This is a genomic window from Pseudomonas sp. PDM10 (genome assembly GCF_014852295.1).
Taxonomy (GTDB): Bacteria; Pseudomonadota; Gammaproteobacteria; order Pseudomonadales; family Pseudomonadaceae; genus Aquipseudomonas.
Genome location: NZ_JACVBJ010000003.1, coordinates 111829 through 169289, shown reverse-complemented (window position 1 = coordinate 169289; position 57461 = coordinate 111829). Strand labels below are relative to the sequence as shown.

The window sequence follows — 57461 nt, the reverse complement described above, 5'->3', positions numbered from 1 at the left end:
GAAACAGTCCGGAGGTCAGGTCGCCGACGCCCACCGGCTGACGCGGAAACGCCAGCAGCGGACGGCGCAAATGCCAGCTGTCTTCGGCCGTCACCAGCAACATCTCGAAAACATCCGCCGGTTTACCCGGATAGTCCAGATGCTTGACCAGCACAGCCTTCGGACCACGCGCCAGCAGCGCTCGCGCCATGGCCAGGCAATCGAACAACGATTGCGGCTTGCGCCCCGAAAAGCTGTCCAGCTCCAGCTGGTTCGGACACATGAAGTCCGCCACCGCAGCCGCCTCCTCCAGCAGGAAATCGCTGACTTCCGCGGGCACGCTGCAACCCTTTTCAGGATGGCCCATCACCGGGTCACACAGATACAGTGCCTTGGGATTCATCGACTTGATCCGCGCCACCCCCGTCAGGATCGCCCGGCCCTGGGCAGCACTGCCGAGATAGCCAGACAGCACGGCGTCGCAGTTGCCCAGTTCGCCAATCGCCGCGATGCCTTCGACCAGGTCGGGAATCTGATGCGGCGCCAGCACCTCACCGGCCCATTGGCCGTACTGGGTGTGGTTGGAGAACTGCACGGTATTGAGCGGCCATACATTCACCCCGACCCGCTGCATCGGGAAAACCGCGGCGCTGTTGCCAGCGTGGCCGAACACCACGTGGGACTGGATGGCGAGCAGATGGGGCGTACGTTTCATGCGGTGGGTTTTCCGTCAAACGATTGAAATTCAAGCCGCGCAGTATGCGACTAAACACAGCCTGTACGACAGACCGGCGACGCAGTTAAGCTGACACTATCTTGTTGGAGCAATGTGTTGATGCTGACCCTTGGAAATATCTTCGTCCTGATGCTGCTTGCCACCGGTGGCGCGTGGTTATGGCACAACCATGGCTTGCGCGAGCGCGCGCTGGAGCGGGTCAAGCTGCATTGCGCCAAGCTCGGAATCGAGCTGCTGGACGGCAATGTGGCCTTGAAGAAGATCGCATTCATTAAAGACGCAAACGGCCGGCGGCGCCTCGCCCGTGTGTATAACTTCGAATTCACCGTGACCGGTGAAAGCCGTCACAACGGCACCATCACCCAGTTTGGTGCCCACAGTGCGCAGATTGAGCTGGAGCCCTACCCGATGCCGTTCGACGACACACCTGCGGTGACCGATGTCGTGAAACCGCGCGCCGAGGTGATCGAGATGAGTCAGTGGCGGCAAGAACACACTAAATGGCGCCCGTGATTTAAATCGGGCTCGACCGGCAGTCGGCTAGATCTCTTTGTAATGAATCAACTTCCTGCGGCTCACTGAAAATCAGCTCGATGCGCGAATCACGGCGCCATTCGCTGGGCTGCCAGTCCAGCACCGAGTTTTCCAGCGCATTCACCGAAACCCAACCGTCGACGCTGTGGATAACCAGTTTCGCCCGCCGCCAGGCAAGGCTTTCAAGCCAACGACCAACGAGCGTCGCATCGAAAGTCTGACTCGGATGCCAGCGCCACCCAACGCTCCAGCCGCCCTCCTGCTCCTGACTCAAGCAAATTGGCAGCGCAGGGTCGGTCCAGATGGCCGGCAGCTGTGCCAATCCTTTGGGTGCAACGAAGTTATCCACACCCGCTACAGCCTGAATCCCAAGCCCTGGTAACTCACTCAATGGCAACGCAGCTTGCTGCGTCCAGTACAACGGACGCGTCGGCAACTGTGCAGCGATTCGCTGGCGATCAGCGTCGTCGAGATTTTCGGCTTTATTCATCAACAACAACCCGGCGCTGTTCAGCGCTTCCTGTTGCGCCACCGGCAGCGGTTTGCCGGCAGCAAGTGCCTGGGCGTCCAGCACCAGTACGCAGGGTTGAACAGCCAACACGCCTTGCCACGGCGCCTCACTCAATTGCCTGAACAATTGCGCCGGATGCCCCAGCCCGGAGGGCTCGATAAACAGCCGATCCGGCCGCGCCTTGCGTAGCAAACGCCCGAGGCCAATCTGAAACGGCGCACCATTGACGCAACACAAACAGCCCCCGGCCACTTCACCCAGTGCGATACCATCGGCGTCCTGGGTCAGCAATGCAGCGTCGAGGCCGATCTGACCGAATTCGTTGATTAACACTGCCCAACGCTCATTCGCCGGCCGCTGCGCCAACAGGTGCTTGATCAGGCTGGTCTTGCCGGCACCCAAAGGGCCAGCAATGATGTGAGTGGGAATGTTCTGCAACATGGTCGAAAGTTTCTGAGGAGGTAAGGATGCGGTTGATGGGATTGTCGTTGCTCCTGGCGCTCACTTCAGGTGAGGCGCTGGCTCAAGCCTGCGTGGTACATAGCACGGCTGCGCGACTCGACGTGAAAGTCTGCCAGCAGAACCGCAACATCCCGGAAAAGCTGTTCGCCGATGGGTTCTGCCAGCCGAATCTTCCCGGCCAGAAAGTCGAGGTGCAGTACGTCGATCAATGCCCCACCGGCGCGTTCGGCGTGTGCAGCAACGCCCAAGTCGCCAATATGCCTTACCGGCAGGATATTCACTATTACGGCGTAGCCACGGATGCGGCGTATTTGAAGCCGTTTTGTGAAGCCCAGAGCCAGGGAACCTGGCTCAAGCCGTGAGCCGCTAGCTGAGCCAGTCGAGCGTCAGGATCAGCCGCCGCTCACCGGGCGCAAGCTGCGGCGACCGATGAATCAGGCCAAAGCCTTCGTTGCCATGCCATTTCTCGCCTTTGAGCAACGCGACTTCGCCGCAGGCGATCTGCTGGATCAGCGCATTGTCCTGGGGTTCGACTTCGGCTTTACCCAGTTGTCGGCGATCCATCGCACCTTCCTTCAGCCACTGGCTGCCGATCCCGCAATACGTGGTGATCAGCCGCACCGGCACGTGATCGACGTGGAAACGCGGGCACATGGCCTTGTCGAGGACCCGCAGGCGCAGGCCGACACGCTTGGCGCCCAGCAAACAGGCGAAAGCACTGACCAGCCAGGAGACGTCGGCGATTAAACCTTCGTAACCTTCGAGATCGCTGAAACCTGAGGCCAATCCGCGAAGATTGGGTTCGGTATCATCACTGGGCAATTCCAGGACCAACGACTCGGCCAACGGCTCGTTCAGGGACAGCAGCAAACGCCCGAAATCAGCGATGTGCGCCGGCAGTTGGCGCTGCCAAACGGCGAGGTTTACACCGTCATCCAGTACTCGGGTCAGCGCTCGCGGCGTCTCACCTTGAACTTGATAAATGATCGGCCGCAGTTTCAGACTGGGTGCCAACATCAGGCTGCCGCCTCTTCATGCCACGGGCCAAATGGATCTGGCAGCGATCGCCAGCCCTCGACGCCTAACGCCATTTCATCGTCGGTCAGCAGGCAATTGTCGAGTTCATGGGTGAGTTGCGTGAAGTCGATGTGCTGGCCGATGAACACCAGTTCCTGGCGGCAATCGCCAGTGGTTGCGGTCCAGTTTTCCATGATCCCGGCGGTGCTTTCTTCGTCCTGCGGCCACTGGGTTTTCGGCACGAAACGCCACCAGCGCCCGGCGAAACCATGGCGCATCAATCCGCCGGCCTGGGACCAGCTACCGGCGTCCATGTGCTTGCTGGCCAGCCAGAAGAAGCCCTTGGAGCGCAGTAGTTTGCCGTTCACCCACGGGCGGTCGATGAAGCTGAAAAAACGCTGCGGATGAAACGGTCGGCGTGCTCGATAAGCTGCCGAGGCGATGCCGTATTCCTCGGTTTCGGGCACGTGTTCGCCACGCAATTCCTGTAGCCAGCCCGGCGCCTGAGCGGCCTTTTCGAAGTCGAAACGACCGGTATTGAGGATTTTCTTGAGCGGCACTTCGCCCATCACCATCGGAATGATTTCGGCCTGGGCATTGAGCCGTTCGAGGATCGCGATCAGCTCCTGGCGTTCGCGGCTGCTGATCAAGTCAATCTTGCTGATCAGAATCACGTCGGCGAATTCGATCTGCTCGATCAACAAATCAGTGATCGAGCGTTCGTCCTCTTCACCCAAGGTTTCACCACGGGAAGCGAGGCTTTCGGCAGCCTGATAGTCGAGCAGGAAGTTCATGCCATCGACCACGGTGACCATGGTGTCGAGCCGGGCGATGTCGGCCAGGCTCTGCCCTTCTTCATCGCGGAAGGTGAAGGTTTCCGCCACGGGCAGTGGCTCTGAAATGCCGGTGGATTCGATCAATAAATAATCAAAGCGACCTTCCTTGGCGAGTTTGCTCACCTCTTCCAACAAGTCTTCGCGCAAGGTGCAGCAGATACAGCCATTGCTCATTTCCACGAGTTTTTCTTCGGCACGATTCAGGGTGACATCGCGCTGGACTTCACTGCCATCGATGTTGATTTCGCTCATATCATTGACGATCACGGCGACGCGCAGGTTGTCGCGATTACGTAGCACGTAGTTGAGCAGCGTACTTTTGCCAGCGCCGAGAAAGCCCGACAGAACGGTTACGGGGAGACGATTGGGCATCGGGTATTCCTCACAGAGATGCCCGGTCGCAGTGTCGGGCTTTACTTGATGTTATAGTATAACAACACAGTCAAGCCACTCTCCTCTTGCCCAAGATGACCAAGGGCACGATGCTCAAGCCCATTCGCTCAGTGAGAAATCCTATGCGTGTCGCCCTTAAAATGGCGCTGATGAGCGTTTCACTGCTGGTCGCTGTCGGCGTCAGGGCGCAAAGCCCGAGCCTGGCCGAATGCACCCGAAGCGCCAATCTGCTGGCCTGCGTGGATGGCGACGGCAACGCCTACAGCGTCAACACCGCCGGAAGCACGATCTATCTGCGGGGCTTCGAAGCGGCCGGTAAACGCCACTGGGCACAGACCAACAGTCGCTACGGACAACTCACGTTTTTCACTGGGATCGCATCCGATGGCGAGGCCTGGGTCGGCTACAACCGTCGCGTCGGCTGGACCACGATCAATCGATTTTCCAGCTCCGGTGGTAGCAGCGGCAAGTTCATATGTAGCCGGATGACAGGGTGCTGAGCCTGCATAAAGTAATTGCGTAACGTCGCGCCCAAGTTCTTACTGTCAAGTTACTGTTCTTGCTCGATGATGAAACGGTCAACCGCCATATATTGGCCATCAGAGCTAAAGTCAATCTCGAGGCGAGATATAAAACCTGCTTCCCCACGGTCATATTTGACTACTTGCGCTACATCGCTTTGCAGTTTCAATGTCTCGATAAGCAATCCGCTTTGATCACGACAATGACAAACATAACCATGGGCATTGTATCCGTGAAACAAAAACTCGAAACGTTTGATTCTTGGATGGCTGAACATAACTATCAAGCTTCCGTGTCCAAAATGACCATCAGAGTGTGAATGCAGACCTTTTCCGCTAAAGCCTCCTTCGGAACGGACGTCTTCGATACTCATCCCCAAACTATTACTCGATGAAGTTGTAGCGAATGTCATATGTGGGGTAACCAGCTCTTCTCCGGTCACATACTTACGTGTTTCGAGTGAATCGAAATCCTCAACATATTTTTCAACTTGCATGAATAACTCCTTCACTTAGGATAAATGTTTAAATTTATTTACGCGCTATTAGTAAGCCCCGTCACCGAAGAACTGTCTACTGTCAGATATGACAGGTAACCCGTCAGTCTTTAGACCATTTTAAATAGATTGATCGGTTTATTATTCCGTCTTTAGTTCCACAATATTTATTTCCATCAGTTCGAAAAGTTCAACGGGCCTTTGCTGCCGTAGCGGCAGTCGATCACGCCGATGTCGCGCTTGAAAGTGAGCCTTATTGATAGACAGCAGAGGGAATACCCGTCGATGGCTCTGACCGTCACCGTGCTGGGCAGGATCAGGTTTAACCGGTGACGTCTGCACATAATGAAATCCTGTTCATGAAAAAGGCGTGGTCGAATTCAATGTAATAACATAACATTAGAAATCAACTCCCACGACGGACCTGCTCATGAATGCGCTGACTCTGCCGGATATTGCCTCGAAGGCATCACATCAAGCCTTGCCACTCGACTGGGTGGGCATGTGCGGCGTTGCTCTTCCTGTTTTGTTCGATGGCCAACGATTGAGTGCAAAGGCCGACGCCGGCGTTAGCCTCGATGATGGCGAGGCGCGCGGGATTCACATGTCGCGTCTGTACTTGGCGCTGGAAATGCTCGAGCAAGAAAACCTGACACCCGCCTTGTTGCGGCGAGTTTTGCAAAGTTTTCTCGATACTCATGAAGGACTGTCCACCAGCGCGTACTTAAAAATCCACACCGATTTACTGCTCAAAAGACCGGCGCTGGTCAGTCCATTGGCCGGCTGGAAAACCTATCCAGTGAGCATCGAAGCACGTTTGAAAAACGCGATGTTCCACGTGGAACTAAAAATCGACGTGCCTTATTCCTCGACTTGTCCGTGCTCCGCCGCGCTTTCCCGGCAACTGATTCAGCAGCAATTCGTCGATGACTTCGCCAACAAGCCACTGCAACACGCCGATGTGTTGACTTGGCTCGGCTCGACAAAAGGCATCGTCGCAACGCCTCACAGCCAACGGAGCACTGCGCAATTGCGGCTTCGACTGGACGACTATCTGGATGACTTGCCGCTGATCGCGATCATCAACGACGCCGAAGCGGCCCTCGGCACCGCCGTACAAACCGCCGTAAAACGCGCCGACGAACAAGCCTTCGCGCTGGCCAACGGTCAGAACCTGATGTTCTGCGAAGACGCCGCACGACGTTTGAACCTGGCCCTGAAACGCTCCCCCGGCGTCAACGCCTTCCACATACGAGTCGTCCACGCGGAAAGCCTCCACGCACACGATGCGGTCGCCGAAAGCCGCTGGAATTGGGAGGCCGCATGATTCATTGCCAAGCCTTGCGTTGGGGTGCACCCGGCCAGCCACTGACTCCCGACGTGGATTTCGAACTGGCCAAAGGAAGTCTGACCGCCGTCATCGGTGCCAATGGCTCGGGCAAAAGCAGCCTGCTGAAAGTTATCGCGGGTTTGCAAAAACCGCTAATGGGCAAAGTCATCCTGGATGTTCCACGCAAGGGCAGCCTCTCGTTCCTGCCCCAGCAACAACACCTGGATCGCCAATTCCCCATTAGCCTGCAAGAGTTAGTGGCCGCCGGTTTCTGGGGTAGCACGCAGTCTCCCGAAACACGCAGACAGCGCCTCAAAGCCGTGCTGGAAAACTGGTGCCTGAGCGGACTGGAACAGCGCCCGTTGATGGCCTTGTCCGGCGGCGAATTACAGCGTGCCCTGCTCGCCCGTTTGAGCCTCGCCGACGCACCATTGCTATTGCTCGACGAACCCCACGCCGCCCTAGACGAACTCGGTCAGGCACTGCTCTGGAAACACATTCACGCCTGGCATGCGGAAGGCCGAACCCAGCTGATCGTGTGCCATGACCTAGCCGCAGTTCGCCAACACATTCCTCAAACGTTGCTGATCAAAAGTACCGGTTGCGTCCTCGGATCGAGCGTCGATCTGATCCACCAACAACCCCATACGCGGGTGGCCTGATGCTCGCAGCCGCTCATCTTTGGCAACCGTTCCACGAGTTCGTGTTCATGCGCCGAGCGCTGCTGGGTGGATTGGTTCTGGCATGCAGCACCGCACCGTTGGGCGTGTTTTTGATCCTGCGACGCATGAGCCTGATCGGCGACGCGGTGGCTCACGGCATTCTGCCGGGGGCCGCATTGGGCTTCTGGTTCGCCGGATTGAGTCTGCCGGCGCTGACCGTCGGCGGCCTCGGTGCCGGTCTCGGCATGGCCGGACTCGCCGCCTGGATCACCCGTCGCACCGGCCTGCGAGAAGACGCCAGCCTCGCCGCGATCTACCCGATTTCCCTTGCCTGCGGTGTGCTGATCCTCGGCATCGCCGGCAAACGTCTGGACCTGTTGCACCTGTTGTTTGGTTCGGCGCTGGCCGTCGATGGCCCGACGTTGACCGGCATGGTGTGGGTCTCGGCACTCAGCCTGATCGCCATGGCCTTCATCTATAAACCGCTGTTGCTGGACACCCTCGACCCACTCTTTTTGCAAACCGTCAGCCGACTCGGCCCGTTGGCTCACGGCGTATTTCTGACCCTGGTGGTGCTGAATCTGGTGATCGGTTTTCAAGCCATCGGTGCGCTGATGGTGGTCGGTTTGATGATGCTGCCCGCCGCCGCGTCGCGCTTCTGGAGTCGTCGCTTGCCCGTGTTGATAGCCATCGCCGCCCTGCTCGGCTGCCTCTCCGTGTGGCTCGGACTGTTGCTGTCGTTCTACTACTCGCTGCCCAGTGGCCCGGCGATCGTGCTGGTGGCTGGCGGTTTGTATCTGCTGTCCGTGGTGTTCGGACCGGTGCACGGTTTGCTGCGCCGCCCGCCTTTGCTCACATCCCAATGAGGTGTTACCCGATGCGCGCTTTACTCGTGCTGTTCAGTTTGCTGCTGTCGATGTCGCTGTCTGCTGCGGAAAAACTTCAGGTAGTCACCAGTTTCAGCATCCTCGCCGACATGACCCATCAAGTCGGCGGCGACCATATCCAGATCACCAACATGGTCGGCCCGGACGCCGATGCTCACACGTACGAGCCGACCCCGGACGACGCCAAGGCGTTGCTCAAAGCCAAACTAATCATCAAAAACGGCTTGGGTTTCGAGCCATGGCTGGACCGCCTGGTGACCAGCACCGAGACCAAAGCGCCAGTGATCAGCGCGAGCCACGGTGTTATCCCGCGCTCCCTGGATGAAGATGGCGAGACCATTCCCGACCCGCACGCTTGGCACAATCTGGCGAACGCTGAGCTGTACATCAGCAACATCACCAAGGCGCTGATCGCCGCCGACCCGACAAACAAAGCCGACTACGAACGCAACAGCCAGGCCTACCTGAAACAGATCTACGCGCTGCTCGCCGAAGCCAAGGCAAAACTCGGTTCGCTGCCACCGGGCAATCGCAAAATCGTGACGTCCCATGACGCCTTCGGTTACCTCGGTCAGGCTTACGGTATCGACTTCATGGCGCCTCAAGGTCTGTCCACTGAACGCGAACCGTCAGCCGCCGAAGTCGCTGCATTGATCACCCAGATTCGCCAGGCCAAGGTCAAAGCGGTGTTCATGGAAAACATCAAGGATGCACGTCTGCTCAAGCAGATTGCCGATGAAAGCGGCGCGCACATCGGTGGCACGTTGTACTCCGATGCCCTTGCGGCTAACGGGCCGGCCAGCACCTTTGTCGGGTTGTTCGAGTACAACCTCAACACCCTGTACAACGCGTTGAGCAAGCCATGATCCGCAAGAATCCTTCCGGTGATTTGCCGGTGATAGCGGAGTCTGCCTACGTGGATAAAACCGCCATCATCTGCGGCAAAGTGGTGATCGGCGAGAACGTCTTCGTCGGTCCTTACGCGGTGATTCGGGCCGACGAAGTGGATGCCTCGGGCGAGATGGAGCCGATCACCATCGGCGCCAACTCGAACATCCAGGATGGCGTGGTGATCCACTCCAAGTCCGGGGCGGCAGTGACCATCGGCGAGTTCAGTTCCATCGCCCACCGCTCGATCGTTCATGGTCCATGCAAGGTTGGCGATCGGGTGTTCATCGGGTTCAACAGCGTGCTGTTCAACTGCGTCGTCGGTGACGGCTGCGTGGTGCGCCACAACTCGGTAGTCGACGGTCGCGACCTGCCTGAAGACTTCTATGTGCCCTCCACCACCCGCATCGGCCCGAAAACTGATCTGTCGCAGTTCCCACCGGTGAGCGTCAGCGCCTCGGAGTTTTCCGAAGACGTGGCGCGCACCAACGTCGACCTGGTGCGCGGCTACAAAGCCCTGCAGAACGAGTTCTGACCATGAGCAGCGTGCTGATTCGCAATGCCCGGCTGGTGAATGAAGGCCGTGAGTTTGATGGTGATCTGTTGGTGAGCAACGGGCGAATCGTGAAGATCGCCAGCAGCATCCACGGTGAAAATGCCGACGTTGAAATCGATGCACAAGGGCAGTGGCTGCTGCCCGGAATGATCGACGACCAAGTGCACTTCCGCGATCCAGGCTCGCCAGACAAAGGCAGCGTCTACACCGAATCCCGGGCTGCGGTGGCCGGTGGCATCACCAGCTTCATGGACATGCCCAACACTAATCCGGCGACCCTGACCCTCAGCGCACTGGCCGATAAAAAGCGTCGAGCGGCAACTGACTCCGTCGCCAATTACGGCTTTCATTTCGGCGTGAGCAACGACAATCTCGACACCGTCGCCAAGCTCAATCCTTGTGAAGTTGCGGGAGTCAAAGTGTTCATGGGCGCTTCGACCGGCAACATGCTGGTGGATGACCCGAGGATTCTCGAGCGGCTATTCGCCGAGGTGCCGACCCTTTTGTTGGCCCACTGCGAACACACGCCCAGCATCGACGCCAACGCAGCGAACCTGCGTGAGTTGTTCGGCGAACACCTTCCAGCGGCGGCCCACCCGCTGATCCGCAACGCCGAGGCCTGCTTTCGCTCCTCCTCAATGGCTGTGGAACTGGCCAGGCGTCACGGCACCCGACTGCATGTTCTGCACCTGACCACCGCCCGCGAACTGGCGTTGTTCGAAGACAAGCCGCTGGCCCAGAAACGCATCACCGCCGAAGTCTGCCTGCACCACTTGCTGTTCGATGACCGGGATTACCCGAGCCTCGGCAACCTGATCAAGTGCAACCCGGCGATCAAAACCCAGGCGGACCGCGATGCCTTGCGCGAAGCATTGCTGAGCGATCGTCTCGACGTGATCGGCAGCGATCATGCGCCTCACACTTGGGCTGAAAAACAGCGACCGTACAGCCAAGCGCCATCCGGCTTGCCGTTGGTACAGCACGCCCTGCCCGCATTGCTGGAACTGGTCGCAGATGAAGTGTTGCCGATCACTACGCTCGTCGCAAAAACCAGTCACCGGGTCGCTGATCTGTTCGCCATTCCCGACCGCGGTTATTTGCGCGAAGGTTATTGGGCTGACCTCGTTATGATCAAACCCGAACCCGGCGGCGTCGCCGTTTCCCAGCAGCCGATCCTGTCTCAATGCGGCTGGACTCCTTTTGCCCGTCAGCGTTTTCGCCACAGCGTCAGCACCACCATCGTGTCGGGGCAAATTGCCTGGCACCGCAAACGTCTTAATGACGACTGTCAGGGTTTACCACTACGATTTATGCGCTAGCACTCGGGAGCACCGACATGATTCACATCACCCTGAGCGATGGTTCATTGCGTGAATACGACCAGCCACTGTCGGTGTACGAGCTCGCCGCGAGTATCGGACCCGGACTGGCAAAAGCGGCGGTGGCCGGCCGAGTGGACGGCATCCTGGTGGACTGTGAGTTCATGATCGAGGCCGATGCCCGGGTCAGCATCGTCACGCCTCAAGAGCCCGATGGGCTGGAGATCCTGCGACGCTCCTGTGTACTGATGCTGGCCATGGCCGTTAAACAACTCCATCCCCAGGTGCAATTGCACTCAGGAACGGCGCTGGGCGACGGGTTCTTTCATGAGTTTTCCGCCGAGCGATCCTTAACGCCGACAGACCTGCCACTGATCGAAGCCCGCATGCAGACGCTGGCGGCGACCAATCACTCGATTCGCCGTCAAGGAAAGACGCCGCTGTACCGCCTGGGGAACGTCGAATCTACGACCGCCGGCCCGCATGTCCCCGCGACCAGAGTGCTGCAAGCGTTCACCCTCGATCACATCAGCAGTACGTTGCCGCAACGGATTTACGGTACGTGCTGGTCCTGCCAACAAGAGCTTGATAACTGGCGGACACCGCCCCACGTCATGATCGTCAGCATGGACCAACGTCAGGCGGATTACGCGCAGTCGGTCACCGAGGCATTGCGCAGAAGTGGCGTGCGCGCCCGTGCGGATCTGCGTCACGAGAAAGTCCGCCAAAAAATTCGCGAGCACAGTCAGCACGTGCCATATCTGGTGGTGATCGGGGAGAAAGAAAAAGAAGGCGGGTTTGTCAGTGTGCGCAGCCGCACTGGGGAGGATTTCGGCAGGATGAGCGTTGAGACGGTGTGTGAGTGGTTGAATCAGGCCCGCTCCCACACAGTCATGTAAGGACGCGGGCCTGCTGGCGAGTTTTTAAGCTCTCGGTTTGACGGTCCCGCAATCCTGCCCCAACCACACGGCGCGGCTTTCGAGGCTACCCTTCTGCTGAATACCGGTAGCATTGAACGTGCCGTTAACCTTGGTGGTGAACTCACGATCACTGAGGAAAGTGGCGACACCGGCGCCCTGCGCTTTCGGACAGCTGAAGCGGAATTTCCACTGATTACCGGAACGGTCGGTGATTTCCTGCTTGCAGCCCGACTGTGGATCGGTCAGCGGAATATTGTCTGTCTTCACCTGCTCCGGCGTCAGACAAGCCCGAATCCCTTTGCCGCCCATGGTGATGCCCTGCTTTTCGAGCTGCGCTCGCTGTTGAGGGGTCATCTGGCTCTGTATCTGGCCAAGGATCAGCTGCAAATCCGGGAGATTCTGGTCATCGACCTTCATGTTGCTTGTGGTCATTTCCCACAAACCAGGCTGCAACATCTGCGCCTGAGCGGCCACAGGAAGTGACAAACCAATAGCCATGGCCAAACCCAGCAGACGAACGTTCATCGAGTAACTCCTGATCATTAGTGGCCGTTAGACGTCAGCCAGTGGCTTCGGTTCATGGGCCAATTAAATAGCGACATTCTGCACGGAACATGGTCTGTTAAGCATTGAATCTTCAGGAGCAAGGCTGCCCCATGGATTACTTTGGACCGCATATTTTCGGCTACATGATTGCACTGCTACACACGCTGGGCCTGATCGCAGCCATCCACGCCGTGCTCACCGTCCGGACCGCCCAGGGATCGATCGCCTGGGCCCTGTCGTTGCTGTTTATTCCCTACCTCACGCTCATCCCCTACCTGGTCTTCGGTAGCAGCACCTTCGATGGTTACATCAACGCTCGGCGCCAGGCCAACGAAGAAATGCGCAAGGCGATCTCCGAGCTCAACTGGCGCCCTTGGGTAGAAGAGGCGCTGACCGCTCGCGCCTCCAATGCTTACGCGTCCTTGAGGGCCATGCCTAAACTGGGGCGCATGCCGTGCCTGGCGAACAACGAAGTGCGTTTGCTGATCGACGGCCAGGCCACCTTCAACGCCATATTTGAAGCCATCAGCAACGCGAAGGAAGCGGTTCTGATTCAGTTTTTCATCATCCACGACGATCGCCTCGGTCAACGCCTGCAAACCTTGCTGCTGAAGAAAGCCGCCGAAGGCGTGGCGGTTTATTTATTGTACGACCGCATCGGTAGCCACTCCCTGCCTCACAGTTACGTGCAACCACTGCGCGATGCCGGCGTCGAGGTCAAAGCCTTTGCCACCCGCAGCGGCTGGCTCAACCGCTTCCAGGTCAACTTCCGCAACCACCGCAAGATTGTGGTGGTCGATGGTGTGCTGGGTTTCGTCGGTGGGCACAACGTCGGCGACGAGTACATGGGCGAGAAACCACCCCTCGCCCCGTGGCGCGATACCCATGTGCAAGTACGCGGACCGGTGGTGGCCTGCATGCAGGAATCTTTCGCTGAAGACTGGTTTTGGGCCGCCCGCTCATTGCCGCCGCTGATCCTGCCGGACGTTTACCCGGACGACGGCGTGCTCTGCCAATTGCTGGCGAGCGGCCCGGCAGATTCCTACGAAACCTGCTCGTTGTTCTTCGTCGAAGCCATCCATGCGGCAACCGAACGGGTGTGGATCACCAGTCCTTATTTCATCCCTGACGAAGCGGTATTCGCAGCGTTGCGGCTGGCGGTACTGCGCGGTGTTGATGTGCGATTGCTCCTGCCTTCACGGCCCGATCACCGCATCGTCTACGCCGCCTCCAGCCTTTATGCCTTCGAAGCGGTACGCGCCGGCGTGCGGGTGTTCCGCTACGAGCCGGGGTTTCTGCATCAGAAAGTGGTGTTGATCGACAGCGAAATCAGCGCCATTGGCAGCGCCAATCTGGACAACCGCTCGTTCCGGCTGAATTTTGAAGTGATGTTGTTGACGGTCGACAGCGCGTTTGCCGCCGAAGTAGAACAGATGCTCAACGATGACTTTGCACAGGCTCACGAGATCGCCAAAGAAGAAAGCCGGGAGACCCGCCGCCTGCAACAGGTCGGCATGCGGGTCGCCCGGCTTATTTCACCGATACTTTAAGGGTTGTAGATATCGTCGCGCGTCCATGGCAGTTCATGGCTGCCATCGGGGTGAGCTTTCACCGCGAGAATCTGGTGCAGATTGATCCAGCCCTTGGCGAACGCGTAAGCGCATCCCGCCAGGTACAGCCGCCAGATCCGTAAGGCCTGCTCTGGCACCAGCCTGGAAGCCGCTTCCAGATTGTCTTCCAGGTGTTCACTCCAATGGTCCAGCGTACGCGCGTAGTGCAGGCGCAGGCTCTCGACGTCGACAATCTCCAGCCCTGCTTCGCTGATCTCGGCAGAGATCATCGACAGGTGCGGCAGCTCGCCATTGGGGAACACATATTTCTCGATGAATTCGCCCGCACCGCGCCCCACCGGACGGCCGTCGGTGTGTTTGGCGGTGATCCCGTGGTTCATCACCAGGCCACCCTCCTTCACCGCACCGAACAAGGTCTTGCAGTACTCGGCCAGATTGGCGTGGCCGACGTGTTCGAACATGCCGACACTGACCACTTTGTCGAAGCGACCGTCCTGCGGCAGGTCACGGTAGTCGAGCAGTTGCAGTTCGACCAGATCGTCCAGGCCTTCGGCGGTCACCCGTTCACGGGCAAGTTCCAATTGCGCTTTACTGAGTGTGATCCCGAACACCTTCGCGCCAAACTCCCGGGCCGCATAGCGTGCCAGTCCGCCCCAACCGCAACCGACATCCAGAAGGTATTCCCCTGGTTGCAGCCGCAGCTTGCGGCACAGGTGGCGGAATTTGGCTTGCTGGGCCTGCTCCAGCGTTTCGCTACCGGTCTCGAAATAGGCGCAGGAATACGCCATGTCACTGTCGAGCCACAGCTGATAAAACGCATTGGAAAGATCGTAGTGGTAGGAAATCGCTTTGGCGTCGGTTTCCTTGTCGTGGACAGTGCGCACAGGCTGACTGTCGTCATCCTCGCTCACCAATGCCTGGCTCCATTCATCGCAGACGCGGATCACGTCGCTGATGGAGCCTTCCAGTTCAAGTTTACCTTCGACAAACGCCGCTCCTAGCGCGTCCAGGCTTGGGTGGGTGAACTGGGTAACCATTTGTGGGTCCTTGACCACAATAGTGACGCTGGGCGTCGGCCCCAGGTTGAATTCATGGCCGTCCCAGAGTCGCAGGCGTAGCGGCAACTGCAGATTCTGTAAGGCCGGAGGAAGGTGCGCGAGCATGGATAGTCCCTCTAGTTTCAGACGTCTGATGTGAGGGTAGACCATCCTTGAAAAATAGCTGGCTATCGAATTGATCGCCCTTTTCTATGATTCGTAACGCTCGAACCCACCGTCGCGAATTCACAAAAGTGATTGCCCTCACGTAGATGACTACGAATTCGTCATACAGTTCTGAAAACTTGAAATCGACCGCGATCGCGCTGTTTAGAGCATTTACCCGACGTACTCAATCCTCATCCTCAAGCTTGAGCAATGGCTCCTGAAAACGCAGTAAACGCCCGGCGTTTCCCAACACCAGCAACGTGCTGAAGTTGTGCAACAGTGCAGCAATCATCGCGCCCGCAGCGCCAAGCCAACCGAAGGCGGCGAAGGCTACAATCGCCAGCGTCCAGCCCAGACCGATGATCACGTTAACCTGCAACGTGTGCCGGCATTGGCGACTCAAGCGCACACACGTACCGAGTCGGCGCAGGTCGCTGCCGATCAGGACGATGTCGGACGAAGCCAGCGCGATGTCCGCCCCGCCCGCGCCCATGGCCACGCCGACCACACCGGCCTTGAGCGCCAGCGAATCGTTGATCCCATCTCCCACGACCATCGGCCGGAAGCCACTGCCGATTTCCTTCAGCACGCGATTGAGTTTGTCCTCGGGCAACGCTTGAGCTTCAACGTCGCTGATCCCGACATCTCGCGCCAATGTGTGTGCGACGCTTTGCCGATCACCTGTCAGCAGCAACTGCCGGCCCAACCCCAATTCACGTAGCTCGCTCAAGGCAAATCGAGCCTCGGGTTTGACGCTGTCGGCCAACAACAGCCAGGCGAGGAATTCACCGTTGAGCGCCAGCCCGGCAATCGGGCCATCGTGGTCGGGGACACTTGAAGTGGCGATACCCAACTGCGCGAACAACTCCGGACGACCGAGCGCCGCCTCGCCCTGCTCCGTCATCGCCACCACGCCCAATCCCTGTCGCTCGTGGATGTCGGAAAGCAGCAGAAAATGTTCCTGGGTGACCAACCCGGCGAGCGCACGGCTGACCGGATGACTGCTGGCGGACCCGAGGCTGGCAGCGAGTTTAAGGACGTGGCTGCGATCTTCGAGCGGGCTGTCGATGGATTGCAATCGCAAGGTGCCAAAGGTCAGGGTTCCGGTTTTGTCGACCACCAGTGACGTCAGGTCTGCCAACTCTTCGAGGAACGCGGAGCTGCGAATCAGAATCCCGTGACGAGCGGCCACGGCCACGCCGGCAATCGCCGTGGCCGGTGCCGACAACACCAGCGCGCAAGGACAGGCCGCCACCAACACCGCGAGCATGGCCTGGGCATCGTTAGTGATGAACCAGGTCACGGCGGCCAGCAGCAACACCAGCACCATGTAGCTGCCGGCGTAGCGTTCCAGTAACCGCGTGATCGGCGGTTTGGAACGCTCGGCGCTTTGCATCAGCGCAATGACTTTGCCGAGGGTCGACTCATTGCCGGTGCGAGTTACCTCGATGCGCAGCAGACCGTCGAGGTTGATCGCGCCGCCGAAGACCTGCATGCCGACGGCAGCCTCCATCGGCACCGATTCGCCAGTAATCGAAGCGGTGTCCAGACTCGCCTGACCGGACAACACCCGACCATCCGCCGGCACTCGATCACCCGCGCGCACCTCAACGAGGTCGCCGGCCTTGAGTGTGCCGTTATCGACTTCGACGATGGAGCCGTCGGCCTGAACTTTGCGCGCGTGGCTGCGCGTCAGTTTGCCGAGGGCGCGAATTGCCTCCTGGGAACCGATCACGCTGCGCTCTTCCAGCACGTGGCCGAAGATCATGATGATCGGTAGCAACGCCGCGGTCAGCAGATCACCCGTGGCCCACGCCCCGAGCATGGCCAGGGCGATCAATTGATCGGTGATCCCGTGCAGGCTCGGATAACGCAGGCTGTACCAGGCTGAACGCATTACGGGCACGGCCACCAATAACGAAGCAAACCCCAGCAGCAATTGACTGACGCCCGTCTGCTCCGGCGACAACCAGCGCCAGGTCAGGCCGAGCGCGAGCAGGCCCAATGCGAGCATGGCCAGGGTCAATTGGCGGGCGGCGCTGCGTTGTTCAGCAGAGGACAACATGCTCGGTGCGGCGGCGGTTTGGGTGGTCATTGTGCAGCTCCCTGAATGATCAGGCGGGAATCATCTTTCGGATTGACCGTGGTCACCGAACCGGCCTGACCGAGAATCTTCGGCATCCGCTCGCGGTAGATGCGCAGCAGCATTTGCGGGTCGGTGCCCTGCTGCTGCGCCTTGGCCAGGCTCAACACCGTGGCTGTGTCCGCCGACGCTTTGGCCAGCCGTTCGCTCGCTTGGGCGTGAGCGACTTGCAGCGTGCGATCGGCTTGTTCGTTGGCAGTCTGAGTCAGTTTCTCGGCTTCAGTACGAGCGTTGGCCACGGCTTTGTCGGCTTGTTGACTGGCGGTCAGAACAGCGTTGAAGGCGTTGACCGCTGGCCCGGGCAGACTCGATTGCACGTCGACTCGCGTCACCTCTATTCCTAATCCCTGCCCGGTCGCGGTCAGGTCAGCCAGGCGCTGATTGATGGCTTGCACCAGATCACCGCGCAACCGTTCGCGGCGTTCAGCAGCCTGACTATCGGCGCCGATCAGCTCCGGTCGAGCGACCAGAATAGTGTCCAGATCTCGTGCGGCAGTGAGGGTCACCGCACTGCGAGTCACCAATCGATCCAATGCCGGCAACACATGTTCGCCTTGAAGGACGAAGGCATACGGCTCGGTGACTTTGTAGAAAACCCGCACATCCAGTTGCACCACGCCCGCGTCACCGGTGAGCAAATAACCGGAGCCGGCGAGTGCATCGCTGATCGGTGTGGCGAAACTCGCCGCTCGATCCGCCTGCAACGCCGCATCGGTGCGCAGCAGATTTTCCACCCGACGCTCAATCACCCGATCCGCCGCGGGCAACAGAATCACCTGTTCAAAAGGGCGGGGCCAAGCCAATAACAGGCCAGCATTCTGGATGCGATCCAGCGCGCCGAAGTGCAAAACCACCGCGCGATTTTGCGGATCGATCTGCCGCACATTAGAGAATGCCCAAACCAAAGCGGCTAGCACTGTCACGGCGTAAAGGGCCAAAAAAGCCAATCGCCCCGCCTGAATCCAGGGACTGCTTAACTCGTTTGTTCCACGTGGAACTAATTTCATGGCTGCGACCCGGCCTTGTTATCCAGGGTCGGCGGACCGTCAACCAACACCCGGAACGGCGCGGCGTCGGTGCGCAGAATCAGCTTTGTGCCGGGCGTGACGATCGTGCCTAGTGTGTCGAGGGAGCGCAGCAGGTTGTAGAGCTGTGGCGATCCGGCGTAGGCGCGACCGTAAATTTGCGCGGCTTCGACGCGCGATTGAGCTTCGATATCAGCAGCTTTCACGGTCGCATCGGCTTGTACGATTCGTGCATCACGCTCGGCGGCAGAACGGATTTGCGCCGCTTCGCGCTTACCGATGGCCGTGCGTTCGGTGGCGATTGTTTCACGCTCGGCACGCATGCGATCGACCGTAGCGGTGAGGGTTACCGACGGCAAGGTCAGACGCTCGATGCCGACTTGCAGCACCCGCACGCCATAAGTCTTGAGCAACTGCTGATCGATTTGCTGACGCAGTTGCGCTTCAAAATCAGCGATGTGTACTTGGTTGGCGTCGGTGTTCACCAGGTTAGCCAGATCAAAACTGCTGGCCGTAGTTTCCAGCGCCGACCCCACAAACGTACGAATTTGCCGCGCCGCTTCGTCCGGCTGATTCTGTACGGCACGCATGAAGCGTTGCACGTTGTCCGGATCACCCTGAACCTGCCAGGCCACGTAAGCCTGAACAATGATGCGCAAACCATCCCGCGTACCCACGTCCTGTAAACCACTCGAGGTCGTGCGCAGTCGCAGATCAACAGGAATCGCCGCTTCAAAAGGAGCAGGCCAACGCCAGCCAAGACCTGGTTCCAGCAATACCCGCGACGGATTACCGAAACGCGTGATCACCGTCGCCTCTCCCGAACGCACTTGAACCAGGCTCGCTGCCGCGAGGGCGAACGCTACCAGCAACGCTGCCCAGCCCATTCGCCGCCAGGGGAACGGGCCCGCTTCTTGGGGATCACCATGGTGGTGATGGCCGTGGTGATGCCCGCCATGGCCGTGATCGTGGCCAATGTGGTCATCGTGATCGTGATCGTGAGTGTGCGACTGGCTCAATTGGCAGCTCCTGGCTGAGCGGTTTTACGCGCCGGCACAGGATCAGCCGGCAGCGTGAATGTACGGAGATCGATGGTCGGCGCATTACTGCTGCCGCCCAGACGATGATCGAGCACCAGTAACCTGGCATTGGCCAAGCCCTGAGACAGTTGGCTGAAATACTGCTCCAGCACGAAGGCCTGGCCGGCACTGGCGTAGGCCTTTTGCTCGGCGCTGAACCTCAAGTCAGCCGCTTGGGCGGTGGTGTTGATTTCACGAGCGCTGGCCGTCGCTTGATCGCGAGCGATGCTGGCCTGCAATTGCGCCTGGTTGGTGGCTTCCGCCGCCGCCCCACGCTCGCGGGAAATCAATGCCTGGGCGCCAATCTGCGCAGCCTGGACGCCGTGATAAGCATTGGCGGCACCGGCCGGCGGATGAATCGCCTCGACCACGGTGGCGAGAATTTCCACGCCGCTGTCGAGTTTCTGCAGGTCAGCCTGTACCGCCCGACCAATCTCTTCGGCGAGCCCTACCCTGTCTTCACCGAGCAAACCGTCGAGGGTGCGCGAGGCGAAATCGTGGACCAGAATCCGGCTGGCGGTGCTGCGGATCAGTGTCGGGACATCAGCGCTGTTGTAGGTCGCCGCCAATGCCGCTTGATCGCTGAGACCGATGCGATAGACGAAACGCACGTCCATGTTGACGATCTGGAAGCTCTGCTTGTCGGCTCGACTGCTGGCAATGACTTGGGATTTGTCGTTCACATGGCTCGCGTCCCACAAGCGATTGGCAATCGCGGGCGCCGGGCCCTCGGCGGGTTCGGCCACGAGCGGCGCCGGTGTGTCGCCAACACTGGTGGCCAACTCGTGGACCACACCGATCTCGACGCTCAACACTCGACCCAGAGGCCAAGGCAAACCTGCGTGCAAACCGGGACCGAACACCTCCACCGGTTTGCCGAATCGCTCGTAGATGCCCCGCCCTTGCAGCGGTATTTCGTGAATGCCGGTGAGTGACCAACCGACAATTGCCACCACCATCAGCACCGGAAAAAATGCCCGACGCATGTAAGTGAAGGCCCAGATCTGCCGCAGGTCGATGCCGAAGCGGTTGTGCAATTCGTGCTGCAACGCCAACAACGGTTGCGGCGGCCAGCGCAGCATGTCGGCGACGAAGCTGCGCGCCAGCAAGGCAGGTTCGAGTTGTTCGCGCTGCGGACTGAACAACGACAGCAAGGCGCGCAACAGCAGCTCAGCGGCGACCAACCCTGGCAGCAAACCCATCAGTACCGCCAGACGCACCGGCCAGACCGAAGTTTCGCCACCCAGCAACAGGCACAAAGCGCTGAGCACCAGACAAATGATCGCCACCCGAGTCAGCTGCGCCAACGACGCTGCTTCGGGCCATTGCGCGACGTTTTCCTGCGCCAGTTGTCGCTCCAGCACCAGCAAACCGAAGGCCAGCAACAAGGACAGCGCCGCACCGACACTGGCCGACAATCCCAGTGCGGTTGGCGTCAGTGCAAGGTTCCAGATTTGTTCGATGCTCAATAACGTCAGCAGCGACCAACCTGCAAGCCACAGTGTCGGAGCGCCGATCTGCACCAACATTCGCAGCCATCGCTGGCTGAGCCGATCCAGCAGCCGTTCGTACCAGCCCACCGGGGCAACGACTTCCTCAGCAACGACGACCTGCACGACCGGGTGCAACGCCCGCGCGCGCCACTGCGTCACCCACCAGGCCGATTGCAAACCGGCGACCAGCACCAGCAACCCGGCACTCTGATTGACCAGCAACGCAGGCCAGAGTGACTGTGGCGCAAACAGCCCGACAAAAAACGCCAGCAACCAACCTGTCGCCGCCAGAGCGCCCAGACCGATTGCGAACTGACGCAATCGTCGCCCTTGAAAAACCGCCTGCTGGAAACGCGGCAGCCCGGCTACTTGCGTCCCATCGACATCGAGATCGACTTGCATACCACCCCAGTGTTTATCGTTGCTCACATCGCATTTCGTTACGATATAACGAAAACCGTGAAATTTCCGTTCTTAAATGCTGTATCTAAAGGCGCTCAACCTGTCGCTTGGCTGAAGCCTTGACCGAAATACTGCGGAACGCACATATTACGTTCGTAATTTTACCCAGGAACTACGTTTACCCATTCCGATCCGATTCACTCCAGGAGTACACCATGAGCATCTATGACGTCGTGATTCTGGGCGGAGGCCCCGGTGGTTATAACGCAGCGATCCGCGCCGGTCAGTTGGGCCTCAGAGCGGTTTGCGTCGAAGGACGCGCCACGCTCGGCGGCACCTGCCTGAACGTCGGTTGCATGCCATCAAAAGCGCTGCTGCACGCCTCCGAACTCTACGACGCCGCCATGGGCGCGGAATTCGCCAACCTGGGGATTGAAGTCAAACCCACACTCAACCTCGCGCAAATGATGAAACAAAAGGATGAAAGCGTTGCCGGGTTGACCAAGGGCATCGAGTTTCTGTTTCGAAAAAACAAAGTCCATTGGGTCAAGGGCTGGGGCCACATCGACGGGCCCGGCAAAGTGACAGTGACCGACAGCCAGGGCGAAAAGACCGAACTGAACACCAAGAACATCATCATAGCCACCGGTTCCGAGCCCACTCCCCTGCCCGGTGTGGACATCGACAACAAACGCATCCTCGATTCGACGGGCGCACTGTCACTGACTGAAGTGCCCAAGCATCTGGTGGTGATCGGCGCCGGAGTGATCGGTCTGGAGCTGGGTTCGGTGTGGCGGCGTTTGGGCGCTCAGGTGACGGTGATCGAGTTTCTCGACCGGATCTGCCCCGGTGTGGATGGTGAAGCCGGCAAAACCCTGCAACGTTCGTTGAGTAAACAGGGCATCAACTTCAAATTGAGTTCCAAAGTCACCCGCGCCACCACCTCCGCCACTGGCGTGCAACTCAGCGTCGAACCCGCCGCCGGTGGCACGGCCGAAACGATTGAAGCGGATTACGTGCTGGTATCCATCGGCCGCCGACCTTACACCCAAGGCCTGGGGCTGGAGAACGTCGGCCTCGCCACGGACAAACGCGGCATGCTCGCCAACAAGGGCCATCGCACCGAAGCGGCTGGTGTCTGGGTGATTGGCGACGTCACGTCCGGGCCGATGCTCGCCCACAAGGCCGAAGACGAGGCCATGGTCTGCATCGAGCAGATTGTCGGCAAGGCAGCCGAGGTCAACTATGACCTGATCCCCAACGTGATCTACACCAAACCCGAACTGGCCAGCGTCGGCAAGACCGAAGAGCAGCTCAAGGCCGAAGGTCGCGCCTACAAAGTCGGCAAGTTTCCCTTCACCGCCAACAGCCGGGCAAAGATCAATCACGAAACCGAAGGCTTCGCCAAAGTGCTGGCCGATGAGCGCACCGACGAGATTCTCGGCGTGCACCTGGTGGGTCCAAGCGTCAGTGAAATGATTGGCGAATATTGCGTGGCCATGGAGTTCAGCGCCTCTGCCGAAGACATTGCCCTGACCTGCCATCCACACCCGACCCGCTCCGAGGCCTTGCGCCAGGCGGCGATGAATGTGGAGGGGATGGCGACGCAGATGTAAGCCCGGAGGTTGGCGGTGGCGAGTCTACCGCTATCGCGAGCAGGCTCACTCCCACATTGGTTTTGTGAACGCCACAGATCAAATGTGGGAGCGAGCCTGCTCGCGATTGGGTCGACTCGGTCTCAGCCCGGTAAATGCTCCAGCGGCAACGCCCCCGGGGTCTTCACCGTATGAATCGCAAAGTTGCTGCGGATGTCGCTCACGCCCGGCAATTTCAGCAACCGCCCCGTGAGGAAACGGTCATAGGCGCGCAGGTCCGGCACCACCACTTGCAGCAGAAAATCCGATTCCCCTGACACCAGAAAGGCCGAAATCACCTCGGGCAACGCGGTCACGGCCAGGCGAAAGGATTCGGCCTGTTCGTCGTTGTGCCGTTCGACCTTGACCCCGACAAACACCGTCAACCCAAGCCCCACTTCGTCGCGATCCAGATTGGCCTGGTAACCGCGTATCACCCCGGCTTCTTCGAGCATTCGAACCCGGCGCAAACAAGGCGAGGCGGACAGGCCGATCTCGTCAGCCAGTTGCACATTACTCAGGCGACCGTCCCGTTGCAGGGCGGCGAGAATCTTGCGGTCGTAGGCGTCGAGTTTCATGGTTTGGCAGATCCTGATGGTTTACCTGCAATCGAGTGGCAGGTTATGCCAACCAGAAGCATTTTAGAAGCGAACTACGCAACCACCTGCCCCTCCCTTCAGCCCTAGACTGGCCGTACCGAATCGACAACGAATGGGGTGCAACGTGGCAGGACTCTGGGTATTTTTCATGGCGCTGGCGGTGGTCTATCTGTTGCCGGGCCCGGACATGATCCTGTTGTTGCAGACCGGTGCCCGTCAGGGCAAAGGCGCGGCGCTGGCGACTGCGGTGGGTCTGGGCATTGCCCGTGGTTGCCATGTGGCGTTGGCAGCGTTGGGGTTGGCGGCACTGTTCAAGGCTGCGCCCTGGACGTTCGACGTGGTACGCCTGGCCGGGGCCGCGTATCTACTGTGGATCGGCATTCAATGCCTGCGAACCACAATGCTGCCGAGTTTGAACGGAGCTGACGCCCCCACCGAGAAACCTCGCTGGCGCACAGCGATCCAGCGCGGTTTGCTGACCAACCTGCTCAACCCCAAAGCATTGCTGTTCTGCTCGGTGCTGCTGCCGCAGTTCATCGATCCACATGCCGGGCCAGTGCTCGCGCAATTTGCGACCCTCGGGATTGTGCTGGTCGGTGTCGGCTTGCTGTTCGACAGCGCCTACGCACTGACCGGAGCAGCGCTGGGCCGTTGGCTGCAACGCAGTCCTTCAGCCCAGCGCCTGCAGCAGTGGCTATTCGGCAGCTTGTTGATCGGCTTCGCTGTGCGGCTGACCTTCGTGCAACAGGCTTGAGCCTTACCGAGTCCTGCGGCGGCGATTGATCAGCAACAGCGCCGCTGCCGTGACCGCTATCACACCGCCAAACTGCAACGGCGTTTTGTAAGGCCGCAGCTGCGCGCGCACGGCGTCGGTAACCTGGGTCACATAGCGTTTGTCGACATTTTGAAAGTCCGGCTGCTGGCATTGATGACCAAAATCGCCAGCCCAAACCACATACGGCCCTTCCTCGACATAACGACGGTAGAACGCGCTTTGCTCTTGCAGGCTGGTGCCCCACGACGAAGCCTCGCACAGCACCGCAGCAAACGCCTGACTGCTGTGGGGCAGATGATCAGCGGCCTTGCTCGCCAACGCCGTGGCGACAAAACGGTAGTGGAAGCGCTCATCAGGCTGCGCCACCGTGGCTTGCTGGCGCTGCACTTCACCCTCGGCTATCAGCGGTCCGACCTTGAGTTCAGCGCTTTCGAGGCTGTAATTGCCACCGAAGGTCGCGTAATCCGGCGACAGCTCGTAGCCCAACAACTCCATTCCGTCGAAACGCGCCAGTGTCGCGGCATAGTAGTAAGCGAATGCCCGTTTGGTCGGCCACCATTTGGATTCGGCGTCGTGGCGCAACTGCCCGTACCACGTGGCCTTGTGTTGCAACTCGACGTTGTCGAAGTACGCAGGAGCCTCGTCGTACCGCTCTTCGCGAAGTAAGCGTCGCCCGAGCAAATTGCGCAGTTTCGCCGCCACCGGTAACTGCACGTAGTTATCGCGATCCTGCTGAGTCAAAGGTGGCGGTGCCGGCACTTGAGTGTCGACGTATTGCTTGAGCTCATCGACGGTCAACACCCGCTCCGCGACCGTGGCGGCGTCGAACCAGTAGATCTCTTTACTGCGATAAAGCTGATCGAACGCTTGCAGGTAATCCCCGCGTTGCAACGCCAGGATCGCGCTTTCCCCCTCGACCCGGCACTTGGGCTGAAGCGTTTCGAAGTCCCAGTCTGGCGAGCGCCGCTCACCCCACGACTCATTCTGCGGGAAGGCCTGTGCAGCCTTGGCATACGCCGCGGCAGCCGCGTTTTTATCGCCATCGCGCACGGCCAGTTTGGCCCGCAGCCACCACGCCAGTCCGCCATCACCGGCGTGTTCGAGGAACGCCTTGGCGCTGTCGTAGTCACCCTGTTGATAATTCACCGCGGCCAGGCGATCAGCGTTATCGAGGCTACCGCGAGTGCTGTTTTGCAGCAGTTTGATCAGTTTCAATTCGTTCGGCGGTTGATCACCGAATGACCAGCCCAGTCGGCTGATCAACGAGGCCGTCACCAGTTGCTGTACCGGTTTGCCCTTGAGCAACACCGCCAGTTGATCCTCCGGCAGCGCCGCCAGATCAGCGACCAACAGTTTCAGAGAGGTGTAACCCACCGCCGAACCCTGCAGGTTTTGCGTGGCATAAAGTTCGATGGCGCGGTTCCAGTCGCCGGCCGTGCGGGCGACGCGGGCTTCTTCGCCGAGGCTGGCGACACCCAGTTCCAGAGGGTCACTGAAGCCGTCGATGCTCAGTTGACGGGTCTGCTCGAAGGCCTTTCGAGACTGAGCCAACAGATCGGGACCGGCGTCCGCTTCCGCGCTCATGGCAAACAGCGCCCGACCTGACGAATAAGCCGCCCAGGTGCTGCGCAACGCCCGTTGATCCGCCGGCAATGCCAGCACCTTTTGGAAGTACTCGGCTGCCAGCCCATGATCACCGGCATTGAATGCCACAGCGCCGGCCAGATAAAGCGTGAGCTCAGCCGGCAGGCTCGCGCCCTGACTCTCGACCTCATGCGCATCGGTCAGGCTGCGTAACTGTTTCACCAGCGTTTGCTGCTCAGCCGTCAAACCGGATTGCTCAGCCTTATCCCGCTGTTCTGCGTAGTCGGGCGCCTCCATGTTATAAACGGTTTCGGTGACGTTCTTCAGCCCGGCGACCGCATGCCCGAGGCGACTGATTTCAAACCTGAAGTTGCCTTCCGGCAGCTCTGCCAGCGACTGGCCGCGGTTGTCCAGCAGACGCATCGGGAAATCCGGCCCGCAGGCCAGCGCCGAACCCAGCGGCAGGCTGAGGCTCAGGCAAAGCAGATGGCGGGGCCAGTTACGGGTCAACATTCGAACCTCCTTGATCAATATGTGCGCAACGAGCCCAACCCATGGCGCGCTGCCCGCCGGCCGGTATTCGACCCTCGCGCAGGCGGGTGAAGGTAAGCAGATCCGGACGTTGTTGCAATGCATAACCGGCCAGCGCATCGGCACCGTCACAGCCTTGTACCGCGAGTGTCAGGCGTTCGGGCCAGACGCTGTCGAGGTTGCCCTGATTGCTGAGGCTGATGTCATAGAGGTCGTTCTGCACCGAGAGTTTCAACGCCAGTCGACTGTCGAGGGCATCGCCACGCGCCACGGCGCCCAGAGTCGTCAGGCTCCAGGCCCGGCGGTCGCTGGCCAGCGGCAAACGAAACCAGATCAAGCCCGCCAGATGAGTGGGTGGATCGTTGCGTAATTCGGTCCCGAGCCGGCTCAGTTGCTGCGGATCGGCGAGCAATTCCCGGCGCTTGCCGCCCCGTTCGATCGGCACTTCGCTTTCCACTACCGGCGCACCGACGGCGCCCGGCAACAACGCCACACCGTAGGCCGGCAGCGCCAGATAGAAAGGTTTGGAAGTGATGCGGCTCCAGGCCTTGGTCCATTGTCGAGCCTGATCCGCGTCGAACAAGCCACGACGCGGATCGCTCACCGCGTGCACCTGCAACACGCTGCTGTCGACTGTGGATAACAATGCCGGCAACTCGGGACTGTCGAGCCACGCCGGCAACGCGGTGATGCTCAGCGGAATAGAGGCCGGCAATATTGCGCGCAAATGCGTAAGAAATTCACGGTAGGCCGGTAGCCGAGCATTACCGGCATCGTGGTCGATTTCCACGCCGGAGAGATTCAGCCCCTGCCCTTGCCAATCGCCGAGCACTTGCTGGATTTGCGCGGTGACTGCGTCCCGATCCAGCGACTTGAGCTGGCCATCAAGACGAATCACCGCGATCAGCGGCCGACCATCACGTTTGAGCAACGCCGGGTCAATCCGCGCCCGGCTCCAACCCGCCTCGGGGAATGCCTGCAAGGCCAGCACCCGCAGGGTGGAAAAGTCAGGGCGGCTGTCCCTCAACGCCGCGTTGTGGGCCGGTGTCCATTGCCGTTGCCAGACGTAGAGTTGCTGATCGAGCGGTGGCGCGTCCTGTCGTTCGCAACCGTTGAGCAGCACTACCGCGGCAAGCAACGCCGACAGACGAGCGAAAAAATACATAAAGCCCCTTGAGCCGAATCAGATCCTTTGTAGCAGGCATCGGCAGATGCTACAGGTCGAGGACCAAAGGCTGCGACCCCTGCGCCGGAATCGCACAACAAATCAGCACGTGTCCGTCGTCCGGCACTTCGGCTGGCGGCTGTGGATAATTCACCTGGCCGCTGATCAGCCGGGTCTTGCAGGTCCCGCAGGAACCACCACGGCAGCTGAATTCCGGGCGCAATCCACGGCTTTCCGCCAACTCCAGCAAACTGCCGCCGTCCGGTTGCCAGCGGGCCTCCTTAGCCGAGCGCTGAAACACCACCGGCACGGAAGTGGTAGCAGCGGGCGGTTGCTCGATGACCACCGCGTCGGGGTCCGGCACCCGGCGCAAGGTCGAGGGGCCGAAGGTTTCGGCGTGAATCCTTGCATCACGGATGTCCAGTTCCCGCAGGCCGTCGTACAGCCCTTGGGTAAAACTGCCCGGACCGCAGAGGACAAAATCCAGCTGATCGTAGTCCTCCACTTCAAGGAGGGTCTTGATCAGCGCAGTGTCGATCCGCCCAGTCAGGTCGAAATCCTCACCCTCCAAGGTCCCTGCTTCCGGCTGGCTCACCAGACGCAGCACCCTGACCGCATCACCTGCGCCATCGAGCAAGCGATCCAGCTCAGGACGAAACACTTGATCGGCCAACGTGCGCGAACTCTGGAAAAACCAGGTGGGTCGGATGCGCCGGGTGCGCAGGCCTTGGTAAACCACCTCGCGCAGCATCGACAGCAGCGGCGTGATGCCGACACCGGCAGCCAATAACACCAGCGGCCGACGCTCATTGGGTGCCACGGTGAAATGCCCTTGAGGCGCACGGGCCTCCAACAGATCACCGACGCGCACCTGTTCATGCAGATGCGAAGACACCAAGCCTTCACGCTTCACACTGATGCGGAAAAAATCATCTGACGGTGCGCTCGACAGACTGTAAGTGCGGATGTGCATCTCGCCGGCAATGTTGAAGCGCAGCGGCAAATGCTGCCCGGCCTGAAACACTGGCAACCCCGCGCCATCGGCAGGCTCCAGATAAATCGAGCGGATGTTGTGGCTTTCCTCTTTGATGCGCGCCACCCGCAGCGGCCGCCAGGTATCGCCCAAGGCCTGGGCTTGCAGACGGGCGTTGGCCTGCTCCCAGGTACCGGTAAGCAAACTGGTGGGTGACACACCGTCGAAGCGCCAGCGCAGAGCAAGCGCGGCGGGCCTGCGCACCACGCGTTCGACCTCGAATGTCCACAAGCGCTCGGCGCCTTGAAACGCCTCGACCTGTGGGCCTTCAAGAATGACGTCGGTGCGGCCACTGAGGTGCAGCAGCTCTCCCGAATTGAAATCGATAAACAGCAAACCAGCCCGGGGATTGAGCAGCAGGTTGCCCAAGGTGTTGAAAAACAGGTTGCCGGCGAAATCCGGAATGGTCAGGCGATTTCCTTCTACCTGTACGAAACCGGCCTGGCCGCCACGGTGAGAAACGTCCACCGAGCGTTGGCCATCAACGTCCACGTAACTGGCGACAAAGAACGTATCGGCGCCCGCGATCAGGGTTTTGGCCGCTTCATCCAGCCCGTTGAGGTGTTGCGCGATGCGAGTCGACGGATCCGCCAACGGCACCGAGCGAAACTGCCGCAATTGGATGTATTGCGGGCAATTGCCGAAGGACTGTTCAACCGCCACATCGAAGCCGCTCGCCGTCATCGCGCCGACTCGGCCGTTGAGACGATTGCGGCGACGGGTGTGCAGTTCGATCCCCAGCAGGCCGATCGCCGAGCCCTTCGTCAATTGCGCAGGATCATCAGCCCCCGGCAGGCTGCTAAATTGCAGCGCACCCGGCGTTGGCGAGTGAGCGAAACCCGGTGGCCCTTCAAGAATACTGGCCCATGGATTACCGTCGGCATCCACTGCGCCGTACAGCATGAACGGCAGTTGCTCATAGAACGTGCGGTGCTGATCCGGCATCTCGCGGCGAATCACCTTACGACCGAGCACCTCCATTCGCTCGGCAATGCCCACATGAGCCTGCAATTGTTTCTCGCCGGCGTGCCAGGGTGAACGGTCCACAACGACTTCTCCCCTGCGCCATCGGCGCAGTGTGAATGACCCGACAGTGCCGGGCCGTAAGCATCAGGCAGTTTTTTGCAGACCGGCAACGGTGCGCGGCATGCCGACAAACCCTGGCAAGGCTTCGATTCGTGCCAGCCAGGCGCGGATGTGGGCGTAGTTCTCCAGGGACACGTTGCCTTCTGGCGCATGGGCGATGTAGCTGTAGGCCGAAACGTCGGCAATGGTTGGCTCGGCGCCAGTCAGATACGGCGTTGCGGCCAGTTCCTGATCGATCACTTTGAGCACGGTGTGGGAATAAGCGATCACTTCTTCAGCGTTGTAAGCAGCCCCAAACACCGTGATCAGCCTCGCTCTGGCGGGGCCAAAGGCAATCGGCCCTGCGGCAATCGATAACCAACGCTGAACCTTGGCCGCCCCGACCGGATCGGTTGGCAGCCAACGTCCGTCGCCATATTTTTGTGCCAGATAAACAAGAATCGCGTTGGAATCGGCCAGCACCACGCCTTGATCATCGATGACCGGAACCTGGCCAAATGCATTGAGCGCGAGGAAATCCGGCTGTTTGTGCGCGCCCTTGGCCAGGTCGACAAATATCAGCTCGGTGGGCAAATGCAGCAGGGACAGCATCAGCTCTACGCGGTGAGCGTGGCCGGAACGTGGGAAGTTGTAGAGTTTGATCGCTTGCATGGTCGACTCCGCTGGGTGGTGGCGCTGTTGAACAGTGTTCAGCTCCGATGGGGCGTTATCTTCCACCCGCAACCAAAACAACAGAATAACCAGCCAACGCAATCCATTATTTCACCCAGTGAAATAAACCATCAGGCCTGCAAGGACGGATGCTCACGCAGCGCGCTCACCGCAAAATCCACAAAACTGCGAATCCGCGCAGGAGCCTTGCGCCCGCCCTGATAAACCACATGGATAGGCAATGGCGGCAGTTCGAAGTCAGCCAGAACGATTTCCAGCTCACCGGAAGCGACTTTACTCGCGATTTGATAAGACAGAACCCGGGTCAGCCCCAAGCCCAGGCACGCCGCCGTAATAGCCGCCTGATTGGCCGTCACCACCAGGCGCGGCACGGGCCGAACACTCAGCGGCTCGCCCTCTTCGAGGAACGGCCAGGTTCTCGACTGACCGATAGAAGACGTCGCAACAACCGGCGCCTGAGCCAGATCCTGAGGATGTCGAGGTCGACCATGGGCCTTCAGGAATTCCGGCGAGCCACAAATCACCCGCCGAACCTCACCCACGCGAATCGCGTGCTGATTACTGTCGGGCAACTCACCGATCCGCACGGCGACATCGACGCCCTCCTCAACCATGCTGACCACTCGATCGACCAGCAATCCATTGATGCTGACTTCAGGAAACTGCGTCAGATAATTCACCATCACGGGCGTGACAAACAGCTCACCAAACAACACCGGCGCAGTAATCGTCAATTGCCCACGCGGCTGGGTGTGGCTGCCCGCCGCCGAGTCCTCGGCTTCCTGCACCTCGGCGAGAATCCTCCGACAGTCTTCCAGGTAACGCTGACCCGCCTCGCTCAAATGCACGCTGCGGGTGGTGCGCGTCAGCAGCGAGGTGCCGATGCGTTTCTCCAGCGCCGCCACCGCGCGAGTCACGCTGGCGGCCGACAGGCCCAAACGCCGCGCCGCCGCCGAGAAGCCTTGGTCTTGGGCGACGGCAGCGAAGACCTGCATTTCCTGGAATCGGTCCATGGGCGTGTCCTCAATTCAGATAAAAAAAATCGCAACCGTAGGCTGCGATTTTTAATGTTTCCATCACCTGTGGATAACTTATTCCACCGTCACCGACTTCGCCAGGTTACGCGGCTGGTCAACGTCGGTGCCTTTCAACACGGCAACGTAATACGAGAGTAACTGCAGCGGTATGGTGTAGAGGATCGGCGACAGGATGTCGTGGATGTGCGGCATTTGCACAACATGAGTGCCTTCGCCATTGGTCATGCCAGCTTGTTCGTCTGCAAAGACGATCAGCTCGCCGCCACGGGCGCGGACTTCCTGGAGGTTGGATTTCAACTTCTCCAGCAGCTCGTTGTTCGGTGCCACGGTGACCACTGGCATGTCGTTATCCACAAGCGCCAACGGGCCGTGTTTCAGCTCGCCGGCCGGATAGGCTTCAGCGTGGATGTAGGAGATTTCCTTGAGCTTGAGCGCCCCTTCCATTGCCACCGGGAACTGCGCACCACGGCCGAGGAACAAGGTGTGGTTTTTCTCGGCGAACAGCTCGGCGACTTTTTCGACGGTGCTGTCCATGGCCAGGGCTTCGCCGAGGCGGGTTGGCAGGCGACGCAGCTCTTCAACCAATGTGGCTTCGACGCCTTTGGCCAACGTGCCTTGAACCTGGCCCAGGGACAAGGTCAGCAACAGCAGACCGACCAATTGAGTAGTAAAGGCCTTGGTCGAGGCTACGCCGATTTCGCGACCAGCCTGGGTCAGCAAAGTCAGGTCGGATTCACGCACCAACGAGCTGATGCCGACGTTGCAAATCGCCAGGCTCGCGAGGTAGCCCAACTCTTTGGCGTTACGCAGGGCGGCCAGGGTGTCGGCGGTTTCACCGGACTGGGAGATGGTCACGAATAGCGTGTCGGCCTGCACCACTACCTTGCGGTAGCGGAATTCGCTGGCGACTTCGACCTGGCACGGGATGCCGGCCAGTTCTTCGAGCCAGTAACGGGCAACCATGCCGGCGTGGTAACTGGTACCGCACGCGACGATCTGCACGTTACGCACTTTGGCGAACAGCTCGGCAGCCTGTGGACCGAACGCTTGCACCAGCACTTGATTCTGGCTGATGCGACCTTCCAGGGTACGTTGCACCACAGCCGGTTGCTCGTGAATTTCCTTGAGCATGAAGTGGCGGAATTTGCCCTTGTCGGCGGCTTCGGCACCATCACGGTATTGCACCGACTCACGTTCGACCACTTGACCGCTCAGGTCCCAGATTTGCACGCTGTCGCGGCGAATTTCGGCGATATCGCCTTCTTCCAGGTACATGAAGCGGTCAGTGACCTGGCGCAGGGCCAGTTGATCGGAAGCCAGGAAGTTTTCACCCATGCCCAGGCCGATAACCAGCGGGCTGCCACTGCGGGCCGCAACCAGACGATCCGGTTGCTGAGCGCTGATCACCGCCAGACCGTAAGCACCGTGCAGCTCTTTGACAGTAGCCTTCAGGGCCACGGTCAGATCAGGCAGATCCTTGAGTTTGTGGTCCAACAGGTGGGCAATGACTTCAGTGTCGGTGTCCGAGGTGAACACGTAACCCAAGGCTTTCAGTTGCTCGCGCAGGGCTTCGTGGTTCTCGATGATGCCGTTGTGCACCACCGCCAGATCACCGGAGAAATGCGGGTGAGCGTTGCGCTCGCTCGGCGCACCGTGAGTGGCCCAGCGGGTGTGGGCGATACCCAGACGGCCGACCAACGGTTCTTCGGTCAGCGCCAGTTCCAATTCACTGACCTTGCCCGGGCGACGCAGGCGCTCAAGCTTTTGGCCATTGGTGTAAACCGCTACACCGGCACTGTCATAGCCACGATATTCCAGGCGTTTCAGGCCTTCGAGGAGGATGGCGGTGATATTACGTTCTGCGACTGCGCCGACAATTCCACACATGCTATTTCTCCTGATTGACAGCCGCGAGGATCAAGTTGATTCCGCGGGCCTGAATCTGATCCCGTGCCTCAAGCGGCAGGCGATCATCGGTAATAAGGGTATGGACGCTGCTCCACGGCAGCTCCAGGTTGGGAATCTTGCGGCCGATCTTGTCGGCCTCCACCATGACAACCACTTCCCGGGCGACTTCAGCCATGACCCGGCTCAGCCCCAGCAGCTCGTTGAACGTGGTGGTACCGCGAACCAGGTCGATGCCGTCGGCACCGATGAACAACTGGTCAAAATCATAAGAGCGCAGGACCTGCTCGGCCACTTGCCCCTGAAAGGACTCGGAATGCGGGTCCCAGGTGCCGCCGGTCATCAACAGTACCGGCTCATGCTCAAGTTCGCTCAAGGCATTGGCGACATGCAGGGAGTTGGTCATCACGACCAGGCCCGGCTGCTGGCCGAGTTCCGGAATCATCGCCGCCGTGGTGCTGCCGCTGTCGATAATGATCCGCGCATGCTCGCGAATCCGCGTAACGGCAGCGCGAGCGATAGCCTGTTTGTATTTGGACACCGGCTGACCAAGGTCGGCCACCAGCTCTTGAGGCAGGGTAATCGCTCCGCCATAACGGCGCAGCAGCAAACCATTGGTCTCAAGCGCAGCGAGATCCTTGCGGATCGTAACTTCCGACGTTTCGAAGCGCTTGGCCAGCTCATCCACACTGACTTCGCCCTGTTCATTGAGCAAAGCAAGGATGTTGTGACGGCGTTGAGGTGTATTGCGCTTCGACATGGTTTGGTAAGTTTCGATTCGAAAGATAACGGAAGCAATCACAACCTATTGGCGAAACTTCGTCAAGCGTGGGGCGATAAAACGGCCTGTGGATAAAAGCATCGCGGGCAAGCCCGCTCCCACAGGTTTTGCGAGATCCATGTGGGAGCGGGCTTGCCCGCGAATTCGATGGTGCTGCCTGTGAATAACTTAAGCAGGTCACAAATATGTGGATAACTCAGCTTTTCTTAATCTTCTCCGGTCGTTTCCAACCGTCGATATTCTTCTGCCGCGCACGGCCCACGGCCAACTGCAAGTTATCCACATTCTGCGTAATGGTCGAACCAGCAGCAGTGGTTGCCCCGGAAGAGATATCCACAGGCGCAACCAACGAGTTGTTGGAACCGATGAACACATCTTCACCCAGCACGGTTTTCCACTTATTGGCGCCATCGTAGTTGCAGGTAATGGTGCCCGCGCCGATGTTGGTGCGCGCGCCGATTTCGGCATCGCCCAGATAAGTCAGATGACCGGCCTTGGCGCCTTCGCCCAGGTGAGCGTTTTTCAACTCAACGAAGTTACCCACATGGGCGCGTGCTTCCAGCACAGTTCCCGGACGCAAACGAGCGAACGGGCCGGCATCGCTGCCTTCGCCGAGAACCGCGCCTTCGATGTGGCTGTTGGCCTTGATCACCACACCTTTGCGCAGGGTGCTGTCCTTGATCACGCAGTTCGGGCCGATCACCACGTCGTCCTCGATAACGACCTTGCCTTCGAGGATCACGTTGATGTCGATCAGCACGTCGCGGCCGACGGTGATTTCACCGCGTACATCGAAACGAGCAGGATCACGCAGGGTCACGCCTTGAGCCATCAAACGACGACCGGCGCGCAGCTGATAGTGACGCTCAAGCTCGGAAAGCTGCTTGCGGTCGTTGGCGCCCTGCACTTCCATGGCGTCATGCGGTTGCTCGGTTGCCACCACCAGACCGTCGCTGACCGCCATGGCGATTACGTCGGTCAAGTAGTACTCGCCCTGGGCGTTGTTGTTCGAAAGACGGCTCATCCAGCCAGCCAATTGCGCGAACGGCAGCGCCAGAATGCCGGTGTTGCCTTCAGTGATCGCTCGTTCGGCTTCATTGGCGTCTTTCTGCTCGACGATGGCTGTCACCTTGCCGTCGGCGTTGCGGACGATGCGGCCATAGCCGGTCGGGTCGTCCAGTTCGACTGTCAACAAACCCAGTTGCTGCGGCGCTACTTGCTTGAGCAGACGCTGCAGGGTCTCGACTTCGATCAATGGCACGTCACCATAAAGAATCAGGACGGTATCGGACTCAATGAAAGGCACCGCTTGAGCAACGGCGTGGCCAGTCCCAAGCTGTTTGTCCTGCAGGACGAAATTCAGATCATCAGCCGCCAGACGCTCGCGCACTGCATCGGCGCCATGGCCGATCACGACGTGGATGCGCTGTGGATCAAGTTGCCGGGCGCTGTGGATAACATGGCCGAGCATCGAGTTGCCGGCAATTGGATGCAGAACTTTCGGCAGTGCCGAACGCATGCGAGTGCCTTGACCAGCAGCGAGGATAACGATTTCTAAAGACATGACTGGCTACCAATCCTGGGTGGTCAGCGGCTGCGACCAGGTTTTGAATATCTAAAAAGAAAAAAGGGTAGCCGAGGCTACCCTTTTTAATCAATCGCACAACAAGCAGTGGCCTATTAGTGGCCGAACTTCTTGCGGATCTGCTGGACGGTGCGCAGCTGAGCTGCAGCCTCGGCCAGACGTGCGGCAGCAGAACCGTAATCGAATTCTGCACCGCGGTCATGCAAGGCCTTCTCGGCAGCCTTAACGGCTTCCTGAGCGGAGGCTTCGTCCAGGTCGGCAGCACGTTGCACAGTGTCGGCAAGTACCTTGACCATGTTCGGCTGAACCTCGAGGAAACCGCCGGAGATGTAATACACCTCCTCTTCCCCGCCCTGCTTGATCAGGCGGATCGGGCCCGGCTTGAGATTAGTGATCAGCGGCGCGTGACCCAGGGCGATACCAAGATCACCCAGTGCACCGTGCGCAACCACCATCTCGACCAGGCCGGAGAAGATTTCCCCTTCCGCGCTGACGATATCGCAATGGACTGTCATAGCCATCTGATTGCCTCAACCTAAATTAGCGCCCGTTGCCGGGCGCCGGGATTACAGTTTCTTGGCTTTCTCGATCGCTTCTTCGATGCCGCCGACCATGTAGAACGCTTGTTCTGGCAGGTGGTCGTAGTCACCGTTGAGGATGCCTTTGAAGCCAGCAATGGTGTCTTTCAGGGAAACGTATTTACCCGAAGCACCGGTGAAGACTTCAGCCACGAAGAACGGCTGCGACAAGAAACGCTGGATCTTACGAGCACGGTTTACCAACTGCTTGTCGGCTTCCGACAGCTCGTCCATACCCAGGATCGCAATGATGTCCTTCAGTTCTTTGTAACGTTGCAGAACATACTGTACGCCGCGAGCGGTGTCGTAGTGGTCCTGGCCGATTACGTTCGGGTCCAGCTGGCGCGAAGTCGAGTCGAGTGGATCGACCGCTGGGTAGATACCCAGGGAAGCGATGTCACGGGACAGAACGACGGTAGCGTCCAAGTGGGCGAAAGTGGTCGCTGGCGACGGGTCAGTCAAGTCATCCGCCGGTACGTATACCGCCTGGATCGAGGTGATCGAACCGTTTTTGGTCGAAGTGATACGCTCTTGCAGAGTACCCATCTCTTCGGCCAGGGTCGGCTGGTAACCTACTGCGGAAGGCATACGGCCCAGCAGTGCGGATACTTCAGTACCGGCCAGGGTGTAACGATAGATGTTGTCGACGAACAGCAGAACGTCGTTACCTTCGTCACGGAACTTCTCGGCCATGGTCAGGCCGGTCAGTGCTACGCGCAGACGGTTACCCGGCGGCTCGTTCATCTGACCGTAAACCAGTGCCACTTTGTCCAGAACGTTGGAATCCTTCATCTCGTGGTAGAAGTCGTTACCCTCACGAGTACGCTCACCCACACCGGCGAACACGGAATAACCGCTGTGCTCGATGGCGATGTTACGGATCAGTTCCATCATGTTTACGGTTTTGCCTACACCGGCACCACCGAACAGACCGACTTTACCGCCCTTGGCGAACGGGCAAACCAGGTCGATAACCTTGATGCCGGTTTCCAGCAGGTCGTTGCCGCCCGCTTGTTCAGCGAAGGTTGGCGCAGGACGGTGAATGCCCCAGCGCTCTTCGGTGTCGATCGGGCCAGCTTCGTCGATCGGGTTGCCCAGTACGTCCATGATCCGGCCCAGGGTCGCTTTACCGACCGGTACGGAGATGGCTGCGCCAGAATCCTTGACTTCCAGACCGCGCTTCAAGCCTTCGGTGGAACCCATCGCAATGGTACGAACCACGCCGTCGCCCAGCTGTTGCTGAACTTCGAGAGTAGTCCCGGCCGCGCTTTGTACCAACAGCGCGTTGTAGATGCTCGGTACGCTGTCGCGTGGAAATTCCACGTCGATAACGGCGCCGATGATTTGAACGATACGTCCGCTACTCATAGCTGGATCCTCTGAATATTTGAACCGTTAAACCGCGGCAGCGCCGCCGACGATTTCCGAGATCTCTTGGGTGATCGCAGCCTGACGCGCCTTGTTGTAGACCAGCTGCAAATCGCTGATCAAATCACCGGCGTTGTCGGTAGCGTTCTTCATCGCGATCATCCGCGCAGCTTGTTCAGCCGCGTTGTTCTCGACCACCGCCTGGTAGACCTGCGACTCGACGTAACGGACCATCAAGCCGTCAAGCAGCTCTTTGGCATCCGGTTCGTAGAGATAGTCCCAGTGGTGCTTGAGCGATTGATCCGGGGTTGCCTCCAGTGGAATCAACTGCTCCACAGTAGGCGTTTGCGTCATGGTGTTGATGAACTTGTTGGACACCACGGACAGGCGATCAATACGGCCGTCCAGGTAGGCATCCAGCATCACCTTGACGCTGCCAATCAGATCATTGATCGACGGCTCTTCACCCAGGTGGCTGATAGCTGCAACGACGTTACCGCCGAAGTTGCGGAAGAAAGCCGCACCCTTGCTACCAACAACACACAGATCGATCTCGACGCCGTTTTCGCGGTTTACCGCCATGTCCTTGACCAGGGCCTTGAACAGGTTGGTGTTCAAGCCACCACACAGACCACGGTCACTGCTCACCACGACATAACCGACGCGCTTGATTTCACGCTCGATCATGAAGGGGTGGCGATATTCCGGGTTGGCGTTGGCCAAATGACCAATAACCTGGCGGATGCGCTCCGCGTAAGGACGGCTAGCAGCCATGCGCATTTGTGCCTTGCGCATTTTACTGACCGCCACTTTTTCCATGGCGCTGGTAATCTTTTGCGTGCTTTTGATGCTCGCAATCTTACTGCGAATCTCTTTTGCGCCTGCCATGTAACACCTATCAGGTTAGCAAGCGGGAGCCTTGCGGCTCCCGCTGCGGCTTACCAGGTTTGGGTGGCCTTGAACTTCTCGATACCGGCTTTCATGCCAGCGTCGATTTCGTCATTGAAGTCACCCTTCACGTTGATCTTCGCCATCAAATCGGCGTGATCGCGGTTGAAGAAAGCAATCAGCGCTTGTTCGAAGCTGCCGATCTTGGCGATTTCAACGTCAGTCAGGAACCCACGCTCAGCGGCATACAGCGACAGCGCCATGTCAGCGATCGACATTGGTGCGTATTGCTTCTGCTTCATCAGCTCGGTAACGCGCTGACCATGCTCAAGTTGCTTACGGGTCGCTTCGTCCAGGTCAGAAGCGAACTGGGCGAATGCCGCCAGTTCACGGTACTGAGCCAGAGCGGTACGGATACCACCGGAGAGCTTCTTGATGATCTTGGTCTGAGCGGCACCACCCACACGGGATACCGAAACACCGGCGTTCACAGCAGGACGGATCCCGGAGTTGAACATGGCCGATTCCAGGAAGATCTGACCGTCAGTGATGGAAATCACGTTGGTCGGAACGAACGCGGAAACGTCGCCAGCCTGGGTTTCGATGATCGGCAGTGCGGTCAGGGAACCGGTTTTGCCGGTCACTGCGCCGTTGGTGAACTTCTCTACGTACTCTTCCGAAACGCGGGATGCGCGCTCCAGCAGACGGGAGTGGAGATAGAACACGTCGCCTGGGTAAGCTTCACGGCCTGGTGGACGGCGCAGCAGCAGGGAAATCTGGCGGTAAGCCACTGCTTGCTTGGACAGATCGTCATAAACGATCAGCGCGTCTTCACCGCGGTCGCGGAAGAATTCACCCATGGTGCAACCGGAGTACGGTGCCAGGAACTGCAGTGCTGCAGATTCCGAAGCGCTCGCAGCCACGACGATGGTGTTAGCCAGTGCGCCGTTTTCTTCCAGTTTGCGAACCACGTTAGCGATGGTCGATTGTTTCTGACCGATCGCTACGTAGACGCAGAAAATGCCGCTGTTTTTCTGGTTGATGATCGCGTCGATCGCCAGAGCGGTTTTACCGATCTGACGGTCACCGATGATCAGCTCACGCTGGCCACGGCCGACAGGGATCATGGCATCGACAGCCTTGTAGCCAGTCTGTACAGGCTGGTCTACCGACTTACGCCAGATCACGCCTGGAGCAACTTTCTCGACCGCATCGGTCTCGGTGTTGTTCAGCGGACCTTTGCCGTCAACTGGGTTACCCAGTGCGTCGACTACGCGACCCAGCAGTTCCTTACCAACCGGAACTTCGAGGATGCGGCCAGTGCACTTGGCGCTCATGCCTTCAGCCAGAGACTGGTAGGAGCCCAATACAACGGCACCTACGGAGTCTTGCTCCAGGTTGAGAGCCATACCGAAGACGCCGCCCGGAAACTCGATCATCTCGCCGTACATGACGTCGGCCAGACCGTGAATCCGCACGATACCGTCAGATACGCTGACGACAGTGCCTTCGTTACGGGCTTGGGAGGTCACATCGAGCTTGTCGATGCGGCCCTTGATAATTTCACTTATTTCGGAAGGATTGAGTTGCTGCATTGCTCTGCTGCCCCTTCAAACTCAAGATTTCAATGCTTCGGCAAGGTTCGCGAGTTTGCCGCGTACCGAGCCATCGATTACCAGGTCGCCGGCGCGGATGACAATGCCCCCAATAAGGGATTTGTCTTCCTCGACTTGCAGGCGCACTTCCCGGTTGAGTCGTGCACTGAGAACCTTGGCGAGTTTGTCTTGCTGTTCTTGGTTCAATGCAAAAGCACTGGTGACTTCAACGTCTACCGATTTCTCTTGTTCGGCCTTGTACAGGTCAAACAGAGCGGCGATCTCCGGCAACAGCGGGAGACGGTCGTTTTCGGCAACGACGTTAATGAAGTTCTGTGCCTTCACATCAAACTTGTCGCCGCACACGTCAATAAACGTGGCGGCCTTGTCTGCGCTCGTCAGTCGCGGGGCCTTGAGCACGCGCTGCATGGTGTCGTCTTGCGACACTGCTGCAGCCAGGCCGAGCATGGCTGACCAAGAGGCCAGTTGCTGGTGGGCCTGGGCGTGCTCGAAGGCTGCCTTAGCGTAAGGTCGGGCCAACGTGGTCAATTCTGCCATGATCGCCCTCGCTTAAATTTCAGCAGCCAGTTTGTTTACCAGCTCCGCGTGCGCGTTTTGATCGATTGTGGCACCCAGGATCTTCTCGGCGCCGCCAACGGCCAGAGCACCCAATTGGGCACGCAGCGCGTCTTTGACACTGTTCAGTTCCTGCTCGATCTCGGCCTGAGCCTGAACCTTCACACGGTCAGCGTCGATACGGGCTTTTTCAACAGCCTCTTCGACGATCTGGTTACCGCGTTTCTTGGCTTGCTCAATGATTTCAGCTGCCTGAGCTTTTGCTTCGCGCAGTTGATGACCCGCTTTCTCTTGGGCCAACTCCAGGTCGCGAGCTGCTCGGCTGGCAGCATCCAGTCCATCCGCGATCTTCTTCTGACGTTCGTGCAAAGCCGCGATGACCGGAGGCCACACGAACTTCATGCAAAACAGTACAAAAATGAAGAACGCAACGGACTGGCCAATCAGGGTTGCATTAATGTTCACGCCAACACCTCGCTCGTTCGTTGCACATCACACCAATTACTCGAAGGTTCGAGTAATTAGCCAGCGAGTTGACCAACGAATGGGTTCGCGAAGGTGAAGAACAGAGCGATACCAACACCGATCATGGTTACCGCGTCGAGCAGACCGGCAACGATGAACATTTTGACTTGCAGCATTGGAACCATCTCTGGCTGACGCGCTGCGCCTTCCAGGAACTTGCCGCCCAACAGGCCGAAACCAATTGCGGTACCCAGTGCGCCCAGGCCGATCAACAGTGCAACAGCGATAGCGGTTAGACCAACTACAGTTTCCATCTTTCCTCCCGACTTTTACGTCGTATGGTTTAGGTTTTTTAGATTTTAAAGCGGTAAAACAAATCGTTTCATAGCCCTGTTCGGGCACCCACTCGTTTGACCGAGTGGGACATCAGACTAGTCGAGACTGGTCTTAATGGTTCTCTTCGTGCGCCATCGACAAGTAAACGATGGTCAGCATCATGAAGATAAACGCCTGCAGGGTGATGATCAGGATGTGGAACACAGCCCACGCCCACTGCAGAACTATGCCCAGGCCGCTAAGCCAGAGCAGACCACTGCCGAACATCACAGCAATCAGAATGAAGACCAGTTCGCCGGCGTACATGTTGCCGAACAGACGCAGTGCCAGGGAGATTGGCTTGGCAACCAGCGTCACGAACTCCAGCAGGAAGTTCACCGGGATCAGCAGGGCTTGAACGAAGATGTTCTTGCTGCCGAAAGGGTGCAGGGTCAGTTCGCCGATGAAGCCGCCGATGCCCTTGACCTTGATGCTGTAGAAAATGATCAACGCGAATACCGACAGGGCCATGCCCAGGGTCGCGTTCGGGTCAGTGGTCGACACCGCACGGAACGGAATGTGATGGTCGCCAGTGATCAGGATGGCCAGCTGAGGAATCCAGTCGACCGGGATCAGGTCGACGGCGTTCATCAGGAAGACCCAGACGAAGATGGTCAGTGCCAACGGTGCAATCACCGGGCTACGGCCATGGAAGCTGTCTTTCACGCTGCCATCGACGAATTCGACCAATACTTCAACGAAGTTCTGCAAAGCACCAGGCTGACCGGAAGTCGCCTTCTTTGCCGCCATGCGGAAAAGAAGAACGAAGATCAGACCCAACGCGACCGACCAGCCGAGAGTATCGACGTGGAAAGCCCAGAAGCCCATTTCTTTGGCTTCTGCTGCGGTGTGGGCAAAACCCCACCCGCCAGTTGGGTGCTGACCGAAGGTCAGGTTCTGCAAGTGGTGCTGGATATAGCCCGAAGCGGTTGTCTCTGCCATGGTTGCCTCAAACGCCCTAAGGTCTCGAAAGTCTTGTTCTCATCAGCAGGGGCGCGAACCAGCTGACCAGTTGGGTCAACACGAAGACGCCGAATACAGCTAGCGGCGCCAATGGCTTCACACCTGCAAACGTCAATGCAAAGAGCACTGCCGTCAAAATTAGTTTGCCCGCCTCGCCGGCATAAAAAGACCGGACGATGGCTTGAGCTGCTCGGGCGCCGGAAAACCGAAATGCCCTGTGAGCGAAATAAACATTGGGTAGCAAGGCTATCAGGCCTCCGCAGAGTCCTGAGTACCCGGCTACGACTCCATGCCAGTACCAAAGCGCCAAAGCGGCCAGTACCAAAACGACAAATTGAGCCAGTAGGACCGGAAAAACTGCCAGGCGATGGAACGGCAAGCGGTTTGGCGTGCGGCTCTCCATCGTTTTTGCTCCCCAATGATCGGCTGCCAGAATTCAATAACTTGGCATAATTTGTGCCGACAAAATGCGCGCAGAGTATAGGGGCGGTTCTGCCCCTATTCAACTGTCAGGTAGTGATTTCCGACTGCACGCTACATGAGGAAATGTTTCAGCGAATGTGCGCAAGTACACCTTGAAGCTCATCGAGGGAGTTGTAACCGATCACCAACTGCCCCTTCCCCTTTTTCCCGTGGCGAATCTGCACCGCAGAGCCTAGGCGCTCAGCCAGACGCTGTTCGAGTCGAGCGATATCCGGGTCCGGCTTTACCGGTTCAGCAGGTTCCTGTTTACCACTCAACCACTGGCGAACCAGTGCTTCAGTCTGGCGTACAGTCAGCCCCCGTGCGACAACGTGTCGCGCCCCTTCAACCTGTTGATTTTCCGGTAAACCGAGCAAAGCACGGGCATGACCCATTTCCAGGTCGCCGTGGGACAGCATGGTTTTGATGACTTCCGGCAACGCGATCAAGCGTAGCAGGTTGGCCACGGTCACGCGGGATTTGCCCACGGCTTCGGCCACTTGTTGCTGCGTCAGCTGGAATTCCTGCTGCAAACGCTGCAACGCAACCGCTTCTTCGATCGGGTTGAGGTCTTCGCGCTGGATGTTCTCGATCAGCGCCATGGCGATCGCGGTTTCATCCGGCACATCACGAACCATTGCCGGGATGGTTTCCTGGCCCGCTTGCTGGCTGGCGCGCCAGCGGCGTTCACCGGCGATGATTTCGAAGCGACCGCTGCCAATCGGACGAACCACGATCGGCTGCATCACACCCTGAGCCTTGATCGACTGCGCCAGCTCTTCCAGCGCCTGGGGATCCATATCCCGGCGCGGCTGGTACTTGCCGCGCTGGATCAGGTCCAGAGGCAGGTGCTGCAGCTCACGCTGATCAGCCTGCACCGCTTGTTCTTCCAGCGAGCTGACAGTCGGACCACTCAGCAGTGCATCCAGTCCACGTCCGAGACCTCGTTTCTTGACGGCCATGGGGATTCCTTAAGTTGCCTGAGCAGCGGCAGTGCGTGAGTTTTTGCGTTGACGACGAACCATCTCGCCCGCCAATGCCAGATAGGCAATGGCGCCCCGCGATGATTTGTCGTACGCCAGCGCCGGCATGCCATAGCTTGGTGCTTCAGCCAGGCGGATGTTGCGCGGAATCACCGTGTCGTAGAGCTGCTCGCCGAAGTGTTCCTTGAGCTGCGCCGAAACATCGTTCATCAGGCTCAGGCGCGGGTCATACATGGTCCGCAACAGGCCTTCGACTTTCAGGTTCGGGTTCAGCAACTCAGCGATGCGCTTGATGTTATCCACAAGGTCGCTCAAACCTTCGAGCGCGAAGTACTCGCATTGCATGGGGATAATCACCCCGTCAGCAGCGACCAAAGCGTTCAGCGTGAGCATCGACAACGACGGCGGGCAGTCGATCAAAATGTAATCGTAGTTTTCACGGATCGGCGCCAGCGCGCTGCGCAGGCGGCTTTCCTTCATCTGCATTTCCAGCAGAACCACTTCGGCCGCGGTCAGGTCGCGGTTGGCCGGCAGCAGTTGGTAACCACCGTGCTCGGAGTAGTGCATGGCCTGGGCCAGATCGCATTCGCCGATCAGCAAGTCGTAGACCGAGTTCTCCAGGCCGTGTTTATCCACACCGCTACCCATGGTGGCGTTGCCCTGTGGATCGAGATCGATCAACAGCACCCGACGCTTGGTAGCGACCAGGGAAGCTGCGAGGTTGATACAGGTGGTGGTCTTGCCCACACCACCCTTTTGGTTCGCTATCGCGAATACCTTAGCCATTCTTGCTTGTGTTCCCAATCATGCCGTGCGGCGCAGTATCAGCAGATGGCGTTGGCCTTGGCAACCGGGTACGGCCAGGGCGTGTTCGCTATCGAGGTGGAAGTCTGCCGGCAATGCTACCAGCTCATCGGCGGGATGAACGCCCTTCATTGCCAGCCAACGTGTTTCGGTGTCGCCGAGGTGGCGAGTCCAGTTGCTGAAGTTCTCCATGCTGCTGAACGCCCGGGAAATGATCCCGTTGAATGGCTGAGCAGGTTGAAAAGCTTCGACGCGACTGTGGATAACTTGCAGGTTATCCAGTTTGAGTTCGAGTTTGACCTGAGTCAGGAAGCGGGTTTTCTTGCCGTTGCTGTCCAGGCAAGTCACTTGGGACTCTGGAAACAGGATGGCCAGCGGAATACCCGGCATGCCACCACCGCTGCCAACGTCCAGCCAGCGGCCGTTTTCGACGAACGACATCACGCTCAAACTATCGAGCAAGTGACGGGAAACCATTTCATCCGGATCGCGTACGGCGGTCAGGTTGTAAGCCTTGTTCCATTTGATCAACAGGGCCAGATAACCCAGCAGTTGAGCATGCTGGGTTTCTGTCAGCGTGACACCGAGCTGGCGAGCACCTGTGGATAACTCTTCTGCGTGTTGCGAGGTGACCAACGAACTCAAGCGCTTTGCTCCAACTGACGGCCCGCGCCGCGTTTTTTCAAATGAATCATCAACAGCGAAATCGCTGCCGGCGTCACACCCGGGATACGCGACGCCTGGCCCAAAGTCTCTGGACGGGTCGCACCGAGCTTGCTCTGGATCTCTTTGGAGAGACCGGAAATATTCGTGTAATCGATATCCACAGGTAGTTTTGTGTCTTCGCTGGCCCGCAGCCGTGCGATTTCATCCTGCTGGCGATCGATGTAACCGGCGTATTTGGTCTTGATTTCGACCTGCTCGGCGACTTGTGGATCTTCTGCGCCGCCACCGGTCACGGCGATCAGACCAGCGTAGTCGATTTCCGGACGGCTCAGCAGGTTGAGCAAGTTGTATTCGTGGGTCAGCGGCGTGCCGAATTTCTCGGAAATCGCGTCGCCTTGCTCGGTGCCCGGGCGCACCCAGGTACTTTTCAGGCGTTGCTCTTCCAGCGTGATGCTTTCGCGTTTGGTGCAGAACGCAGCCCAACGCGCGTCATCCACCAGACCCAGTTCGCGACCTTTTTCGGTCAAGCGCAGGTCGGCGTTGTCTTCACGCAGGATCAGGCGGTATTCGGCGCGGGAGGTGAACATCCGATACGGTTCCTGGGTACCCAGGGTAATCAGGTCGTCGACCAACACGCCGATGTACGCCTCGTCGCGACGCGGGCACCAGGCATCTTTGCCCTGAGCACGCAGTGCGGCGTTGGCCCCGGCCAGCAAACCCTGGGCGCCGGCTTCTTCGTAACCGGTGGTGCCGTTGATTTGCCCGGCGAAGAACAGACCGCCGATGACTTTGGTTTCCAGGTTGTACTTCAGGTCACGCGGGTCGAAGTAGTCGTATTCGATGGCATAACCCGGACGAACGATGTGCGCGTTTTCCATGCCGCGGATCGATTGCACGATCTGCAGTTGCACGTCGAACGGCAAGGATGTGGATATCCCGTTCGGGTACAGCTCGTTGGTCGTCAGGCCTTCCGGTTCGATAAAGACCTGATGGCTGTCCTTGTCGGCAAAGCGATGGATCTTGTCTTCGATCGACGGGCAGTACCGCGGACCGATGCCTTCGATCAACCCGGCATCGGAATACATCGGCGACCGATCCAGGTTGGCAGCAATGATTTCGTGGGTGCGGGCGTTGGTGTGGGTAATCCAGCAGCTGACCTGTTTCGGATGCTGCTCTTTGGAACCCATGAACGACATCACCGGGATCGGTGTATCGCCGGCTTGCTCGGTCATCACCGAGAAATCCACAGAACGACCGTCGATACGCGGCGGTGTACCGGTTTTCAGGCGACCGACGCGCAATGGCAATTCACGCAAACGGTGAGCCAGGGCGATCGACGGTGGATCACCGGCGCGGCCACCGGAAAAATTCTGCATTCCGATGTGGATAAGTCCACCGAGGAAGGTGCCAGTGGTCAACACCACGGAGTCCGCGAAGAAACGCAGGCCCATTTGGGTGACAACACCGCGCACTTGTTCCTGCTCGACGATCAGGTCGTCTGCAGCCTGTTGAAATATCCACAGGTTCGGCTGGTTTTCGAGGATTTCGCGGACAGCGGCCTTGTACAGAACCCGATCAGCCTGAGCGCGGGTTGCCCGCACGGCCGGGCCTTTGCGGCTGTTCAATACGCGAAATTGAATACCACCTTTATCGGTCGCCATGGCCATCGCGCCGCCGAGGGCATCGATTTCCTTGACCAGATGGCTTTTGCCGATCCCACCGATAGCGGGGTTGCAACTCATGGCACCGAGGGTTTCCACGTTATGCGTCAGCAACAGGGTTTTTGCACCCATGCGTGCTGAGGCCAGTGCTGCCTCGGTACCGGCATGACCGCCGCCGATGACGATCACTTCAAAACGGGAAGGGAAATCCACCACGCACCTCGTGCCTGCTTCAGTTAGGTAATCAGGAATAGTTTGAGCTCAGGTTTTTGGACCTGGTCGGCAAGTATAGGGACTTCGCCCTTCCTAAAGAACCCTTTGCACAAAATTTAACCAGCTGTGGAGAAGTCGCGGTTATAGAAATTAAAAAGAGAGAAATTTATTAAATCTTTGTTTTTATGTTTATTTCTACTGAGCCACCTTTCTGTGGATAGAACGCTACAAGCCTTTACATTCAATGTGTACAGAGATTCAAAACCCTGTGGTCATGTGCCAAGGAGGCCCTTGGATAACCGGTTTAAGCCTGTGGATGAAAGGGGTGCTTATCCACAGGGGCGGTTATCTTCAGTTTTGAGGCCCTGTTATCAACTGCCCTTAGTGGCAGTTATTCACAGGGCTTAATCCACAGAAAACGGCTGAATAAGCAAATCCCGGACACGGAAAATCCGCTCAAGCAGAAAGAATCGGCTCAGCACTGGAAGAGAATTGAAGAAAAGGAGGGAACAGACAGGCACGAATGGCCTGTCTGTGGACAACGGGGAGGATTATTTACCGATACAGAAGCTGGAAAAGATCCGTCCCAGCAGGTCATCGGAGCTGAATGCACCGGTGATTTCACCCAAAGCGTGCTGAGCCTGGCGCAAATCCTCGGCCAACAGTTCACCGGCACCCGCCAGGGTCAACTGCTCACGGCCGTGCTCAAGGGAAGCACTGGCGTGACGCAACGCTTCAAGGTGACGCCTGCGAGCACTGAAGCTGCTTTCCGAGGTCTGTTCGTAGCCCATGCAGGCCTTGAGGTGATCGCGCAGCAATTCCAGCCCTTCACCTGCAGACTTGGCGCTCAGGCTGATGGTGACATGGCCATCCTCGCTGATTTCCAGGGCAATGGCTTCGCCCGTGAGGTCTGCCTTGTTACGGATTAGCGTGACTTTCGCCGGATCGGGACGGATTTCCAGAAATTCAGGCCATAACGCGAACGGATCAAGTGCCTCAGGAGCCGTAGCATCGACTACCAACAACACACGATCAGCCTCGCCAATCGCTTTCAGCGCTCGTTCGACGCCGATTTTTTCCACCTGGTCGTCGGTATCTCGCAGACCTGCGGTATCGACCACGTGCAGCGGCATGCCATCGATGTGGATATGTTCACGAAGAATGTCCCGGGTAGTGCCGGCAATCTCGGTGACGATAGCGGCTTCACGACCGGCCAATGCATTCAACAGGCTGGATTTACCGGCATTCGGCCGGCCGGCGATCACCACGGTCATCCCGTCACGCAGCAAGGCACCCTGCCCGGCTTCTCGGAGTACGGTGGATAACTCGTCACGTACTTTGTCGAGCATGCTCAGTACGTGTCCATCGGCGAGGAAGTCGATTTCTTCTTCCGGGAAGTCGATCGCCGCTTCGACATAGATGCGCAGTCCAATCAGTTGCTCGGTGAGGTTATGCACACGCTCGGAAAATGCGCCTTGCAAGGAACGCAGGGCATTTCGTGCAGCTTGTGCAGAACTCGCCTCGATCAAGTCGGCGATGGCTTCGGCCTGAGCCAGGTCGAGTTTGTCATTGAGGAACGCGCGCTCGCTGAATTCACCCGGTCGGGCCAACCGACAGCCCAGTTCCAGGCAACGCTTGAGCAGCATATCCAGAACTATCGGACCGCCATGGCCCTGGAGTTCCAGCACATCTTCACCGGTGAATGAGTTCGGGCCGGGAAAATACAAGGCGATGCCTTGATCCAGCACCTCATCGTTTTCACTGAGGAACGGGCCGTAGTGGGCAAATCTTGGCTTGAGTTCACGACCGCTGAAGGCCTTGGCCGCAACACTCGCCAGCGGCCCGGAAATACGGACGATGCCCACACCGCCACGACCTTGAGCGGTGGCGACGGCGGCGATGGTTTCACGAGGAACGCTCATAAACCGTTATCCAGACAAAAGTGACAGATAGCAAAACGCCCCACTAGGGGGCGTTTTGAGTGGTTATCCACAGTGTAAATCAGGCAGCTGCTTTGGTAGCTGCTTCGATCTTACGCGTGATGTACCACTGTTGGGCGATCGACAGGCAGTTGTTCACTACCCAGTACAGTACCAGACCAGCCGGGAACCACAGGAAGAAGAAGGTGAAGATGATTGGCATCAGCTTCATCACCTTGGCCTGCATCGGATCCGGAGGAGTCGGGTTCAACTGCTGCTGGATGAACATGGTTGCACCCATGATGATCGGCAGAATGAAGAACGGGTCCTTGATCGACAGGTCAGTAATCCACAGCATGAACGGCGCTTGGCGCATTTCAACGCTTTCCAGCAGAACCCAGTACAGCGAAAGGAAAACCGGCATCTGCACGAGGATTGGCAAGCAACCACCCAGCGGATTGATCTTCTCTTTCTTGTACAGCTCCATCATTGATTGCGACATTTTCTGCCGGTCGTCGCCATGTTGCTCTTTCAGCGCGGCCAGTTTCGGTGCCACTGCACGCATGCGCGCCATGGATTTGTAGCTGGCAGCCGACAGCGGGAAGAAAATCCCCTTGATCAGCATGGTCAGGAAGATGATCGACCAGCCCCAGTTACCGACCAGCGCGTGGATGTGTTGCAGCAGCCAGAAGATTGGCTGGGCAATGAACCACAGAATGCCGTAGTCGACGGTCAGTTCCAGACCTGGGGACAACTCTTTCAGCACAGCCTGGCTTTTCGGACCGGCATACAGAACGGCACTGGTCTCGGCTTTTGCACCTGGCGCGACAGAGATTGCCGGAGCGGTGTAGCCGATGATGTAGTTGCCTTTGCTGTCTTTACGGGTCTGGACGAGGTTGTTCTCGCCTTTCGCCGGAATCCACGCGGTCACGAAGTAGTGTTGCAACCATGCAACCCAACCACCGTTAACGTTTTCTTTCAGCTGTGCCTTGTCCATGTCCTTCATGGACACTTTCTTGTACGGCTCGTTACTTGTCCACAGGGCGGCGCCCAGGTAAGTCGCGGTGCCGGTGGCGGTGCTGGAAGAAGGATCGGAGCTGGCGTCACGCTTCAATTGCGCGAACATTGCACCGGACCAGGGTTTGGCACTCTGGTTATCGATCAGGTAGGAAACGGTTACGTCATACAGGCCGCGTTTCAGGGTGAAACGCTTGATGTAGTTGACGCCGTCCTTGCTGAACTTCAGGTCTGCGACCAATTGGTCCTGACCGTCAGCCAGTTGGTAAATCTTCTTCTCCGAGGAGTAAACCGGACGACCGGCAGGACTTGCGTCCGGACCGTCGGTGCCGATCAAACCGCTTTGAGCCAGATAAGTCCGCTCGTTGCCGTTATCGAACAACTGGAATGGAATTTCCGGATGGTCCTGGCGACGTGGATACAGCGGCAGCGTCAACTGCGCAACATCACCACCTTGTGGATCGATTGCCAGGTTGAGCACATCCGTTTTGATCTGGATGAGGTCTTTGCTTGCAGCTACTGGTGTTTCAGCAGGTGCAGTTGCGCTGGTATCGCTTGCGGCGCGTGGAATGTCGTCACTGACAGAAGCATTATTGCCAGTCGCCGTATCCGGTAGGCCCGGTGCGGTAGTACTGGAAGCAACATTCTGAGTCGGCAGGGCAGCCTGGCCATAGTCCTGGTTCCATTTAAGAACCATAACGTAGGACACGATTGCCAGGGCGACGATCAGGATCGTGCGTTTGATATCCATGATTACTCGGCCATCGAAGAAGAACGGGAGGTAGGGATAGATGGAACCGGGTCATAACCACCGGGATTCCACGGATGACAGCGACCTAAACGACGAAAGGCCAGCCAGCCACCGCGCAGAAGGCCATGATTTTCTATGGCTTCATACGCGTAGCAGGAACAACTGGGGTAGAAACGACAGTGACTGGCCATCAGAGGACTAATGGCATAGCGATAAAACTGGATCGGAACGAGTGCCAGTTTACGCATCGGGACTGTCTACCCCTACAGTTTCGGTTTTGACTGCTGGTACCGGCGTGCTACGTGCCAGACGCTTCCAGAGTTTGCCGAAATGCTGAATCAATTCGGGGTTTTCTACGTCACCCAAACCTTTGCGCGCGACGATAACGATGTCCCAGCCGGCCAGTGAGTCCTGGTTCAGACGGAACGATTCGCGCATCAGACGTTTGAGGCGATTGCGCTCGACGGAGAGCTTTACGCTCTTTTTCCCGATAACCAGCCCGAGACGGGGGTGATCGAGATCGTTGTTGCGCGCAAGGAGCAGGAGATTTTTCCCCGGAACCTTGCCGGTAGGGGAGTCAAAGACTGCCTTGAAATGCCGGGGAGTAAGCAGACGCTTTTCCCGACTGAAGTCCTGACTCACCTCCAGTGCCGGATTATCAAACTGCCAGACGCGCACGACCTTTGGCGCGACGACGCGACAGGACGGCACGACCGTTCTTGGTAGCCATGCGAGCACGGAAACCGTGGGTACGAGCGCGTTTGATAGTGCTTGGTTGGAAAGTACGTTTCATTGTCGTGTTACCTGGTTCGTCCACAACGGGCCGGAATGGCCCCCGTTTTAAGAGACCGGGGATTCTAGAGAAAGCAAGCCTCTAGGTCAATTTCCAACCAGCGTTTCCTTATAAATAGATCTCCAGACGTTTTTCCTGTCCAGCTCCCCGGCTAGATATAGAAATTAAGAAGGAAAGTATTTAAAGCTTTTCTGTAAAGCTTATAAAAGCTAGGGAGGCGATCATCTGTGGATAACTGCCATCAGCCCTTTAAAGTCGTGATGTACAGAGAATGACAACTACGGTGGAAAACGGTGGTAACCCTGTGCTGCACTGTCGGATAAGCTGTGTGTGAAAGAGATACTTATCCACAGGGTGGTTATCCACCGAGTTTCCCCCCTACTTGTGCAACGACCTTAGACCCGGTTATCCACAGAGCTTATGCACAGACCGCTGGTCGTCTTTTTTTCGTATAAATCACTGATTCTTCATGGGCGGTGCACAACCTTCGTGTGGATAAGTCGGGGCTTGGTCGGCTACAATGGCGGCTTGTTTTTGCCTCACCGGCTTTCAACTTAGGGGATATCCGTGTCAGTGGAACTTTGGCAGCAGTGCGTGGAGCTTTTGCGCGATGAGCTGCCTGCCCAACAATTCAACACTTGGATCCGTCCACTACAGGTCGAAGCCGAAGGCGACGAGTTGCGTGTCTACGCACCGAATCGTTTTGTTCTCGACTGGGTCAACGAAAAGTACCTGGGCCGCGTTCTTGAACTGCTGGATGAGCATGGCAACGGCATTGCGCCGGCGCTGTCCTTATTAATAGGCAGCAAACGCAGTTCGGCACCACGTGCCGCCCCGAATGCTCCGTTGGCCGCCGCTGCTTCACAGGCTCAGGCTGCTCAAGCACCCGTCAGCGCTCCGGCACCAGCCCAGGTAACCGCTCCGACCAAGCGTGCGACGCAAAAAGTTGCCGACATTAATGAAGAGCCATCGCGCGACAGTTTCGACCCGATGGCCGGGGCCAGTTCGCAACAAGCTCCGATTCGCGCCGAACAGCGTACGGTGCAGGTTGAAGGCGCGCTCAAGCACACCAGCTACCTGAACCGCACCTTCACCTTCGAAAACTTCGTCGAGGGCAAGTCCAACCAACTGGCCCGGGCTGCGGCCTGGCAAGTGGCGGACAATCCTAAGCACGGTTACAACCCGCTCTTCCTTTATGGTGGCGTCGGTTTGGGTAAAACCCACTTGATGCACGCTGTGGGTAACCACCTGTTAAAGAAGAATCCGAATGCCAAGGTTGTGTACCTGCATTCCGAGCGGTTCGTGGCCGATATGGTCAAGGCCCTGCAGCTGAACGCTATCAACGAGTTCAAGCGCTTCTACCGTTCGGTGGATGCGTTGCTGATCGATGACATTCAATTCTTCGCCCGCAAGGAACGTTCCCAGGAAGAGTTTTTCCACACCTTCAACGCCCTGCTTGAAGGTGGCCAGCAGGTCATTCTCACCAGTGACCGCTACCCGAAAGAAATCGAAGGCCTTGAAGAGCGCCTCAAATCCCGCTTCGGCTGGGGCCTGACGGTAGCCGTCGAGCCGCCGGAGCTGGAAACCCGCGTGGCGATCCTGATGAAAAAGGCCGATCAGGCCAAAGTCGATCTGCCCCATGACGCGGCGTTCTTCATTGCCCAGCGTATTCGTTCCAACGTCCGTGAGCTGGAAGGCGCGCTCAAACGCGTGATCGCCCACTCGCACTTCATGGGCCGCGATATCACCATCGAGTTGATTCGCGAATCCCTGAAAGATCTGTTGGCACTGCAAGACAAACTGGTCTCTGTGGATAACATTCAGCGCACTGTCGCCGAGTACTACAAGATCAAGATCTCCGACCTGCTGTCCAAGCGTCGTTCACGCTCGGTCGCTCGTCCGCGTCAGGTTGCCATGGCGTTGTCCAAAGAGTTGACTAACCACAGCCTGCCGGAAATCGGCGATGTGTTTGGCGGCCGCGACCACACGACCGTTTTGCACGCCTGCCGCAAGATCAATGAACTTAAGGAATCCGACGCGGACATCCGCGAGGACTATAAGAACCTGCTGCGTACACTGACCACTTGATGAACACCAGCGCAGCTTATTAAGGCAAGGGACTAGACCATGCATTTCACCATTCAACGCGAAGCCCTGTTGAAACCCCTGCAACTGGTCGCAGGCGTCGTCGAGCGCCGACAGACCTTGCCGGTGCTCTCCAACGTGCTGCTGGTTGTCGAAGGCCAGCAATTGTCGCTGACCGGTACCGACCTGGAAGTCGAGCTGGTCGGTCGTGTACAACTCGAAGAGCCTGCTGATCCAGGTTCCATCACTGTGCCTGCGCGCAAGCTGATGGATATCTGCAAAAGCTTGCCCAACGATGCGCTGATCGACATCAAGGTCGACGAGCAGAAGCTCGTGGTGAAGGCCGGCCGTAGCCGCTTCACCCTGTCGACCCTGCCGGCCAATGACTTCCCGACTGTGGAAGAAGGCCCAGGCTCGTTGACGTGCAGCCTTGAGCAAAGCAAATTGCGTCGTCTGATCGAACGCACCAGCTTCGCCATGGCCCAGCAGGACGTGCGCTATTACCTCAACGGTATGCTGCTGGAAGTTTCCGAAGGCATCATCCGCGCCGTGGCCACCGACGGTCACCGTCTGGCCATGTGCTCGATGAAGGCCGATATCGGTCAGCCGGATCGCCACCAGGTCATCGTGCCACGTAAAGGTATCCTTGAACTGGCGCGCCTGCTGACTGAGCCGGACGGCATTGTCAGCATCGTCCTGGGTCAACACCACATCCGCGCCACCACCGGCGAGTTCACCTTCACCTCGAAACTGGTCGACGGCAAATTCCCGGACTACGAACGTGTTCTTCCAAAAGGTGGCGACAAGCTGGTACTCGGCGATCGTCAGGCCCTGCGTGAAGCCTTCAGCCGTACCGCGATTCTGTCCAACGAGAAGTACCGCGGCATCCGTCTGCAACTGGCCAATGGTCAGCTGAAGATCCAGGCGAACAACCCGGAACAGGAAGAAGCGGAAGAAGAAGTGGGCGTCGAGTACAACGGCGGCAATCTGGAAATCGGCTTCAACGTGAGCTATCTGCTCGACGTACTGGGCGTGATGACCACTGAGCAGGTTCGTTTGATCCTGTCCGACTCCAACAGCAGCGCGCTGGTGCAAGAGTCCGACAACGACGACTCGGCCTACGTTGTCATGCCGATGCGTCTGTAATCATGCTCAGCAGAAGCTAGATGTCCTTAAGTCGCGTCTCGGTCACCGCGGTGCGCAATCTGCACCCGGTGACCTTCTCCCCCTCCCCCCGAATCAACATTCTTTACGGCGCCAACGGCAGCGGCAAAACCAGTGTTCTGGAAGCCATTCATCTGCTGGGGCTTGCCCGTTCGTTTCGTAGCACCCGCCTGTTACCGGTCATCCAGTACGAGCAGCTCGCCTGTACGGTGTTTGGGCAGGTGGAGCTGGCCGAGGGTGGGCACAGTGCCTTGGGGATCTCCCGAGACCGTCAAGGAGAGTTCCAGATTCGCATCGATGGGCAGAATGCCCGGAGCGCGGCGCAACTGGCGGAAATTCTGCCGCTGCAGTTGATCAACCCCGACAGTTTCCGCTTGCTGGAAGGCGCCCCGAAGATTCGCCGACAGTTTCTCGACTGGGGCGTGTTCCACGTGGAACCACGATTCATGTCCACCTGGCAGCGCTTGCAGAAGGCCCTGCGCCAGAGAAACTCTTGGCTGCGGCATGGTACACTTGACGCCGTTTCGCAAGCGGTTTGGGACAGGGAACTGTGCCAGGCCAGCGCTGAAATTGATGAATACCGCCGCGCTTATATCAAAGCCTTGAAACCAGTCTTTGAACAGACCTTGAGCGAACTGGTTGAGCTCGAGGGCTTAACGCTCAGCTATTACCGAGGTTGGGACAAAGACCGAGAACTGAGTGCAGTGCTCGCCGGGTCCCTTCAGCGGGATCAGCAAATGGGTCATACCCAGGCCGGACCACAGCGTGCTGATTTGCGTCTTAGATTGGGCGCACATAACGCCGCGGACATCTTGTCTCGCGGTCAGCAGAAGTTGGTGGTCTGTGCATTGCGGATCGCCCAAGGGCACTTGGTCAGCCAGGCCCGACGTGGCCAGTGTATTTATCTGGTGGATGACCTGCCGTCTGAACTGGACGAGCACCACCGCCGCGCGCTTTGCCGCTTGCTGGAAGACTTACGCTGCCAGGTGTTTATCACCTGTGTAGATCACGAATTATTGAGGGAAGGCTGGCAGACGGATACGCCAGTCGCTCTGTTCCACGTGGAACAGGGCCGTATCACCCAGACCCACGACCATCGGGAGTGAAGGCATTGAGCGAAGAAAATACGAATACCTACGACTCAACGAGCATTAAAGTGCTGAAAGGCCTGGATGCCGTACGCAAACGTCCCGGTATGTACATTGGTGACACCGACGATGGTAGCGGTCTGCACCACATGGTCTTCGAGGTAGTCGACAACTCCATCGATGAAGCGCTCGCTGGCCACTGCGACGACATCAGCATCATCATCCACCCGGATGAATCCATCACCGTTCGCGACAATGGTCGTGGTATCCCGGTAGACGTGCACAAAGAAGAAGGCGTCTCGGCAGCCGAGGTCATCATGACCGTGCTGCACGCCGGCGGTAAGTTCGACGATAACTCCTACAAAGTATCCGGCGGCCTGCACGGTGTAGGTGTGTCGGTTGTGAACGCCTTGTCCGAAGAGCTGGTCTTGACCGTTCGCCGCAGCGGCAAAATCTGGGAACAGACCTACATTCACGGTGTTCCAAAAGAACCGATGAAAATCGTCGGTGAGAGTGAAACCACCGGCACCCAGATCCACTTCAAACCGTCCGACCTGACGTTCAAGAACATCCACTTCAGCTGGGACATCCTGGCCAAGCGGATTCGTGAACTGTCCTTCCTCAACTCCGGTGTCGGCATCGTCCTCAAGGATGAGCGCAGCGGCAAGGAAGAGCTGTTCAAGTACGAGGGTGGCCTGCGTGCTTTCGTTGAATACCTGAACACCAACAAGACTCCGGTCAACCAGGTGTTCCACTTCAACATCCAACGCGAAGACGGCATTGGCGTGGAAATCGCCTTGCAGTGGAACGACAGCTTCAACGAGAACCTGTTGTGCTTCACCAACAACATTCCACAGCGCGATGGCGGTACTCACCTGGTGGGTTTCCGTTCCGCTCTGACGCGTAACCTGAACACCTACATCGAGGCCGAAGGTCTGGCGAAGAAGCACAAAGTCGCGACCACCGGTGACGATGCCCGTGAAGGCCTGACCGCGATCATCTCGGTAAAAGTGCCGGATCCGAAGTTCAGCTCCCAGACCAAAGACAAGCTGGTTTCTTCCGAAGTGAAGACCGCGGTCGAACAGGAAATGGGCAAGTACTTCTCCGACTTCCTGCTGGAAAACCCGAACGAAGCCAAGCTGGTCGTC

The 57461-nt window shown here is 58.4% G+C and carries 56 protein-coding genes (2 of these 56 only partly in view); 17 read left to right on the top strand and 39 right to left on the bottom strand.

Annotation, left to right across the window (positions count from 1 at the left end):
* Window positions 1-694 carry the 5' portion of a pyridoxal kinase PdxY gene (gene pdxY, locus IB252_RS11900; protein ID WP_134098355.1) on the bottom strand. 179 nt of this gene lie to the left of the window's left edge, so only the first 694 of its 873 coding nucleotides appear in the window; its start codon is at window positions 692-694; its stop codon lies off the left edge, out of view.
* A 120-nt stretch (window positions 695-814) separates the two neighbouring features.
* Between pdxY and IB252_RS11895 the strand changes: the two genes are divergently transcribed.
* On the top strand, window positions 815-1228 hold the full coding sequence (locus IB252_RS11895) for a DUF3301 domain-containing protein (RefSeq protein WP_111448211.1): 414 nt from the start codon (window positions 815-817) through the stop codon (window positions 1226-1228).
* Between the two features lies 1 nt (window position 1229).
* Here IB252_RS11895 and IB252_RS11890 read toward each other — a convergent pair whose 3' ends face one another.
* Window positions 1230-2201 (bottom strand): CobW family GTP-binding protein, encoded by a 972-nt coding sequence (locus IB252_RS11890; protein ID WP_192408806.1) that lies wholly within the window; start codon window positions 2199-2201, stop codon window positions 1230-1232.
* A gap of 26 nt (window positions 2202-2227) precedes the next feature.
* Here IB252_RS11890 and IB252_RS11885 point away from each other — a divergent pair, with 26 nt between their 5' ends.
* Entirely contained in the window at window positions 2228-2584 is a 357-nt protein-coding gene (locus IB252_RS11885) for a hypothetical protein (RefSeq protein ID WP_008156668.1), read from the top strand.
* Between the two features lie 4 nt (window positions 2585-2588).
* Here IB252_RS11885 and IB252_RS11880 read toward each other — a convergent pair whose 3' ends face one another.
* A complete protein-coding gene (locus IB252_RS11880; RefSeq protein WP_192408804.1) occupies window positions 2589-3239 on the bottom strand; it encodes a DUF1826 domain-containing protein in 651 nt (216 codons plus the stop codon).
* Window positions 3239-4447, bottom strand: coding sequence for a zinc metallochaperone GTPase ZigA (gene zigA / locus IB252_RS11875; RefSeq protein WP_192408802.1), 1209 nt, complete (start codon window positions 4445-4447; stop codon window positions 3239-3241). The genes IB252_RS11880 and zigA overlap by 1 nt, the downstream gene beginning before the upstream one ends.
* A 143-nt stretch (window positions 4448-4590) precedes the next feature.
* Between zigA and IB252_RS11870 the strand changes: the two genes are divergently transcribed.
* Window positions 4591-4968, top strand: coding sequence for a glutamine synthetase (locus IB252_RS11870; RefSeq protein ID WP_192408800.1), 378 nt, complete (start codon window positions 4591-4593; stop codon window positions 4966-4968).
* A gap of 50 nt (window positions 4969-5018) precedes the next feature.
* Here IB252_RS11870 and IB252_RS11865 read toward each other — a convergent pair whose 3' ends face one another.
* Both IB252_RS11865 and IB252_RS11860 read right to left on the bottom strand, forming a co-directional pair.
* Window positions 5019-5486 (bottom strand): hypothetical protein, encoded by a 468-nt coding sequence (locus IB252_RS11865; RefSeq protein ID WP_192408798.1) that lies wholly within the window; start codon window positions 5484-5486, stop codon window positions 5019-5021.
* A 176-nt stretch (window positions 5487-5662) separates the two neighbouring features.
* Complete coding sequence (locus tag IB252_RS11860; RefSeq protein WP_192408796.1) at window positions 5663-5830, bottom strand: hypothetical protein; 168 nt, start codon at window positions 5828-5830, stop codon at window positions 5663-5665.
* Window positions 5831-5916: 86 nt separating this feature from the next.
* On the opposite strand from IB252_RS11860, the gene folE2 reads away from it, so the two are divergent.
* Genes folE2 through IB252_RS11825 form a run of 7 tightly spaced genes read left to right on the top strand, consistent with a single transcriptional unit; the run spans window position 5917 to window position 12027 of the window.
* A complete protein-coding gene (folE2, locus tag IB252_RS11855; protein ID WP_192408794.1) occupies window positions 5917-6813 on the top strand; it encodes a GTP cyclohydrolase FolE2 in 897 nt (298 codons plus the stop codon).
* A complete protein-coding gene (locus tag IB252_RS11850; protein WP_192408792.1) occupies window positions 6810-7478 on the top strand; it encodes a metal ABC transporter ATP-binding protein in 669 nt (222 codons plus the stop codon). The genes folE2 and IB252_RS11850 overlap by 4 nt, the downstream gene beginning before the upstream one ends.
* Complete coding sequence (locus IB252_RS11845; protein ID WP_192408790.1) at window positions 7478-8344, top strand: metal ABC transporter permease; 867 nt, start codon at window positions 7478-7480, stop codon at window positions 8342-8344. The genes IB252_RS11850 and IB252_RS11845 overlap by 1 nt, the downstream gene beginning before the upstream one ends.
* Before the next feature lie 11 nt (window positions 8345-8355).
* Entirely contained in the window at window positions 8356-9231 is an 876-nt protein-coding gene (locus IB252_RS11840) for a metal ABC transporter substrate-binding protein (RefSeq protein WP_192408788.1), read from the top strand.
* Window positions 9228-9788 (top strand): DapH/DapD/GlmU-related protein, encoded by a 561-nt coding sequence (locus IB252_RS11835; protein WP_046044954.1) that lies wholly within the window; start codon window positions 9228-9230, stop codon window positions 9786-9788. Before IB252_RS11840 ends, IB252_RS11835 begins: the two co-directional genes overlap by 4 nt.
* 2 nt (window positions 9789-9790) lie before the next feature.
* On the top strand, window positions 9791-11128 hold the full coding sequence (locus IB252_RS11830; RefSeq protein ID WP_192408786.1) for a dihydroorotase: 1338 nt from the start codon (window positions 9791-9793) through the stop codon (window positions 11126-11128).
* 17 nt (window positions 11129-11145) lie between these two features.
* Window positions 11146-12027, top strand: coding sequence for a His/Gly/Thr/Pro-type tRNA ligase C-terminal domain-containing protein (locus IB252_RS11825; RefSeq protein ID WP_192408783.1), 882 nt, complete (start codon window positions 11146-11148; stop codon window positions 12025-12027).
* A 24-nt stretch (window positions 12028-12051) separates the two neighbouring features.
* Here IB252_RS11825 and IB252_RS11820 read toward each other — a convergent pair whose 3' ends face one another.
* Window positions 12052-12573 (bottom strand): DUF3617 domain-containing protein, encoded by a 522-nt coding sequence (locus IB252_RS11820; RefSeq protein WP_192408781.1) that lies wholly within the window; start codon window positions 12571-12573, stop codon window positions 12052-12054.
* 131 nt (window positions 12574-12704) lie between these two features.
* Between IB252_RS11820 and cls the strand changes: the two genes are divergently transcribed.
* On the top strand, window positions 12705-14144 hold the full coding sequence (gene cls, locus IB252_RS11815) for a cardiolipin synthase (protein WP_192408779.1): 1440 nt from the start codon (window positions 12705-12707) through the stop codon (window positions 14142-14144).
* On the opposite strand, the gene cfaB is transcribed toward cls, so the two are convergent.
* From cfaB to hflK (IB252_RS11790), 5 genes are all read right to left on the bottom strand, one after another.
* Complete coding sequence (gene cfaB / locus IB252_RS11810; protein WP_192408777.1) at window positions 14141-15328, bottom strand: C17 cyclopropane fatty acid synthase CfaB; 1188 nt, start codon at window positions 15326-15328, stop codon at window positions 14141-14143. The two genes, cls and cfaB, sit on opposite strands and share 4 nt — an antisense overlap.
* A 226-nt stretch (window positions 15329-15554) precedes the next feature.
* Window positions 15555-17465, bottom strand: a complete 1911-nt coding sequence (locus IB252_RS11805; protein WP_192408775.1) for a cation-translocating P-type ATPase — start codon at window positions 17463-17465, stop codon at window positions 15555-15557.
* Window positions 17462-18520, bottom strand: coding sequence for a protease modulator HflK (gene hflK, locus IB252_RS11800; protein WP_008156700.1), 1059 nt, complete (start codon window positions 18518-18520; stop codon window positions 17462-17464). Before hflK (IB252_RS11800) ends, IB252_RS11805 begins: the two co-directional genes overlap by 4 nt.
* A complete protein-coding gene (gene hflC, locus IB252_RS11795) occupies window positions 18517-19557 on the bottom strand; it encodes a protease modulator HflC (protein ID WP_192408773.1) in 1041 nt (346 codons plus the stop codon). Before hflC ends, hflK (IB252_RS11800) begins: the two co-directional genes overlap by 4 nt.
* Window positions 19554-21512, bottom strand: a complete 1959-nt coding sequence (gene hflK, locus IB252_RS11790; RefSeq protein ID WP_192409294.1) for a protease modulator HflK — start codon at window positions 21510-21512, stop codon at window positions 19554-19556. The genes hflC and hflK (IB252_RS11790) overlap by 4 nt, the downstream gene beginning before the upstream one ends.
* A gap of 215 nt (window positions 21513-21727) precedes the next feature.
* On the opposite strand from hflK (IB252_RS11790), the gene lpdA reads away from it, so the two are divergent.
* Complete coding sequence (gene lpdA / locus IB252_RS11785; protein ID WP_192408771.1) at window positions 21728-23128, top strand: dihydrolipoyl dehydrogenase; 1401 nt, start codon at window positions 21728-21730, stop codon at window positions 23126-23128.
* Window positions 23129-23250: 122 nt separating this feature from the next.
* Here lpdA and IB252_RS11780 read toward each other — a convergent pair whose 3' ends face one another.
* Entirely contained in the window at window positions 23251-23724 is a 474-nt protein-coding gene (locus tag IB252_RS11780; RefSeq protein ID WP_008155731.1) for an Lrp/AsnC family transcriptional regulator, read from the bottom strand.
* 145 nt (window positions 23725-23869) lie between these two features.
* Here IB252_RS11780 and IB252_RS11775 point away from each other — a divergent pair, with 145 nt between their 5' ends.
* Window positions 23870-24499, top strand: a complete 630-nt coding sequence (locus tag IB252_RS11775; RefSeq protein WP_111448581.1) for a LysE family translocator — start codon at window positions 23870-23872, stop codon at window positions 24497-24499.
* Window positions 24500-24502: 3 nt separating this feature from the next.
* On the opposite strand, the gene IB252_RS11770 is transcribed toward IB252_RS11775, so the two are convergent.
* The 26 genes from IB252_RS11770 to rpmH all read right to left on the bottom strand — a co-directional run bounded on the left by IB252_RS11770 (window position 24503) and on the right by rpmH (window position 51976).
* The gene (locus IB252_RS11770; RefSeq protein ID WP_192408769.1) at window positions 24503-26617 is read right to left on the bottom strand and encodes a hypothetical protein; all 2115 of its coding nucleotides are present in this window, start codon (window positions 26615-26617) and stop codon (window positions 24503-24505) included.
* Window positions 26604-27800: a DUF3142 domain-containing protein gene (locus tag IB252_RS11765; RefSeq protein WP_192408767.1), complete on the bottom strand. Its 1197-nt coding sequence runs from the start codon at window positions 27798-27800 to the stop codon at window positions 26604-26606. Before IB252_RS11765 ends, IB252_RS11770 begins: the two co-directional genes overlap by 14 nt.
* A gap of 49 nt (window positions 27801-27849) precedes the next feature.
* Window positions 27850-29880 carry a pyridoxamine 5'-phosphate oxidase family protein gene (locus tag IB252_RS11760; RefSeq protein WP_192408764.1) on the bottom strand — a complete coding sequence of 677 codons (2031 nt, stop codon included), beginning with the start codon at window positions 29878-29880 and terminating at the stop codon, window positions 27850-27852.
* Window positions 29881-29943: 63 nt separating this feature from the next.
* The gene (locus IB252_RS11755) at window positions 29944-30570 is read right to left on the bottom strand and encodes a glutathione S-transferase family protein (RefSeq protein ID WP_192408762.1); all 627 of its coding nucleotides are present in this window, start codon (window positions 30568-30570) and stop codon (window positions 29944-29946) included.
* Between the two features lie 131 nt (window positions 30571-30701).
* On the bottom strand, window positions 30702-31604 hold the full coding sequence (locus tag IB252_RS11750; RefSeq protein ID WP_192408760.1) for a LysR family transcriptional regulator: 903 nt from the start codon (window positions 31602-31604) through the stop codon (window positions 30702-30704).
* Window positions 31605-31682: 78 nt separating this feature from the next.
* The gene (gene glmS, locus IB252_RS11745; protein WP_192408758.1) at window positions 31683-33515 is read right to left on the bottom strand and encodes a glutamine--fructose-6-phosphate transaminase (isomerizing); all 1833 of its coding nucleotides are present in this window, start codon (window positions 33513-33515) and stop codon (window positions 31683-31685) included.
* Window position 33516: 1 nt separating this feature from the next.
* The gene (locus IB252_RS11740) at window positions 33517-34293 is read right to left on the bottom strand and encodes a DeoR/GlpR family DNA-binding transcription regulator (protein ID WP_134421074.1); all 777 of its coding nucleotides are present in this window, start codon (window positions 34291-34293) and stop codon (window positions 33517-33519) included.
* Between the two features lie 217 nt (window positions 34294-34510).
* A complete protein-coding gene (gene glmU, locus IB252_RS11735; protein ID WP_111448180.1) occupies window positions 34511-35878 on the bottom strand; it encodes a bifunctional UDP-N-acetylglucosamine diphosphorylase/glucosamine-1-phosphate N-acetyltransferase GlmU in 1368 nt (455 codons plus the stop codon).
* Window positions 35879-35994: 116 nt separating this feature from the next.
* Complete coding sequence (locus IB252_RS11730) at window positions 35995-36420, bottom strand: F0F1 ATP synthase subunit epsilon (RefSeq protein WP_008155716.1); 426 nt, start codon at window positions 36418-36420, stop codon at window positions 35995-35997.
* Window positions 36421-36465: 45 nt separating this feature from the next.
* Entirely contained in the window at window positions 36466-37845 is a 1380-nt protein-coding gene (gene atpD / locus IB252_RS11725; RefSeq protein ID WP_033059678.1) for a F0F1 ATP synthase subunit beta, read from the bottom strand.
* Between the two features lie 27 nt (window positions 37846-37872).
* The gene (gene atpG / locus IB252_RS11720; RefSeq protein WP_046056627.1) at window positions 37873-38733 is read right to left on the bottom strand and encodes a F0F1 ATP synthase subunit gamma; all 861 of its coding nucleotides are present in this window, start codon (window positions 38731-38733) and stop codon (window positions 37873-37875) included.
* 50 nt (window positions 38734-38783) lie between these two features.
* A complete protein-coding gene (gene atpA / locus IB252_RS11715) occupies window positions 38784-40328 on the bottom strand; it encodes a F0F1 ATP synthase subunit alpha (RefSeq protein WP_008155713.1) in 1545 nt (514 codons plus the stop codon).
* A 21-nt stretch (window positions 40329-40349) separates the two neighbouring features.
* On the bottom strand, window positions 40350-40886 hold the full coding sequence (locus IB252_RS11710; protein ID WP_008155712.1) for a F0F1 ATP synthase subunit delta: 537 nt from the start codon (window positions 40884-40886) through the stop codon (window positions 40350-40352).
* A gap of 12 nt (window positions 40887-40898) precedes the next feature.
* Complete coding sequence (locus tag IB252_RS11705) at window positions 40899-41369, bottom strand: F0F1 ATP synthase subunit B (RefSeq protein WP_008155711.1); 471 nt, start codon at window positions 41367-41369, stop codon at window positions 40899-40901.
* Between the two features lie 56 nt (window positions 41370-41425).
* The gene (gene atpE, locus IB252_RS11700; protein WP_002555987.1) at window positions 41426-41683 is read right to left on the bottom strand and encodes a F0F1 ATP synthase subunit C; all 258 of its coding nucleotides are present in this window, start codon (window positions 41681-41683) and stop codon (window positions 41426-41428) included.
* 133 nt (window positions 41684-41816) lie between these two features.
* Window positions 41817-42686: a F0F1 ATP synthase subunit A gene (gene atpB, locus IB252_RS11695; RefSeq protein ID WP_090177604.1), complete on the bottom strand. Its 870-nt coding sequence runs from the start codon at window positions 42684-42686 to the stop codon at window positions 41817-41819.
* 16 nt (window positions 42687-42702) lie between these two features.
* Window positions 42703-43110 (bottom strand): F0F1 ATP synthase subunit I, encoded by a 408-nt coding sequence (locus IB252_RS11690; protein WP_007948092.1) that lies wholly within the window; start codon window positions 43108-43110, stop codon window positions 42703-42705.
* Window positions 43111-43258: 148 nt separating this feature from the next.
* Window positions 43259-44131, bottom strand: a complete 873-nt coding sequence (locus IB252_RS11685; protein WP_008027541.1) for a ParB/RepB/Spo0J family partition protein — start codon at window positions 44129-44131, stop codon at window positions 43259-43261.
* A gap of 9 nt (window positions 44132-44140) precedes the next feature.
* Complete coding sequence (locus IB252_RS11680) at window positions 44141-44938, bottom strand: ParA family protein (protein WP_008155709.1); 798 nt, start codon at window positions 44936-44938, stop codon at window positions 44141-44143.
* 18 nt (window positions 44939-44956) lie between these two features.
* A complete protein-coding gene (rsmG, locus tag IB252_RS11675) occupies window positions 44957-45601 on the bottom strand; it encodes a 16S rRNA (guanine(527)-N(7))-methyltransferase RsmG (RefSeq protein ID WP_008155708.1) in 645 nt (214 codons plus the stop codon).
* Entirely contained in the window at window positions 45598-47496 is a 1899-nt protein-coding gene (mnmG, locus tag IB252_RS11670) for a tRNA uridine-5-carboxymethylaminomethyl(34) synthesis enzyme MnmG (RefSeq protein ID WP_008155707.1), read from the bottom strand. Before mnmG ends, rsmG begins: the two co-directional genes overlap by 4 nt.
* 551 nt (window positions 47497-48047) lie before the next feature.
* On the bottom strand, window positions 48048-49418 hold the full coding sequence (gene mnmE, locus IB252_RS11665; protein ID WP_111448177.1) for a tRNA uridine-5-carboxymethylaminomethyl(34) synthesis GTPase MnmE: 1371 nt from the start codon (window positions 49416-49418) through the stop codon (window positions 48048-48050).
* Between the two features lie 79 nt (window positions 49419-49497).
* Window positions 49498-51183, bottom strand: coding sequence for a membrane protein insertase YidC (gene yidC, locus IB252_RS11660; RefSeq protein WP_111448176.1), 1686 nt, complete (start codon window positions 51181-51183; stop codon window positions 49498-49500).
* Between the two features lie 2 nt (window positions 51184-51185).
* On the bottom strand, window positions 51186-51431 hold the full coding sequence (gene yidD, locus IB252_RS11655) for a membrane protein insertion efficiency factor YidD (RefSeq protein WP_074872215.1): 246 nt from the start codon (window positions 51429-51431) through the stop codon (window positions 51186-51188).
* Entirely contained in the window at window positions 51424-51825 is a 402-nt protein-coding gene (rnpA, locus tag IB252_RS11650) for a ribonuclease P protein component (RefSeq protein WP_031319201.1), read from the bottom strand. Before rnpA ends, yidD begins: the two co-directional genes overlap by 8 nt.
* Window positions 51826-51841: 16 nt before the next feature.
* Window positions 51842-51976 carry a 50S ribosomal protein L34 gene (gene rpmH / locus IB252_RS11645; RefSeq protein WP_003213577.1) on the bottom strand — a complete coding sequence of 45 codons (135 nt, stop codon included), beginning with the start codon at window positions 51974-51976 and terminating at the stop codon, window positions 51842-51844.
* 567 nt (window positions 51977-52543) lie between these two features.
* On the opposite strand from rpmH, the gene dnaA reads away from it, so the two are divergent.
* The 4 genes in view from dnaA to gyrB are tightly spaced (at most 39 nt apart) and all read left to right on the top strand, a layout consistent with a single transcriptional unit that may run on beyond the window.
* Window positions 52544-54064, top strand: coding sequence for a chromosomal replication initiator protein DnaA (dnaA, locus tag IB252_RS11640; protein WP_111448174.1), 1521 nt, complete (start codon window positions 52544-52546; stop codon window positions 54062-54064).
* A gap of 39 nt (window positions 54065-54103) precedes the next feature.
* On the top strand, window positions 54104-55207 hold the full coding sequence (dnaN, locus tag IB252_RS11635; protein ID WP_008155702.1) for a DNA polymerase III subunit beta: 1104 nt from the start codon (window positions 54104-54106) through the stop codon (window positions 55205-55207).
* 20 nt (window positions 55208-55227) lie between these two features.
* Window positions 55228-56331: a DNA replication/repair protein RecF gene (gene recF, locus IB252_RS11630; protein WP_008155701.1), complete on the top strand. Its 1104-nt coding sequence runs from the start codon at window positions 55228-55230 to the stop codon at window positions 56329-56331.
* Between the two features lie 5 nt (window positions 56332-56336).
* Window positions 56337-57461: the start of a DNA topoisomerase (ATP-hydrolyzing) subunit B gene (gene gyrB / locus IB252_RS11625; RefSeq protein WP_192408755.1), read on the top strand. 1299 nt of this gene lie beyond the right edge of the window; the window shows 1125 of its 2424 coding nt (coding positions 1-1125); it begins with the start codon at window positions 56337-56339; the stop codon falls past the right edge of the window.

Bases quoted from the DNA above. Each gene is read 5' to 3' on its own strand.
- IB252_RS11895 (WP_111448211.1), top strand. From the start codon at position 815: ATGCTGACCCTTGGAAATATCTTCGTCCTGATGCTGCTTGCCACCGGT.
- IB252_RS11890 (WP_192408806.1), bottom strand. From the start codon at position 2,201: ATGTTGCAGAACATTCCCACTCACATCATTGCTGGCCCTTTGGGTGCC.
- IB252_RS11885 (WP_008156668.1), top strand. From the start codon at position 2,228: ATGCGGTTGATGGGATTGTCGTTGCTCCTGGCGCTCACTTCAGGTGAG.
- IB252_RS11880 (WP_192408804.1), bottom strand. From the start codon at position 3,239: ATGTTGGCACCCAGTCTGAAACTGCGGCCGATCATTTATCAAGTTCAA.
- zigA (WP_192408802.1), bottom strand. From the start codon at position 4,447: ATGCCCAATCGTCTCCCCGTAACCGTTCTGTCGGGCTTTCTCGGCGCT.
- IB252_RS11870 (WP_192408800.1), top strand. From the start codon at position 4,591: ATGCGTGTCGCCCTTAAAATGGCGCTGATGAGCGTTTCACTGCTGGTC.
- IB252_RS11865 (WP_192408798.1), bottom strand. From the start codon at position 5,486: ATGCAAGTTGAAAAATATGTTGAGGATTTCGATTCACTCGAAACACGT.
- IB252_RS11860 (WP_192408796.1), bottom strand. From the start codon at position 5,830: ATGTGCAGACGTCACCGGTTAAACCTGATCCTGCCCAGCACGGTGACG.
- folE2 (WP_192408794.1), top strand. From the start codon at position 5,917: ATGAATGCGCTGACTCTGCCGGATATTGCCTCGAAGGCATCACATCAA.
- IB252_RS11850 (WP_192408792.1), top strand. From the start codon at position 6,810: ATGATTCATTGCCAAGCCTTGCGTTGGGGTGCACCCGGCCAGCCACTG.
- IB252_RS11845 (WP_192408790.1), top strand. From the start codon at position 7,478: ATGCTCGCAGCCGCTCATCTTTGGCAACCGTTCCACGAGTTCGTGTTC.
- IB252_RS11840 (WP_192408788.1), top strand. From the start codon at position 8,356: ATGCGCGCTTTACTCGTGCTGTTCAGTTTGCTGCTGTCGATGTCGCTG.
- IB252_RS11835 (WP_046044954.1), top strand. From the start codon at position 9,228: ATGATCCGCAAGAATCCTTCCGGTGATTTGCCGGTGATAGCGGAGTCT.
- IB252_RS11830 (WP_192408786.1), top strand. From the start codon at position 9,791: ATGAGCAGCGTGCTGATTCGCAATGCCCGGCTGGTGAATGAAGGCCGT.
- IB252_RS11825 (WP_192408783.1), top strand. From the start codon at position 11,146: ATGATTCACATCACCCTGAGCGATGGTTCATTGCGTGAATACGACCAG.
- IB252_RS11820 (WP_192408781.1), bottom strand. From the start codon at position 12,573: ATGAACGTTCGTCTGCTGGGTTTGGCCATGGCTATTGGTTTGTCACTT.
- cls (WP_192408779.1), top strand. From the start codon at position 12,705: ATGGATTACTTTGGACCGCATATTTTCGGCTACATGATTGCACTGCTA.
- cfaB (WP_192408777.1), bottom strand. From the start codon at position 15,328: ATGCTCGCGCACCTTCCTCCGGCCTTACAGAATCTGCAGTTGCCGCTA.
- IB252_RS11805 (WP_192408775.1), bottom strand. From the start codon at position 17,465: ATGACCACCCAAACCGCCGCCGCACCGAGCATGTTGTCCTCTGCTGAA.
- hflK (WP_008156700.1), bottom strand. From the start codon at position 18,520: ATGAAATTAGTTCCACGTGGAACAAACGAGTTAAGCAGTCCCTGGATT.
- hflK (WP_192409294.1), bottom strand. From the start codon at position 21,512: ATGCAAGTCGATCTCGATGTCGATGGGACGCAAGTAGCCGGGCTGCCG.
- lpdA (WP_192408771.1), top strand. From the start codon at position 21,728: ATGAGCATCTATGACGTCGTGATTCTGGGCGGAGGCCCCGGTGGTTAT.
- IB252_RS11780 (WP_008155731.1), bottom strand. From the start codon at position 23,724: ATGAAACTCGACGCCTACGACCGCAAGATTCTCGCCGCCCTGCAACGG.
- IB252_RS11770 (WP_192408769.1), bottom strand. From the start codon at position 26,617: ATGTTGACCCGTAACTGGCCCCGCCATCTGCTTTGCCTGAGCCTCAGC.
- IB252_RS11765 (WP_192408767.1), bottom strand. From the start codon at position 27,800: ATGTATTTTTTCGCTCGTCTGTCGGCGTTGCTTGCCGCGGTAGTGCTG.
- IB252_RS11755 (WP_192408762.1), bottom strand. From the start codon at position 30,570: ATGCAAGCGATCAAACTCTACAACTTCCCACGTTCCGGCCACGCTCAC.
- IB252_RS11750 (WP_192408760.1), bottom strand. From the start codon at position 31,604: ATGGACCGATTCCAGGAAATGCAGGTCTTCGCTGCCGTCGCCCAAGAC.
- glmS (WP_192408758.1), bottom strand. From the start codon at position 33,515: ATGTGTGGAATTGTCGGCGCAGTCGCAGAACGTAATATCACCGCCATC.
- IB252_RS11740 (WP_134421074.1), bottom strand. From the start codon at position 34,293: ATGTCGAAGCGCAATACACCTCAACGCCGTCACAACATCCTTGCTTTG.
- glmU (WP_111448180.1), bottom strand. From the start codon at position 35,878: ATGTCTTTAGAAATCGTTATCCTCGCTGCTGGTCAAGGCACTCGCATG.
- IB252_RS11730 (WP_008155716.1), bottom strand. From the start codon at position 36,420: ATGGCTATGACAGTCCATTGCGATATCGTCAGCGCGGAAGGGGAAATC.
- atpD (WP_033059678.1), bottom strand. From the start codon at position 37,845: ATGAGTAGCGGACGTATCGTTCAAATCATCGGCGCCGTTATCGACGTG.
- atpG (WP_046056627.1), bottom strand. From the start codon at position 38,733: ATGGCAGGCGCAAAAGAGATTCGCAGTAAGATTGCGAGCATCAAAAGC.
- atpA (WP_008155713.1), bottom strand. From the start codon at position 40,328: ATGCAGCAACTCAATCCTTCCGAAATAAGTGAAATTATCAAGGGCCGC.
- IB252_RS11710 (WP_008155712.1), bottom strand. From the start codon at position 40,886: ATGGCAGAATTGACCACGTTGGCCCGACCTTACGCTAAGGCAGCCTTC.
- atpE (WP_002555987.1), bottom strand. From the start codon at position 41,683: ATGGAAACTGTAGTTGGTCTAACCGCTATCGCTGTTGCACTGTTGATC.
- atpB (WP_090177604.1), bottom strand. From the start codon at position 42,686: ATGGCAGAGACAACCGCTTCGGGCTATATCCAGCACCACTTGCAGAAC.
- IB252_RS11690 (WP_007948092.1), bottom strand. From the start codon at position 43,110: ATGGAGAGCCGCACGCCAAACCGCTTGCCGTTCCATCGCCTGGCAGTT.
- IB252_RS11685 (WP_008027541.1), bottom strand. From the start codon at position 44,131: ATGGCCGTCAAGAAACGAGGTCTCGGACGTGGACTGGATGCACTGCTG.
- IB252_RS11680 (WP_008155709.1), bottom strand. From the start codon at position 44,938: ATGGCTAAGGTATTCGCGATAGCGAACCAAAAGGGTGGTGTGGGCAAG.
- mnmE (WP_111448177.1), bottom strand. From the start codon at position 49,418: ATGAGCGTTCCTCGTGAAACCATCGCCGCCGTCGCCACCGCTCAAGGT.
- yidC (WP_111448176.1), bottom strand. From the start codon at position 51,183: ATGGATATCAAACGCACGATCCTGATCGTCGCCCTGGCAATCGTGTCC.
- yidD (WP_074872215.1), bottom strand. From the start codon at position 51,431: ATGCGTAAACTGGCACTCGTTCCGATCCAGTTTTATCGCTATGCCATT.
- rpmH (WP_003213577.1), bottom strand. From the start codon at position 51,976: ATGAAACGTACTTTCCAACCAAGCACTATCAAACGCGCTCGTACCCAC.
- dnaN (WP_008155702.1), top strand. From the start codon at position 54,104: ATGCATTTCACCATTCAACGCGAAGCCCTGTTGAAACCCCTGCAACTG.
- recF (WP_008155701.1), top strand. From the start codon at position 55,228: ATGTCCTTAAGTCGCGTCTCGGTCACCGCGGTGCGCAATCTGCACCCG.